Annotated in this window: 56 protein-coding genes, 1 tRNA gene and 1 pseudogene (2 of these 58 cut by a window edge); 28 read left to right on the forward strand and 30 right to left on the reverse strand. The window is 58.8% G+C overall.

Annotated features, from left to right (window positions below):
• A protein-coding gene (locus FA94_RS04260; protein WP_035547071.1) for a LysR family transcriptional regulator crosses the window boundary here: on the forward strand, positions 1-870 show its 3' portion. 69 nt of this gene lie to the left of the window's left edge; only the last 870 of its 939 coding nucleotides appear in the window; its start codon lies off the left edge, out of view; its stop codon occupies positions 868-870.
• A 16-nt stretch (positions 871-886) separates the two neighbouring features.
• Here the strand turns inward: FA94_RS04260 and FA94_RS04265 are convergent, their stop codons facing one another.
• From FA94_RS04265 to FA94_RS04285, 5 genes are read right to left on the reverse strand one after another with little or no spacing between them, the layout of a single operon-like run.
• A complete protein-coding gene (locus FA94_RS04265; protein WP_035547073.1) occupies positions 887-1,600 on the reverse strand; it encodes an ABC transporter ATP-binding protein in 714 nt (237 codons plus the stop codon).
• Positions 1,597-2,367, reverse strand: coding sequence for an ABC transporter ATP-binding protein (locus FA94_RS04270; RefSeq protein ID WP_035547076.1), 771 nt, complete (start codon positions 2,365-2,367; stop codon positions 1,597-1,599). Before FA94_RS04270 ends, FA94_RS04265 begins: the two co-directional genes overlap by 4 nt.
• A complete protein-coding gene (locus FA94_RS04275) occupies positions 2,364-3,623 on the reverse strand; it encodes a branched-chain amino acid ABC transporter permease (protein WP_035549273.1) in 1,260 nt (419 codons plus the stop codon). Before FA94_RS04275 ends, FA94_RS04270 begins: the two co-directional genes overlap by 4 nt.
• Positions 3,616-4,554 carry a branched-chain amino acid ABC transporter permease gene (locus tag FA94_RS04280; protein WP_035547079.1) on the reverse strand — a complete coding sequence of 313 codons (939 nt, stop codon included), beginning with the start codon at positions 4,552-4,554 and terminating at the stop codon, positions 3,616-3,618. The genes FA94_RS04275 and FA94_RS04280 overlap by 8 nt, the downstream gene beginning before the upstream one ends.
• A gap of 4 nt (positions 4,555-4,558) precedes the next feature.
• The gene (locus FA94_RS04285) at positions 4,559-5,035 is read right to left on the reverse strand and encodes an acyl-CoA thioesterase (protein WP_051980364.1); all 477 of its coding nucleotides are present in this window, start codon (positions 5,033-5,035) and stop codon (positions 4,559-4,561) included.
• Between the two features lie 212 nt (positions 5,036-5,247).
• Here FA94_RS04285 and FA94_RS04290 point away from each other — a divergent pair, with 212 nt between their 5' ends.
• On the forward strand, positions 5,248-6,588 hold the full coding sequence (locus FA94_RS04290; protein ID WP_035547082.1) for a tyrosine-type recombinase/integrase: 1,341 nt from the start codon (positions 5,248-5,250) through the stop codon (positions 6,586-6,588).
• A gap of 264 nt (positions 6,589-6,852) precedes the next feature.
• Here FA94_RS04290 and FA94_RS04295 read toward each other — a convergent pair whose 3' ends face one another.
• From FA94_RS04295 to FA94_RS04320, 6 genes are all read right to left on the reverse strand, one after another.
• Complete coding sequence (locus FA94_RS04295) at positions 6,853-7,212, reverse strand: hypothetical protein (RefSeq protein WP_231584843.1); 360 nt, start codon at positions 7,210-7,212, stop codon at positions 6,853-6,855.
• Between the two features lie 55 nt (positions 7,213-7,267).
• Positions 7,268-8,466, reverse strand: a protein-coding gene (locus FA94_RS04300) for an IS3 family transposase (RefSeq protein ID WP_156126577.1) whose coding sequence is annotated in 2 segments (ribosomal slippage) — positions 7,268-8,151 and positions 8,151-8,466 — 1,200 coding nt in all. Because the reading frame shifts where the segments join, the coding sequence is not laid out codon by codon here.
• Between the two features lie 78 nt (positions 8,467-8,544).
• Positions 8,545-8,931, reverse strand: coding sequence for a hypothetical protein (locus FA94_RS38495; protein ID WP_035547087.1), 387 nt, complete (start codon positions 8,929-8,931; stop codon positions 8,545-8,547).
• Positions 8,928-9,395, reverse strand: coding sequence for a hypothetical protein (locus FA94_RS04315; protein ID WP_035547090.1), 468 nt, complete (start codon positions 9,393-9,395; stop codon positions 8,928-8,930). Before FA94_RS04315 ends, FA94_RS38495 begins: the two co-directional genes overlap by 4 nt.
• A gap of 4 nt (positions 9,396-9,399) precedes the next feature.
• Entirely contained in the window at positions 9,400-9,681 is a 282-nt protein-coding gene (locus tag FA94_RS37760; RefSeq protein WP_081935666.1) for an ECs_2282 family putative zinc-binding protein, read from the reverse strand.
• A gap of 315 nt (positions 9,682-9,996) precedes the next feature.
• Positions 9,997-10,938: a hypothetical protein gene (locus FA94_RS04320; RefSeq protein WP_035547092.1), complete on the reverse strand. Its 942-nt coding sequence runs from the start codon at positions 10,936-10,938 to the stop codon at positions 9,997-9,999.
• A 156-nt stretch (positions 10,939-11,094) separates the two neighbouring features.
• Between FA94_RS04320 and FA94_RS04325 the strand changes: the two genes are divergently transcribed.
• The 6 genes from FA94_RS04325 to FA94_RS04345 all read left to right on the forward strand — a co-directional run bounded on the left by FA94_RS04325 (position 11,095) and on the right by FA94_RS04345 (position 14,438).
• Positions 11,095-11,298, forward strand: a complete 204-nt coding sequence (locus FA94_RS04325) for a hypothetical protein (RefSeq protein WP_035547095.1) — start codon at positions 11,095-11,097, stop codon at positions 11,296-11,298.
• Between the two features lie 32 nt (positions 11,299-11,330).
• A complete protein-coding gene (locus FA94_RS04330; RefSeq protein ID WP_035547096.1) occupies positions 11,331-11,567 on the forward strand; it encodes a hypothetical protein in 237 nt (78 codons plus the stop codon).
• Between the two features lie 30 nt (positions 11,568-11,597).
• Positions 11,598-13,058, forward strand: coding sequence for a DNA primase family protein (locus FA94_RS37185; protein WP_051980368.1), 1,461 nt, complete (start codon positions 11,598-11,600; stop codon positions 13,056-13,058).
• A gap of 90 nt (positions 13,059-13,148) precedes the next feature.
• Positions 13,149-13,451: a WYL domain-containing protein gene (locus tag FA94_RS04340; RefSeq protein WP_035547098.1), complete on the forward strand. Its 303-nt coding sequence runs from the start codon at positions 13,149-13,151 to the stop codon at positions 13,449-13,451.
• 238 nt (positions 13,452-13,689) lie between these two features.
• Positions 13,690-13,884 carry a KTSC domain-containing protein gene (locus FA94_RS37765; protein ID WP_286165978.1) on the forward strand — a complete coding sequence of 65 codons (195 nt, stop codon included), beginning with the start codon at positions 13,690-13,692 and terminating at the stop codon, positions 13,882-13,884.
• Positions 13,885-13,925: 41 nt separating this feature from the next.
• The gene (locus FA94_RS04345; protein WP_035547099.1) at positions 13,926-14,438 is read left to right on the forward strand and encodes a hypothetical protein; all 513 of its coding nucleotides are present in this window, start codon (positions 13,926-13,928) and stop codon (positions 14,436-14,438) included.
• A gap of 209 nt (positions 14,439-14,647) precedes the next feature.
• Here FA94_RS04345 and FA94_RS04350 read toward each other — a convergent pair whose 3' ends face one another.
• Complete coding sequence (locus tag FA94_RS04350) at positions 14,648-14,905, reverse strand: hypothetical protein (protein ID WP_035547102.1); 258 nt, start codon at positions 14,903-14,905, stop codon at positions 14,648-14,650.
• Between the two features lie 393 nt (positions 14,906-15,298).
• Positions 15,299-15,565 carry a hypothetical protein gene (locus FA94_RS37770; RefSeq protein WP_081935670.1) on the reverse strand — a complete coding sequence of 89 codons (267 nt, stop codon included), beginning with the start codon at positions 15,563-15,565 and terminating at the stop codon, positions 15,299-15,301.
• Between the two features lie 354 nt (positions 15,566-15,919).
• Between FA94_RS37770 and FA94_RS04355 the strand changes: the two genes are divergently transcribed.
• From FA94_RS04355 to FA94_RS04365, 3 genes are all read left to right on the forward strand, one after another.
• Positions 15,920-16,324 (forward strand): plasmid mobilization protein, encoded by a 405-nt coding sequence (locus FA94_RS04355; protein WP_035547104.1) that lies wholly within the window; start codon positions 15,920-15,922, stop codon positions 16,322-16,324.
• Positions 16,321-17,679 (forward strand): relaxase/mobilization nuclease domain-containing protein, encoded by a 1,359-nt coding sequence (locus tag FA94_RS04360; RefSeq protein WP_035547107.1) that lies wholly within the window; start codon positions 16,321-16,323, stop codon positions 17,677-17,679. The genes FA94_RS04355 and FA94_RS04360 overlap by 4 nt, the downstream gene beginning before the upstream one ends.
• Before the next feature lie 291 nt (positions 17,680-17,970).
• Complete coding sequence (locus FA94_RS04365) at positions 17,971-18,627, forward strand: hypothetical protein (RefSeq protein WP_051980369.1); 657 nt, start codon at positions 17,971-17,973, stop codon at positions 18,625-18,627.
• A gap of 222 nt (positions 18,628-18,849) precedes the next feature.
• On the opposite strand, the gene FA94_RS04370 is transcribed toward FA94_RS04365, so the two are convergent.
• Positions 18,850-19,233: a hypothetical protein gene (locus FA94_RS04370; protein WP_231584844.1), complete on the reverse strand. Its 384-nt coding sequence runs from the start codon at positions 19,231-19,233 to the stop codon at positions 18,850-18,852.
• Between the two features lie 304 nt (positions 19,234-19,537).
• Between FA94_RS04370 and FA94_RS04375 the strand changes: the two genes are divergently transcribed.
• The 7 genes from FA94_RS04375 to FA94_RS04405 all read left to right on the forward strand — a co-directional run bounded on the left by FA94_RS04375 (position 19,538) and on the right by FA94_RS04405 (position 28,517).
• Complete coding sequence (locus FA94_RS04375) at positions 19,538-22,048, forward strand: type VI secretion system Vgr family protein (RefSeq protein WP_081935672.1); 2,511 nt, start codon at positions 19,538-19,540, stop codon at positions 22,046-22,048.
• A gap of 7 nt (positions 22,049-22,055) precedes the next feature.
• The gene (locus FA94_RS04380) at positions 22,056-24,374 is read left to right on the forward strand and encodes a M23 family metallopeptidase (protein WP_035547113.1); all 2,319 of its coding nucleotides are present in this window, start codon (positions 22,056-22,058) and stop codon (positions 24,372-24,374) included.
• A 1-nt stretch (position 24,375) separates the two neighbouring features.
• A complete protein-coding gene (locus tag FA94_RS04385) occupies positions 24,376-24,933 on the forward strand; it encodes a hypothetical protein (protein WP_035547116.1) in 558 nt (185 codons plus the stop codon).
• 1 nt (position 24,934) lies between these two features.
• A complete protein-coding gene (locus tag FA94_RS04390) occupies positions 24,935-25,222 on the forward strand; it encodes a PAAR domain-containing protein (protein WP_035547118.1) in 288 nt (95 codons plus the stop codon).
• Between the two features lie 959 nt (positions 25,223-26,181).
• Positions 26,182-26,604: a hypothetical protein gene (locus FA94_RS04395; protein ID WP_051980371.1), complete on the forward strand. Its 423-nt coding sequence runs from the start codon at positions 26,182-26,184 to the stop codon at positions 26,602-26,604.
• A gap of 407 nt (positions 26,605-27,011) precedes the next feature.
• Positions 27,012-27,713 carry an AlbA family DNA-binding domain-containing protein gene (locus FA94_RS04400; RefSeq protein WP_035547121.1) on the forward strand — a complete coding sequence of 234 codons (702 nt, stop codon included), beginning with the start codon at positions 27,012-27,014 and terminating at the stop codon, positions 27,711-27,713.
• 24 nt (positions 27,714-27,737) lie between these two features.
• A complete protein-coding gene (locus FA94_RS04405; protein ID WP_035547124.1) occupies positions 27,738-28,517 on the forward strand; it encodes a hypothetical protein in 780 nt (259 codons plus the stop codon).
• A 655-nt stretch (positions 28,518-29,172) separates the two neighbouring features.
• Here FA94_RS04405 and FA94_RS04415 read toward each other — a convergent pair.
• The 4 genes from FA94_RS04415 to FA94_RS04430 all read right to left on the reverse strand — a co-directional run bounded on the left by FA94_RS04415 (position 29,173) and on the right by FA94_RS04430 (position 32,906).
• The gene (locus FA94_RS04415; RefSeq protein ID WP_035547129.1) at positions 29,173-29,916 is read right to left on the reverse strand and encodes a hypothetical protein; all 744 of its coding nucleotides are present in this window, start codon (positions 29,914-29,916) and stop codon (positions 29,173-29,175) included.
• A gap of 496 nt (positions 29,917-30,412) precedes the next feature.
• Complete coding sequence (locus FA94_RS04420; RefSeq protein WP_035547130.1) at positions 30,413-30,718, reverse strand: DUF3892 domain-containing protein; 306 nt, start codon at positions 30,716-30,718, stop codon at positions 30,413-30,415.
• A gap of 348 nt (positions 30,719-31,066) precedes the next feature.
• Positions 31,067-32,011, reverse strand: a complete 945-nt coding sequence (locus FA94_RS04425; protein ID WP_035547133.1) for a hypothetical protein — start codon at positions 32,009-32,011, stop codon at positions 31,067-31,069.
• A gap of 64 nt (positions 32,012-32,075) precedes the next feature.
• Entirely contained in the window at positions 32,076-32,906 is an 831-nt protein-coding gene (locus FA94_RS04430) for a hypothetical protein (RefSeq protein WP_156126517.1), read from the reverse strand.
• 114 nt (positions 32,907-33,020) lie between these two features.
• On the opposite strand from FA94_RS04430, the gene FA94_RS04435 reads away from it, so the two are divergent.
• Positions 33,021-33,263 (forward strand): helix-turn-helix domain-containing protein, encoded by a 243-nt coding sequence (locus FA94_RS04435; RefSeq protein WP_035547139.1) that lies wholly within the window; start codon positions 33,021-33,023, stop codon positions 33,261-33,263.
• Positions 33,264-33,474: 211 nt separating this feature from the next.
• On the opposite strand, the pseudogene FA94_RS39975 reads toward FA94_RS04435, so the two are convergent.
• The 4 genes and pseudogenes from FA94_RS39975 to FA94_RS04450 form a co-directional block, all read right to left on the reverse strand.
• Positions 33,475-33,555: pseudogene (locus FA94_RS39975) on the reverse strand (acyl-CoA thioesterase); the annotation flags it as partial.
• 148 nt (positions 33,556-33,703) lie between these two features.
• Positions 33,704-34,234 (reverse strand): NUDIX domain-containing protein, encoded by a 531-nt coding sequence (locus tag FA94_RS04440; RefSeq protein WP_035547141.1) that lies wholly within the window; start codon positions 34,232-34,234, stop codon positions 33,704-33,706.
• 128 nt (positions 34,235-34,362) lie between these two features.
• The gene (locus FA94_RS04445) at positions 34,363-35,394 is read right to left on the reverse strand and encodes a threonine aldolase family protein (RefSeq protein ID WP_035547143.1); all 1,032 of its coding nucleotides are present in this window, start codon (positions 35,392-35,394) and stop codon (positions 34,363-34,365) included.
• A gap of 231 nt (positions 35,395-35,625) precedes the next feature.
• Complete coding sequence (locus FA94_RS04450; RefSeq protein WP_063771762.1) at positions 35,626-37,068, reverse strand: YbfB/YjiJ family MFS transporter; 1,443 nt, start codon at positions 37,066-37,068, stop codon at positions 35,626-35,628.
• 119 nt (positions 37,069-37,187) lie between these two features.
• Here FA94_RS04450 and FA94_RS04455 point away from each other — a divergent pair, with 119 nt between their 5' ends.
• On the forward strand, positions 37,188-38,102 hold the full coding sequence (locus FA94_RS04455; RefSeq protein ID WP_035547146.1) for a LysR family transcriptional regulator: 915 nt from the start codon (positions 37,188-37,190) through the stop codon (positions 38,100-38,102).
• Positions 38,103-38,193: 91 nt separating this feature from the next.
• Here FA94_RS04455 and alaS read toward each other — a convergent pair whose 3' ends face one another.
• Positions 38,194-40,818 carry an alanine--tRNA ligase gene (gene alaS, locus FA94_RS04460; RefSeq protein WP_035547149.1) on the reverse strand — a complete coding sequence of 875 codons (2,625 nt, stop codon included), beginning with the start codon at positions 40,816-40,818 and terminating at the stop codon, positions 38,194-38,196.
• A gap of 293 nt (positions 40,819-41,111) precedes the next feature.
• On the opposite strand from alaS, the gene FA94_RS04465 reads away from it, so the two are divergent.
• Positions 41,112-42,332, forward strand: a complete 1,221-nt coding sequence (locus FA94_RS04465) for a CaiB/BaiF CoA transferase family protein (RefSeq protein ID WP_035547152.1) — start codon at positions 41,112-41,114, stop codon at positions 42,330-42,332.
• A 208-nt stretch (positions 42,333-42,540) separates the two neighbouring features.
• Here the strand turns inward: FA94_RS04465 and FA94_RS04470 are convergent, their stop codons facing one another.
• A complete protein-coding gene (locus tag FA94_RS04470) occupies positions 42,541-43,101 on the reverse strand; it encodes an RBBP9/YdeN family alpha/beta hydrolase (protein ID WP_035547155.1) in 561 nt (186 codons plus the stop codon).
• Between the two features lie 92 nt (positions 43,102-43,193).
• Positions 43,194-44,945, reverse strand: a complete 1,752-nt coding sequence (gene ggt / locus FA94_RS04475) for a gamma-glutamyltransferase (RefSeq protein WP_035547157.1) — start codon at positions 44,943-44,945, stop codon at positions 43,194-43,196.
• A 544-nt stretch (positions 44,946-45,489) separates the two neighbouring features.
• Here ggt and FA94_RS04480 point away from each other — a divergent pair.
• Both FA94_RS04480 and FA94_RS04485 read left to right on the forward strand, forming a co-directional pair.
• Positions 45,490-47,199, forward strand: coding sequence for a glutamine--tRNA ligase/YqeY domain fusion protein (locus FA94_RS04480; RefSeq protein ID WP_035547160.1), 1,710 nt, complete (start codon positions 45,490-45,492; stop codon positions 47,197-47,199).
• Between the two features lie 261 nt (positions 47,200-47,460).
• The gene (locus FA94_RS04485) at positions 47,461-48,408 is read left to right on the forward strand and encodes a transporter substrate-binding domain-containing protein (protein ID WP_408306272.1); all 948 of its coding nucleotides are present in this window, start codon (positions 47,461-47,463) and stop codon (positions 48,406-48,408) included.
• 44 nt (positions 48,409-48,452) lie between these two features.
• Here the strand turns inward: FA94_RS04485 and FA94_RS04490 are convergent, their stop codons facing one another.
• Entirely contained in the window at positions 48,453-48,917 is a 465-nt protein-coding gene (locus FA94_RS04490) for an NUDIX hydrolase (protein WP_035547162.1), read from the reverse strand.
• A gap of 82 nt (positions 48,918-48,999) precedes the next feature.
• Complete coding sequence (locus FA94_RS04495) at positions 49,000-49,389, reverse strand: RT0821/Lpp0805 family surface protein (RefSeq protein WP_035547165.1); 390 nt, start codon at positions 49,387-49,389, stop codon at positions 49,000-49,002.
• A 340-nt stretch (positions 49,390-49,729) separates the two neighbouring features.
• Between FA94_RS04495 and FA94_RS04500 the strand changes: the two genes are divergently transcribed.
• Positions 49,730-49,969 (forward strand): hypothetical protein, encoded by a 240-nt coding sequence (locus FA94_RS04500; RefSeq protein ID WP_035547168.1) that lies wholly within the window; start codon positions 49,730-49,732, stop codon positions 49,967-49,969.
• A 29-nt stretch (positions 49,970-49,998) separates the two neighbouring features.
• On the opposite strand, the gene FA94_RS04505 is transcribed toward FA94_RS04500, so the two are convergent.
• On the reverse strand, positions 49,999-51,471 hold the full coding sequence (locus FA94_RS04505) for a cytochrome-c peroxidase (protein WP_081935674.1): 1,473 nt from the start codon (positions 51,469-51,471) through the stop codon (positions 49,999-50,001).
• Between the two features lie 218 nt (positions 51,472-51,689).
• Between FA94_RS04505 and FA94_RS04510 the strand changes: the two genes are divergently transcribed.
• Entirely contained in the window at positions 51,690-53,270 is a 1,581-nt protein-coding gene (locus FA94_RS04510; RefSeq protein ID WP_035547170.1) for an acid phosphatase, read from the forward strand.
• A gap of 278 nt (positions 53,271-53,548) precedes the next feature.
• Complete coding sequence (locus FA94_RS04515) at positions 53,549-53,932, forward strand: DUF427 domain-containing protein (RefSeq protein WP_035547171.1); 384 nt, start codon at positions 53,549-53,551, stop codon at positions 53,930-53,932.
• A 42-nt stretch (positions 53,933-53,974) separates the two neighbouring features.
• Here FA94_RS04515 and FA94_RS04520 read toward each other — a convergent pair.
• Together FA94_RS04520 and FA94_RS04525 are read right to left on the reverse strand one after the other, a co-directional pair.
• A tRNA-Arg gene (locus FA94_RS04520) sits at positions 53,975-54,051 on the reverse strand.
• A 295-nt stretch (positions 54,052-54,346) separates the two neighbouring features.
• Positions 54,347-55,177: an undecaprenyl-diphosphate phosphatase gene (locus tag FA94_RS04525; RefSeq protein WP_035547173.1), complete on the reverse strand. Its 831-nt coding sequence runs from the start codon at positions 55,175-55,177 to the stop codon at positions 54,347-54,349.
• 580 nt (positions 55,178-55,757) lie between these two features.
• Here FA94_RS04525 and FA94_RS04530 point away from each other — a divergent pair.
• A complete protein-coding gene (locus FA94_RS04530; RefSeq protein WP_035547176.1) occupies positions 55,758-56,666 on the forward strand; it encodes an aldose epimerase family protein in 909 nt (302 codons plus the stop codon).
• A gap of 150 nt (positions 56,667-56,816) precedes the next feature.
• Positions 56,817-57,008, forward strand: the beginning of a protein-coding gene (locus tag FA94_RS04535) for a peptidoglycan DD-metalloendopeptidase family protein (RefSeq protein ID WP_035547179.1). 528 nt of this gene lie beyond the right edge of the window; 192 of the gene's 720 nt are visible here — the first part of the coding sequence; it begins with the start codon at positions 56,817-56,819; the stop codon falls past the right edge of the window.

Below are 57,008 nucleotides of genomic sequence, written 5' to 3' on the forward strand. Positions count from 1 at the left end.
CATCGCAGCTTTCGCCGGGCCGCCGCGGAACTCGGGGTGACGCCGTCGGCCGTCAGCCAGACGGTGCGTGTTCTCGAGGCGCGCATCGGCGCAGCGCTCTTCATCCGCACCACGCGCAGCGTCGGCCTGACCGAAGCCGGCGAGCGGTTTTTGGCGCACGCCAAGCCGGCTTTCGAAGAGCTTGTCGCCGCGAGCGAGGTGGCGCGCGGGTTCGGCCAGCGCCCCACCGGACTGTTGCGGCTTTCCGTGCCGCGCGCGGTGTTGCCCATCCTGCTCGAACCGCTGATCGCCTCTTTCTGCCAGGCGTATCCCGAGGTCGAAGTGGAAATTTCCGCCAGCAAGGAACTGGTCGATCTCGCAGCGGAAGGATTCGACGCCGGTATACGCATGGGTCAGTTCGTCGATGCCGACATGGTCGCCGTACCGTTGACGCCGCCGCTTCGTCTTATCGTCGTCGGCAGCCCGGATTACTTCGCCGCGCACAGCCCGCCGGAACACACGGACGACCTGCGCCAGCACGCCTGCTTGCGGTGGCGGCGATCCAGCGGCGCGCTCGCGCTCTGGTCGTTCAACGACAACGGCCAGACGATCGAGATCGCCGTATCCGGCCCGCTCATCGCCAACGATTTCTCGACCATGCTGGGCGGCGCGATCGAAGGCATGGGCCTGGCCCAGGTTCCTGAACCGATGGCCGCCCAAAGATTGCGAGCGGGACAACTGGTGCACGTGCTGGAGCAATTCGCGCCGGTGATACCGGGCGTGTTTCTCTACTATCCAAACCGGCGGCAGATCATGCCGAAGCTGCGCGCGTTCATCGATCATGTGAAGAGCCGCCCGGCAGCTCAGAGCAAAGTGCCGGGGAAAGGATAGGACCGGCGCCTCTCGCTCAACCCACACCGAGCCATTCCTGCATGACATCGGCGCGCGTCAGAAATGAATCGAGCGATGCTTCGAACACGATCTCGCCATGTCCCATCACGGCGACGCGGCTGGCGATATCGCGCGCGATCACGAGCCGCTGTTCGATCAGCAACATGGCCACGCCGCGTTCGCGCAATCTGCGCAGACACGCGGCGACCTGGTCCATGACGAGGCTCGCCAGTCCTTCGCCGGGTTCGTCGATCAGCAGCAGATCGGGATCGCCGAGCAGCGCGCGAGCCAGCGTCAACATCTGCTGCTCGCCGCCCGACAGCGCACCGGCACGCGTGTGCCGACGTTCGCGAAGCACGGGGAAGAGTTCGTAGGCGTCGTCGAACATGAAACGCGGTGCGCGGTTGCGCGTGCGCGGTGCTACGCCGAGTTGCAGGTTCTCGTGGACGCTTAGCGTGGGAAAGACGTCGCGATGTTCCGGTACGTAACCGAGTCCCAGACGCGCGATTTCGAAGGTGCGCAAGCCTTTGAGCGAGTGGCCCGCGAAACTGGCCTCGCCCTCGCTGCGCACGAGGCCCATTAGCGCGCGGGCGAGCGTCGAGCGGCCCGAGCCATTACGGCCGACCAGCGCGAGTACTTCGCCCGCCTCGATGCGCAACGTGACGCCGTGCAGCGCCTGGCTTGCGCCGTACCACGCGTTGAGTCCGCGGATGTCGAGTAAGGCGGTCATGCGCGGGGGCCTTTGGTGAGCGGGGTGCCATCGCCAAGATAAGCAGCCCGCACCGCCGCGTCCGCGCGAATCGCCGCTGGTGTGCCGCTCGCGATGACACGCCCTTGCACCAGCACCGAAATACGATCCGCGATAGCGAACACTGCGTCCATGTCGTGCTCGACCATCAGCAGCGTGCGGCCGGCTGTGGTTTCGCGAATCAGCTCGATCGCGCGCGCGGCTTCCGCGCGGTTCATGCCGGCGGTCGGCTCGTCGAGCAGCAACGTATGCGCGCCGCCGGCGAGCGCAATGCCGAGGTCGAGCGCGCGTTGTCCCGCGTAACCAAGCGTGCCGGCTTGCACATGCCGATGAGCGCTCAGGCCGACCGCTTCGAGTACCTGTTCGGCACGGGCGTCGACGGTGTACGAGCCGGTGAAGCGCTGCCACCAGCGCGTGCGATCGCGTTCGGCAAGTTGCGCCGCGCAGCGCAGGTTGTCGAACACGCTCAGTCGCGCGAACACACTGGTGGTCTGGAAGCTGCGCGCGAGCCCGCGACGTGCGATCGCGGCCGGCGCGAGTCGCGTGATCTCCGCGCCGAACAGATCGATGCGTCCGGCGTTCGGCCGCGCACCGCCGGCGATCAGATTGAAGAGCGTCGACTTGCCCGCGCCGTTCGGACCGATTAGCGCGTGACGTTCGCCGGGCTGAATCGCGAGGTCGACGCCGCGCAGAATTTGCGTGGCGCCGAAGCGCTTGGTCACGCCGTAGAGGGCGAGAGCGGGGATCATCGCGCCTCTCCCAGGGTCTGCATCTCCGTTGCGGGCATCGCGAGACGTGCCTGCGCGCGAATCGCGTAACGCGCCGCGATTGCTCCCGGCATGGCCAACATCAACAGCACGACGCCAAGCCGGAACGGCGACGACACCACCTCCAACGACAAGCTCGCCACGTTCAACACCGCCCCGTCATCCGCACCGAATTGCACCGCGTACGCCCATTGCACCGCGAGCACGATTGCCGCCATCCACAGCAACGCGGCAACCGTGCCCCAAGCGTAAGCCGCGCGGCACGCGCGCCAACCGTGCGCCGCAATTCTCGTCGTATGTCGCTGTGCGAAGCCGGCGAGACCATCCGGCGACACCTCCACGATCACGACAAAGAACAGCCCCAGATAAAACAGCCACGCGCGCGTGACGCTCGCCACCGCAACGCTGAAAAACGTCAGCACGACCGCGCCCGCTACCGGTCCGAAGAACGCCGCCGTCCCGCCGATCACGGTGGCGATCAGCACCGCGCCCGAGCGCAGCATGCCGACGCTTTCCGTCGATACCAGTTCGACGTTGATCAGGCCCAACGTCCCCGCGATGCCCGCGAAAAACGCGGACAGCACCACCACGCCATAACGGACGCGTCGTGGATAACAGCCGATCGCCGCCGCACGCGCCGGGTTATCGCGCACGGCGTTAGCGAGCCGCATGAACGGCGTACGCGACAGCGCAAACATCGCCACGCAAGCCAGACAACACCAGACGGCGATCAGCGCGTACGCCTCGCGCGCCGGACCGAAGCTCCAGCTTCCGAGCAATGGGCCGCTCGCACGGTCGATCGCCACGCCCGCTTCGCCGCCGAACCAGTCGGGCAGCGTCCACGCGGCCGCTGCCACAAGTTCGCCGAGACCGAGCGTGATCATCGCGAAGGCCGTGCCCGCGCGCCGCGTCGACACGAAACCGAACAGCACCCCGCACAGCGCGCCGCCGATGCCGCCGATCAACGGCAGCAGCACGAGCGGCACGCCCATCGCATTGAACACTTGCGCGGCGATCAACGCGCCGAGGCCGGAATACGCGGCGTGACCGAACGACAGCAAGCCTGTTGCGCCGAGTAGCAGGTTGTAGGAGAGCGCGAACACGATCATCGTCGCGGTCTGCGCGAGATAGGCGAGCAGCCAGCTTTGCGGCCAGACGAATGGCGGGACAGCTAGCAGGAGGACGAGCGCCAGCCATGGTGTGAGCGCGCGGAGGCATGATTTCCGCGCTTCACGCATGATCGTCACGCCGTCCAAACATCCCGCGCGGACGCAGCGCCAGCATCGCGACCAGCAGCAGATACGGAATCAGCGGCGCAAGCTGCGCGAGCGTCAGCGCTTCCCACTGCGGCGGCAGCGACGCGCCCACCACCGACATTGCATCGCCCAACGACACATCGCTAGCCACCGCAAAAGTCTGCACGCAACCCACCAGCAGCGACGCCGCCAGCGCCCCGCTCAACGAGCCCAATCCACCGATCACGACCACCACGAACACGATCGAGCCGAGAGACTCCGCCATCGACGGTTCGATCACGAACAGCGGCGCGCCGATCACGCCGGCCAACGCGGCGAGCGCCGTGCCGGCCGCGAACACGCCGGTGAACACGCGTGGCACGTTGTGACCGAGTGCTTCGACGGCGCTCGCGTGCGTCAGCGCGGCACGCACGATCAACCCCGCTTTCGACACGCGCAACACGGCATAAAGCACAGCGAGCATCGCCAGCGACACCACCATCATGAAGGCCCGGTAACGCGCGAACGCAGCGCCGTAAACGGTGAACAATGGACCGTCGAGCGCCGCCGGCACCGTCGCCGAAAGCGGGCTTAAGCCCCAGCCGAGCTTGACCAGTTCGCCGAGCAGATAAGCCGCGCCAAAGGTCAGCAGCAACTCCGCGAGATGGCCGTGGCCACGCACGCGACGCAACAGCCAACGCTCCAGCGCCGCGCCGATCAGACCGACGACGAGCGGCGCGATCACCAGTGCGCTCCAGAATCCGGCACGCGCCACCACCGAAAAGCCGACATAAGCGCCGAGCATGTAAAAGCTCGCGTGCGCGAAGTTCAGCACGCCGAGCATGCTGAAAATCAGCGTCAAACCAGCCGACAGCATGAACAGCAGCAAGCCGTAACTGACACCGTTGAGCAGATTGATGACGAGCGATTGCACGCGCCTAATCCGCCTGCGCCGCGACGCTCAATGGTTCGAGCGCCGCGCGCAATTCGGCGGGCAGCGTCACCGGACGGCGCGTGACACGATCCACATAGACGTGCACGAAGTGGCCTTGCGCGGCGGGCTCGGCGTCGCCCTCCTTGAAGAGCCCCACTTCGTAACGCACGCTCGACGTGCCGAGCCGCACCACCCGCAAGCCCGCGTCGATGCGATCGGGAAACACCAGCGGCGCGAAGTAGCTGCAATGCGTTTCGACCACGAGGCCGATCGTCGCGCCGTGTTCGAAATCCAGCACGCCCGCGCGGATCAGATACTCGTTCACCACGGTGTCGAAGTAGCTGTAATAGACGACGTTGTTCACGTGACCGTAGACGTCGTTGTCCATCCAGCGTGTGGTGATAACCTGAAAGTGGCGAAACTCGTTTTTTTTCAAAGCTTTAGGCTTAATCGGCCCACTGGAAGTCAAGTTTTTGTCCATAGATATCTCATCGCGCCTGAAACCTTTACCAGCATTGCCTTCCAGCCATATTCGCCCTAGACTTTCACAGCCGACAAAAATCGTCCATTCGCACAATCGTCCATGGATCGTCCATCGGAACCACTGGTGCACAAATTATGAGCAAAAAAGTGTCCATTCGAAATCGTCCTAAACTACCGCCCGGAATCTCGTATCACGAGACATCAACGGGCATGAAGTTCCGCATTCGCATCCGCTCTACCAAGAAGCTGGAACGCATGGGCCGGGTATCAAAGGACAGGTCCGGGGCAATTCTATCAGTGCAGGAAGTGGACGAAGTCCACGATACAAGACAACAGGCTGAAGTCCGGCTTCACAACCTGATCTATTCGACCGAGCGCGCAAAAGAGATGGGCGAACTCATCGAGCAGATGGGCAGTCAGGTGTTCATGCACGAACTATTACAGACGCACTACGACAAGCAATATGCAAAGCGCCCCACGGCAAAGCAACTGCAAAGCAGAATCAACGTAATCAATAGAACGGTCATCAGCGGCATCGATCACCGACCAACGAAGTTCCTAGGGCAGATGTTGCCCTTCGTAAAGAATGACCTCGGCATGGAAGAGCAAGTTTTCGGCAATGCCTTAGTCAAGGACTACAAGACAGCGATCGAACAGCTCATCGAGACCCGCCTCTACAAGGACGAGGTAAAGCCGCAAACCCTTAGCAACGATCTCACCATCATCTCGTCTGCATTGAAGAATGCCCACCACTACTATACGGAGTTCAAAGACGATCCCATCGTGCAACCGCTAGCTCATGTGGACAAGCGAAAGCTAGAGCCCGTCTTGCCGCCGAAGGTTGACAAGAGGCTCACGGAGGCACAACGAGTAGCAGTCGAGAAGTTGCTCATCGAGAAAAGCAATAAGGATCACTATCACGAGTTCTTTACATTTTTGCTAGAGAGCGGCTGTCGACTATCAGAAGCGCTCGGCATTCAGGCCAATGATGTCGATCTGCCAAACCGAACAATTCGTGTTTCGACACTAAAAAGAAAGAATCAAAGTATTCGATTCGTTGGCATCACGAAAAAAATGATGCCAATTGTAAAAAAGCACATTGACGGGAAGAAGCTCACCGACCGGATGTTCCCTCATAGCAAGCACACGTATGGAACGAAACTAAAGCAGATGAAGAAGCATTTCGAGGCCGCAGGCGTATCTTTTCACTGGCACAAGACACGGCATACCTTTGCATCGAACAACGCACCCAGCAAAAATGCTTTCGAGCTTGCGTATGCTATGGGCATCAACGATACCCAACATCTCGCCAACGAATACTTACAGGTCATTCATTCCGAAAATCTTGCAAAGAAGAAGGCGCAAGCAGGACTGCTTACCCCTGACGAGCTGCAAACATACTTGGGTCACAGCAATCAAGATGAAACACAGAATACTTATGTTCACCTCGACCCAGAGCAAGTATCTACGTCAGATTTACTACTGATTATCAAGCAACTACAGAGCCAAGTAACAGAACTTAACGCTAAAGTTGAAGGAGAAAATTTATAAACTGAGGGCAGCGCTTCAAACTCTTGAGTTCTTCTTTCCCGCGATGGGTAGCGAAGTTCTCAGCAGTAACGAAAGATGAGGAAATTCGGGATGCCAATCCGGATGAGGTCATTGCCGCCTGACCACCCACCCCGGACAGCGGAAGTCCTTGTCGGATGAGGCTGTGCCCGGGGTGTCCAACGTGTCCGAGTTAAATCGAAGTTTCTTCGAAGGCAGATCGCCCAGCGTGCGGCTATTGTCGACACCCAGCAGTCATTGCGGCCCCTACGTCGATGGAATCTGAATCACACGCCGATAGGCAGGTTTGTGCAGGAAAACACGCTCGAATGGGCCGCAATCAACTATTTCGTCCGTCGCCCATTCAATATCTTGATCCTGTGCCGGGTCCCAGAAGTCCACGGTGATCACGAGCCAATAAGCGTCGCACGGTCGGTATTCTTTGGCTTTCTTGACCTTGTCTGCAACAACCTCTCGCACCCGATTGACCTGAAGCATCGGAACAGAATAGCTTTGCTGAACAAACCAACGAGGGTTAGCCCACTCACCACTGGAATACATGAAATCTATGCAATCGAGATGATCATATGTCGCATGCTCAACTTGCCCCAGTTCCCCACGTTGCACATACGTCGCCACCTCGGCTGGAGTTGCCCCTGTAACTCAGGACACTCGGACACCGTTAAGTTGATGATGCAGCAGTTCGCCGGAACTCCCGGGGCGAACGGTACTTCAATGCCTTATGCGGGTGGCGTTCGTTGTAGTGTTCAAAGGCACCGGCCAGATGCGAGAGCGCGGTTGGTACATCAGGCTTGTGCATAAAGGCAATGTAATCGTGCTTGATTGTCTTCACGAACGACTCGGCCATGCCGTTACTCTGCGGCGAACGAACGGGTGTAGTCAACGGCTCCAGACCCAGCTCGCGAGCGAAACTGCGCGTGCGATGGTCGATGTAGGCAGAGCCGTTGTCTGACAGCCATTCGATGGTTGCGCCTGCCTGCGTCGTGCCGAAGCGTTGCTCGACCGCTGCGAGCATCACATCACGTACGACGTCGCCGCTATGACCGCCAGTAGTCGCTGCCCAGCTGATAGCTTCCCGGTCATGGCAGTCCAGCGCAAACGTCACGCGCAACGGCGAGCCATCGTCACAACGGAACTCAAAGCCATCCGAGCACCAGCGGACATTACTCTGGTCAACGGCAATGCGTCCGTCATGCCGGCGGGTATCGCGACGTTGGCCAGGGCGCCGGAGCAGCAACTGATGGTCGCGCATGACGCGATAGACCCGCTTGGCGTTCACGCACGGCGCACCAGTCATTTCGTGACTACGTCGCAGCAGCGCCCAGACTCGCCGGTATCCATAAGTCGGCAAGCCCGCCACATGCTCATGGATTGCAGCGACCAGTTCCGTGTCGTCGGTCTGTCGGGCGCGGCGGCCGTCCTGCCAGTCCGGGGAGCGGTCTTTTCTGACTGCCAGAGCAGAGCGCGCTACGCCGAGAACATCGCAGACCGTTTTCATTGGTCGTCCCCGGGCAGTAAGGGCGAGCGCGCAATCCAGTTTTTTGAGCGGCCATACTCGACTGCTTCCTTCAGGATTTCTGCCTCCTGCGTCTTCTTGCCAAGCAGACGCTGCAGCTCCCTGATTTCCTTCATCGCTGTTGCTAACTGCGAGGCCGGCACCACGGCTTCTCCAGCCTTCACCGCAGCCAGGCTGCCTTCCTCGTATTGCTTGCGCCACGCAAACACCTGGTTTGGGTTGACCCCGTGTCGTCGGGCAACCGCCGAAACCGTTGCCCCCGGCTCCAGGGTTTCCTGCACGATGGCCACTTTCTCCTGGACCGAACGTCGACGACGGCGCTCCGGCTCGGTCAGAACTTCAATGCTTTCCACGATTTGCCTAGGCTTGAAACTAGTCACAAGATTCCCTCTTATTTTAAGGGGTGTCTCGTGTCCTGAGAATCAAGGGGCTACTCCATCGGCAATGCTACGTGCCAACCCTTCCACATCGGCGATCGGTAATTCGGGATTGAAGCCGATCGCTAGTTCAATGGGGCGACCACCGGCCTCGATATGCAATTCTTGAGCGCGGGCTACGACATGTTCCCGAGGTTTGGTTTGCCTTTGTTCGCTAGCGGCATCCTGACCATCAACAATATAGAGGGTAGTTAGTTCAATTCCAAGCGTCCGATCGCCATGTATCAGCACATCGGGTTTGTCTGCGTGCTCGATGGTGCCAGCCGGCAACGCATAATCATTTCGGAATGACTGAAACGACTGCAATTCCTCTTGTTGCTGCCTCGTCCAAACGTTCTTCCCCGAGGCTTCAAGATCGGCTGGTTCACTCATAGGGTGGGATGCACAGTCTTACTTCTATCAGAACCATCCTCATCAAGCCAATCGAGCTGCACGGTAAGTTTCGGCGGACTTTGCATATGCACCGCAGCAACGAGTTCAACAGACTGAAATCTGTCCAAGGTTTCGAGAGGGAACTTGCGGTCGACCTCTGACTGAAGCACGACTTCGTTGCCAGCAGGAAACGAGATCCGAACATCCCGCGCGGTGGCTTGCCCCTGGTTGAATACTTTCAACCTATATTTTGAGCTACCCAGCTTCATGAACGCGGCGCTCAACTTCGCGCGCTTGCCTTCTGCCAGTTCCGACGCTTCCTTGTCGGCCAGCAAAGCGTTCAATTGCCTCTGACTCTCGATAAGTTGTTCCTGCTTCGTGTTGAACTGCAAAGTCTTCCACGTTGAGTAGCAAGACAACCCCAGAGCGAGAATCGCGGCGCCACCGCTTAGGTCGATAGACATAGTCCTACTTGATTGTGATGTTCTTGCTATTCTTGAAAGTGTTCTTCAGCATCTTTCTCAGTTCGTCGGCGACATCCTTGGTTACCTGTTTGCCGATTTCCTGCACGTGCTCCTCAATGTTCTCGCTGTTCGCTTCGCGTAGCTCGGCGCGAGTCATAACTCGGCCACACGATGCACAGGTGACAAAGGCTGCATCGTCTTCCGATGAGTCATCATATGAGAAGTGAGTTCCCGCACACGTCGGACAGTGAAAGGGGATCGCGCGGTCGTATTTGGATTCGTCCATTAGGTTTGTCCTCGCCTCAAGAAGATTCTGCTAGCTTACCGTGGATTGCGGCTTATGGTCAGCCTATGCCAAGAACGGAAGCTATACATTCAGCACCGGTATATCCCCGTCTAAGTTATTCATTTACCCCGGACACCTTGGACACGTTGGACACAACCTTATCCGACAAGGGCTTCGAGCGTCCACCGTAGCTGGCCGGGGAACATCTCATGCCGCCTCACCGGGCCGGCCCGACCGGTATTTCGTGACCAGTTGACCCGGATTCCTAAGCCAGCATAAAACCAGCGGCCGGGGCGCGAGAATGTGGCAATCAAATCAGCTAGCTCGCGATGCTTCCGAAACTCGTTCAGAAAATCGAATGAACCGCAGATGCCGGCCCTTGCTCTTGCCTTTCGCTTCCAGATGCTTTAGCACCATATTCATGATGAAATCGCGAATCTCTCGCCCGCTGCCGACGAACAGAATATGAACGGGCCCGGCCAGCATACCTGTAAGGATAAAATCGACCTCATCCCGAGAATCGTCCCCCTCTTCCGCAACTCGCCACACGGCCACCGAACTCACAAAATAGCTGCGCCAGGCATCCAGCACATCAGGAAGTCCTGACATCACCGCGCGCGAAAAACACTCGGTTATCGGATGAGGCAAGCCCTCCAGCATGATCGCCGAGAGGTCCGGTTGACGGTAATTTGCACCCGAATCAAGCCCCATCAATGTTTGCCGTAAGACGCTGATTTTTTTCGCAGTCGGTAGCCCGCGACGCATCTCTGTGTAAAGCGACTTCTTGAGAACACGCTGACTTAGTTCCCCACTCGCCGCGAGGGCCATCTTAACTTCACCCCGCACGATTTCGTGGCAGGCGGTAATACCCTCATCCAGCACCGCCCATAAATTAAAGCCATACGGCCCGTTCAGATAAAAATCAGGCGTGTCTTTGAATGGTCGCTCCGATAGATCCGTGGGCGATCTCGCCAACGCAATCCTTTCAACCATTTCTTCCGTTGGAGGACTCGTTCCACGCAGATAAGAAACGAATTCAGCATATTTTGGCATCTGGGTTTTCTTTGACTTACTCAAGGCGGGCAGCTCCGCTATCAGCTTCTTCGCCTCAGCCTCGGTATAGGTCTCCCGAAAACGGCTCACGTTGCACCCCGCCCGAATCAGCACCTCACGCATCCACACGAGAACCCTGAGCCCGATCAGCCCTTTCAATCTCGCCTCGCCTGTATTCTGAGCATTGCCGATATCTTCATTCATATTTTCTTTAAAATGTCAATGCCCAAGAGAGCTTTTCTGATCTTCCGCAAATTGCAACCACCAGATTCCATTCTCACATTAATCGCCTAATAAGCCGTATGATTTATTATCGCAACACAACGCGATATTTAAATCAAATTAACCGGAGATTACCCAATGAAGAATTACATATTGACATACCAACTGAATGCTTATCTCGTTTCGGGGCGAGACGAAGAAGAAGCAATTGCCGATCTGGCTTATCAGTTTGACGACTGGGCAGACAGCGGAATCAATGATCTGGTCGAGGTGCCGCCGAGTCATCTGCACATGGCTCAGCAGCATGCATCGCTTTATTACTCATGGCTGGAAGGTCGCTAATTCAATCCCTTAACTTACTCATAGGAGCAATCATGCAATCAACAAAACGATACACCGCTATTTATAGCTTTACAACCACCCACTATCAGGAAATGCACCTGGACACCGCGACCATTGAGGAAGCTCAGCACGCAGCAGGCCAGTTTGAAGACCTGGATGTCGGGTTTCAGTTAGTCATGGTGTTTGAGGGTGACACCTTGCCTGAGCCGACCGAGACCGCCGAGCTTGAAATCCCGGAGGAATGGCTCGCCGAACCAGCAACACTATAAATAAACACCATATCTATAAGGATAACTAACATGACTATCATTGAAAGGAACGAAACCACCAGCCAAGTTACCGAAGCAATCAACCAGGCTTTGCAGGTTGAGCAGCCGAAGAAGCGAGCGATGGAAGCACCGGAAATCCGCTATACAGAACAGACGGCGAAGGACCGCAACATCGCAGCCGCCGACAACCAGTTCTATTGCTGGACGGACAGTTACTGGAAACTGCAATCCTACAAGGATGCACAGAAGCACGCACTGGTCTGGCTTCAGCAGAACAACCGTCAACGAGCTACGGCGGATACGGCTCGTAGCTGTGTCAAAACAGCCTTGCTGCTCGCTCGCGAGATGCCGCCGAAACCCGAGGGCATCATCGTGCCGGTGAATGGTGCATGGTTCGTCATGGATGACCAGTTCGGCTGGTGGGTTGAAGAGCCCAAGCGGGCTATCGGCATCACCCATTGCATCAAGCTCAAGGACAAACCGTTTCCCGGCTTTTACCAGCCCGATGCTGTTCCGGCTGATTCGCTGTTCGGGAAGTATCTGAGCACATCGCTACCGGACAAGGCAGTCCGCGAACTGGTGCAGGAATACATTGGCTACACATTGAGCAACATCAACCAGCAGTGTTCGCAGTTCTGGGTGGGTTCGGGCAGCAATGGCAAGTCGGTATTGCTGAACATCGTCCGAGCCTTACATGAGAAGGCTGTAGCGATGCGACTTGACAAGCTGGACGGCTTTGACCTGACATCACTTGTCGGGGCATCGCTGGCAATTTGTGACGAAACACCAAAGGCGAAAATCAACCAGCAGGCCCTGAAGTCGCTGATTTCAATGGGTGCGATTGATGTCAACCCGAAGCACAAGGACCCGTTCACCTACAAGCCAATAGCCAAGTGGATTATGTGCGGAAATCATCTACCCGCTATTGATGACCATTCCGATGGTTGGTGGCGGAGACTGCATGTCATTGAATGGAATGTTCAGCTCAAGGGCAAGGACATCATTCATGACCTTGATGAACAGATTATCGGGAAAGAGCTTCACATCGTGCTGGACTGGGCATTGGCAGGGTTGAGCCGTTTGGTCGAGCGCGGTTATTTCGACATCCCCGAGCCGGTGCAAAAGGCAAAACAGGAAGCGAAATACGATTCAGATGCCGTCGCAAGCTGGATAGATGCCGTCGGTGTCGCGATCGATATGACAGCGACGACGGAAAAGGACGGGCTGTTTGATAGCTACCGGGAACACTGTGAGCAGATTGGCTTTCCGCCCTGCAACCAGTCAAAATTCTTCAAACGACTGAAGAGCTACCTGCCCGGCTATGTTGAGACACGAGTGTTGGTTGGAACCGGCAAGGAGCGACATCGTGCCCGTTGTGTGACCTTGGTGATGGGACAGTTTGATGAAGAGGTGAAAGCTAATAATGAACCAAAGGTAGCAGAGCCAGCGGCAACCAATGAACAGGATGTCATGGCGGACTGCCCGTTCTGACAGGTGTAGCAAAGGTGTAGGTCAGGCTGTGGTGTAGGTTCATCATGGCCGTGCAGGAAAACAAACTCTCAATTAAATAAGGATAACAAAATGAATAAAATTATAAACGAAGATGCAATCTGCCAGGCCATTCTTGAAAAGAAGCTCATCGGCTTCTACTATGAAGGGCATCACCGCTGTGTTGAGCCGCATGTCTATGGTGTGGACGATGGGGAAGCACGGTTGCTCGGCTACCAGGTGAAGGGTAAGAGCAACGGCAGCGGCAACACGAATTGGCGACAGTTCAAGACCGACAAGATGGTCTATGTGCGGGTATTGGACGAGTCGTTTGAGCAGAGCCGGTTGAAGGCCGAACCGGATAAGTGGGATCGCTACATCGCCATTGTGGACTAAGCCGACATGAAGCAAGCGAACAAAGAGCCGTGTCCAACGGCTCTTTTTTATTGTCCGTTAGATTCAAGCTGGACGGCAGACCGAAAATACATGCCCCGGCAAACCTCCGCATTACATCGGCTCTCTTGCCGGCCAAGTTACGCTATGCTTCACTTCGGATCGGCCAAAATCCGAATCACCAAGATTTAACGCGCCGCCATCGAAAATACCAAAGCAAGCAGAGAGACCAGCCATGCAGATGATTCCCGTTAGATCAAGCGCGATTCGCGCGGTGGGCTATGATGCAGCAAGCATGCGGATGACGATATTGTTCCAGCAAGGACACACATACGACTTTTGTCGTGTTCCAGACCAAGTCTATCGCGGATTGATGAGTGCATCCTCAATGGGTAGCTACTACAACAACTTCATCAAAGATAGATACCACTGTTAGCCTTACACCTAGGCCCTTTGGGACGACAAAACGCCTTCAATATGACTGTCCGCTACTTTCTTGACGTGCCCGTCTATCGGATAACAGAAGACCGATACTACAGCGACCGGGCAGCACACGTTGAACGGATACTGTTCCCGCCTGGTGCGTCATACAGTGAGCGCCGACGTGCAGACGAGAAGAAGAATCCTGGTTCGCTTGCCGGCATCAGAGACCACTTTGAGAAATTATACGGCGGCTGCTGGCGATACAACGAAATCATCGGCTACATCCGCCTGCATTTTCTTGGGTCACAGGTTCGCGGCGAATACTATGGCGTCAACCGTCGTCGCATTGTGCGGACTCGGACGCGGCAGCTTGAGTATCAGACGTGGAAGCTTGCACCGGAAGTTGACATCCCGCGCGATGCTTCGGATAGCGACATATTCGCCACAGTGACCGAGTATGTTGATGCCTGCCGCGCCGAGCTCAAGGGGCGATTCATTGACGACAGTCAGCTTGTGGCACTGGGACCGTATATGAACTGGCGAGAACTCTACCAAAGCGGGCTGTAGCGATTGACGTCTACAACGTCATCGCGGACTGAGCCGACATGAAGCAAGCGAAAAAAAGGGCCGCGTCTAGCGGCTCTTTTTGTTGTCCAGGCAGATTGGCGTGCGCAGGACGGGCGGATGCCGTGTCGCGCTGGATTGCGTCCGGGAAGTCCAACGTGTCCAGCGAGATTGGGCAATTATGTTACTTGCTTGTGGATTCGCCGGGCAGTTTAGGCTTTCAATTCTGCCTTGGCAGCCTTAATTGCTGCTTTGAGCACGTCGGCCGAAGTGCACAGAAGTGCAAGGTCGTCCCACTTCAACTTAACCCCGTTTTCCTTCTTGACCTTGCCCTTGCACCACGTAAGGCCGGTCATCGTGGCATAGCAATCACCAAGTTGCTCTTTGCCGTCTGCGCTCCGAACCTCAAGTTCGATGCCTTTTTGCTTAACTTGCATTTCGACTTCAAGCGACTTGACCCAAACTTCCATGGAAAACCCCACTGTTGTGGTTAGATTTCGAATATATGCGCATCCCCTTTGGACGCCGCTCGCGAATCTACCGTATGCCGTTTGGAAACGGATCGGACCATCGAAGGCGACCCGCATCAGGGCTAACGCATCTACATTGAAGGGCTGGATGGCTCGTAACGAGGCGTATCACGCTCACCGCAACAAGACTTTCCGCACGACGGGCAGTGACACCGTTTGACGCAACCCCCGGAACCCTTTGGTGCAAGTTCAGGGTGACAATTTCCTGCGGTGTCGTAGACTTGAGCGCAATGCGGACAAGTAACTTTATCGTCGTTGATTTGGCATTCAGACATAATTTTAAGTTGATAGAAGTCGATGGGTTTCTGTCGGCCATCATCACGCGCTGGATACTTAAGAACCCGAATTGAAAGCGCACGGCACAATAGGCTCGCCGTTCGCCTTGCATACTTCAGCTTTGTCCCATGCCGGTTGAACGAAACTTCCGGCGACGAAGCCGAACGCAGCCGCGGCCACAATCCCAACCAAAATTCGATCCTTGGGACCATCTTCCCGCTGATACCATTTCTTTATCAGAACCCCGGCGTAACGAACTACTACAGCACCTGCAAAAAGCACAGCAAACACTACTGAAACAATCCCGATCGAAAAATGTTGCATGTCCGGCCCAATTGACGTTGAAGGTTACAGGTCTCGAGAAGGTGTCGATGGCCTATTAGCAGCATATCGGCAAGCGAGCGAATAACTTTAGTTTTATGAGATATTTTATGCTTAATGAATTTTTAACCGTTCGTCGGATGCCCCTTGTAATCACGGAAAAATCCGGTATTGATATAGGAAGCCAAACGAAGCAGAACCTAAGCAAGTTCAACCTTTAACACGATATCCACAGTTTCACAGTGTCATCGCGTTAAAGAATATTTCTGGGTTCCCCAGTCCCATGAACAGCACACCAGCGATACAGGCACGGACAGCGCAACGCACGGCCCAATAACCATAACTACAGGAGCCGAAATGCAATACGAATACAGCGAGGCCGACGCCTCAATCAAGAAACAAGCCGGTCAGTCCGGTATCGACGGAAACATCCACCGAAGAACCAAACGGGTTGAAATCCGTGTCAGCCCGCAAGAGCACACGACTCTCGGCGAGAAAGCAATCGCAGCCGGTTACGACAACCTCGCCCAATATCTTCGCGAAACCGGATTGAGGGGCAACGTATATCACCCGAGCAACGATGAACTCGCATGGTTGCAGACCATCAACCTCATCGGGAATTATGTCGCCGAAATCGCCGTGCAACTGAAAGACGGCCGCGAGCCGGATGAAGAAATCCTGCTGGTGCTCATGCAAGTTCAGGACATCGCAGAAGAAGTCTGGAAGGAAGTGAAGCAAGGGAGAGCCACGGGCACTGCATGATCGTCCGTGTATTCAAGGCGGGGATTTCGCGCGGCGAGTCCCCCGTCAACTATCTGATGAGTGACCGTGACCACACCGGCCAGAAGCGTGCTGTCGCCCCCGAAATCCTGGAAGGCAGTCCAGACCTGACTATCGCCGTCATCAATAGCATCCACCGCAAGCACAAATATGTATCCGGAGCGATTGCATTTCGCGACAACGAACAGCCGACACGCGACCAGATGCATGAAGTCATCCGCTCATTCAAGAAGACTGTCTGTCCGGGACTCGGGCCTGAGCATTTCAATAGCCTGTTTGTCTTGCACCGTGACAAAGGCAACGCGGAAATTCATTTCGTCGTGCCTATGGTTGAGATGACCACGGGCAAGCGGATGAATATTCACCCACCGGGTCAACAGAACATCAAGCTATACGAGGCTTTCACCCAGGTCGCGAATCACCGGTTTGGCTATGCCCAAGTTGTGCCCGACCCGTTAAAGCTGGCCCTGAGTGATTTCGAGCGATATACCACGGAAGGCAAGACCGACCGCAGCAACAAGCTGTATCTGCATAAGCGACTGACGAGGGCGATTCGCACCGGACAGGTAGCAAACCGCGATCAGCTATGCGACTTCCTGAGCGAGCAATACGGCGTTGAAATTACCCGAAAGGGGGCGGACTACCTCTCATTGAAGTTTCCCGGCGCGGCAAAGGCTAAGCGGTTTCGCGGGCCACTCTATAACGAAAATGCAAATTATGCCGAGCTCGTAAGCTCTGCCCGTAACACGAAGCAGGAACACCACCTGTCACCATCTGAATATCAGCAGGCACGCACGACACTGAGCCAGCATGTTGAATCTCGCCGTCAGTTCAATGTGAAAGCTTACCTGTCGCCCCGCGTGCTTCGTAGCCAGAGGTTCAAGGCCACCCGTGAGCGGCAAACATACAAACCAATAACAACCAACCGTAAGGAGACCAGCAGCATGAAATCACAATTCTCAGGTATCAAACTCATCGCTCGCCAAATTTTGCAGGAAGCCAAGGCCGTCCACGCAACCCGTCCTACCACCTGGACCACCCGCGACAAGGCCGCCATCATCGGCAGTATGCAAAGCATGCGGGAGCAAGCCATGCACGGTGCCGATACACCATCCGATTCAGGTGTTTTCAGCGATATCGAGGCCGCCATTGGTGAGGTTCAATCAGACATCAACGCGGCGACGGCGGACGTGAATTCGGCCAGGACACCGAAGCAGCGTAGCGAGGCTGAACGACGCCTGGCGAAACTGATGGAACAGAAGGCACGGTTGCAGATGCAGCTTGGTCAAGCAAGGATTCGCCAACTGAACAGTCTGTCCGGCATGAAGGGAAATTGACCAACCTATATCGCATGGGTCGGACAGCGGGAATCCTTATCGCATAAGGCCGCGTCCAGGGTGTCCAACGTGGCCGGGGAAATTCAGAATCTTGATGCAACAGCGGTATTATTATTCCTTGATGGGCGATTGGGCAGCAGCCGACCAAGAAGGTCTTCCACGGGGGGTTCGGCAACGGCTCTTAATGAGCGACATGTATCGTCTATCGATAGCTGCGCCGTGTAGTGTTCTCCGGCGTTTTTTCTGCCTTACACAGATAGGGCGCTGTCTGCGCTTACCTTTAGAGGAAATATGTCCGATCCGGTCGCCCTCGCAATTTCGGTTCTTGCGCTTTCCGTGTCGGCGACGACGGCTTGGTTAACACTTTTTCGGCGCGGCACCGTGCTCATGACGCAGCCCACCGTAATTTTCTTTGGACCTGATGTGTCTCGCTCTGGGAAGCGAGCCCCTCTGCCAAAGGTCTTTTTGCGGACGCTGCTATTTTCGACCTCTAAACGCGGGCGAATCATCGAGAGCATGCATGTAACCGTTCATCGCAACGAGACACATCAGACCTTCAACATTTGGGTGCATGGCAACGAAAAGCTCGAAAGGGGTAGCGGCCTGTTCGTTGGTGAGAGCGGCGTTGGGGCAAACCACCACTTTCTTACGCCTGAAGACGGCAGTCACTTTAGGTTCAGCACCGGACGCTATCGGCTGGAGGTCTTGGCGAAATTGCTCGGTGACCGACGCCCCAAGTTGCTATTTACCCAAGAACTTGAAATTACATCGCACATTGCGGCTTCGTTAGAAACATTGGGGGCAGGCTTGTATTTCGACTGGGGCGCTGACTCTGCGACCTACCTTCCGCACGTCGAGACCCGTGGACCTTCTGACCCGGAAGCGATGCAAGCGTTGCTGATGCAATTCGCGACGGCCCGCGAATCCAAAGCTAATTTGGGCAGTTAGCGCTGTTCATCTTGAACGTCCGCTTTGGGTATCCTGATTCGCGCCTTAAACTTTTGCTTCAGGATCGATCACAGCCCGTCGCTCCAATTCTTGAATTTTCATTGGACATGTCGGACACCTTGGACACAACCTTGTGCAGCAACGCCTTGAGGCGTCCGAGGTAGCAGTCCAGGGCAATGAATCGGTTGGTGGTCGGAAACGATAGCGGCACTCATCGCCACATCACCACGGGGACCGCCTGTCGCTTTTGCCAAAATGCAAGACACGCTGCCGAGCTTCGCCGACTGCATACACCGGAGCCCGTGATAGCTGCTGCTCATGCAGATCGAGAATCGCGGTAATCGCTAAACAATCGGCCTCTTCAATGAGCCAGATGTTTTTGCTTACGTTCGTCGCAGCAGCATCCAGAATCCGCTCGGCCTCAAGATACAACTCGTGCTTCGCCGCGCCGAAACCCTCCTGCTGGAGATACCACGCCAGGTAGAGTGCCTTCACCAGTTCTGCCAGTAAGTCGCCGTTGCCTTTGCCGGCCCGAAATGCTGCCAACGCAAGATGCCAGTGCAACGATTGCTCGCGCACGTAAGCCGCCGGGTGAGGTAACAGCATGGTCTTATCGAGCGGCTTCCTACGCGGCTGACCGGCTACTGGCCGTTTTTTGCGATTCTGTGGCATGGGTTAGGCAATCGGATTGTTCCCTTCAAAGCCGGGCATCGTAATTCAGTTAGCAAGGTGAAAGATATATCCGAAACGTTCTTTGACAGAATTAAAAAATATGCCGCCTGCATTGGTCAGTCAACAAATCCATGCGTCTCACATTTGCTGACAGTGAATAGCTGGCCGATTCATCTGAAGTTTCGTAAAATCGCGCGTGAAGCGATTGCTCAGTCAATCGGAACAGAATAGAGGCGGTATGGGAGCGCAAGACATAATCGGGGCACTTACTGGCGGGCTCGTCCAGAGTGATCGCCTGCTAAAGTTGGATACTTCGCTGGGAAATAACGTCCTGCTGCCCCAGCGGGTCGTTGGTCATTCACGGATTGGCCGTCATTATGAATTCACGGCTGATGTCGTGTCCACGTCCGACGCGATTGAACTCAAGAAGCTGATCGCCCAGCCGGTGACGCTATGGATTCAGCAGACAGACAGGTCCTATCTTCCTCATCACGGTTACGTGCACACCGCTCGCCGCCTTGGATCCGATAGCGGGCTCACGAGTTATCAGATCGGCTTTGCGTCGTGGATGCATTTTCTTCGTTTCCGCAAGGATGCACGTATCTGGCAGGACAAGGCCGGCGACGAAATCCTGACCGATGTATTTAACATGCATCCGCAGGCCCAAGGTGCATTTCGCTTTGCATTGAGCAAGCCGCTACCGTCGCGTTCGTTCTGCATGCAATACGAGGACGACTGGAATTTTGTCCACCGCTTGATGGAAAACGAAGGGCTGTTCGGCTACTTTGAGCAGGCCAGCGATGGCAAGTCACATACGCTCATCGTCACGGACAGCCTCGACACGTTCCAGCCTCTTTCACCGCAGACAGTCCAGTTTTATCGCGCCGGCACGAACAGCGAAGCCGATGCCCTGGTTCAGTGGTCGGGCACGCGAACACTGCAAAGCACGACACTCACAACCCGCACCTTTGATTACAAGGCACCCGCCTCCACCACCTTTGCCAAGGGCACGAACGTCCCGACGCTTCCTACGCAGGGAAACTTGCCCCAGCAGGCTGAAGTATATGAATACACCGGGGCCTACACCTACGGCAAGCAGGATCGGGGCGATGCCCTTTCCAAAATCCGCATGGAAGAATGGGAATCGCGGGCAAAGCGGTTCTCTGGCTCGGGTGGCGTGCGTGGTGCGGATGCAGGTCGCTGGTTTGAGCTTGACGACAACCCCGGCCATGCGACAGACAGCCAGCAAAACCGCCAGTTCGCAATTATCGAGACCAGATGGTTCATCGAGAACAATCTGCCGGTGTCCAGTCAGGCAACCGATTTCCCGCACGGTCTGAAAAGCGAACTCGCCGCTGCGAAAGGTAACCGTGCCGGCCTGAAAGTCACACACGCGGACGGCAGCGAAGGTTTCTTCCTCGTTCAGATCGAAGCTCAACGCAAGGCGGTTCCGTATCGCAGCCCGTTCGAACATAACAAGCCGGAAATGCATTTGCAGTCGGCGATCGTCGTTGGCCCTGCAAACGCGGAGGTCTATACCGATCCGTTGAATCGCATCAAGGTCCGTTTTCATTGGGATCGCCTCAACGAGGGCGACGAAAAAGCATCGTGCTGGGTGCGTGTGGCGATGTCTGATACGGGCGGCGGATACGGCGGCGTGCACGTTCCGCGAGTCGGCGAAGAAGTGCTGATTAGCTGGGTAGACGGCGATTGCGATAGGCCGCTAGTCACGGGCCGCGTCTACAACGGCCAAACGCAGCCTCACTGGCATTCCAACGGCCTGTTATCGGGCTACAAGTCCAAGGAATATCAGGGTAGCGGCTACAACCAGATGGTGATGGACGACGCCACCGGCCAGAATCGCGTTCAGCTTTATTCAACAAGCACGAATGCACATTTGCATCTGGGTTACCTGATCGACCAGACCGGGAACAGCAGGGGCAGCTATCTGGGTAGCGGCTTTGACCTGAAATCGGATGCCTACGGTGCGATGCGTGCGGGCCAAGGTTTGTATGTCACCACGTATCCGGCGACCAGCCAGCCGCTGGATGCACGGCAAACGACCTCGCAGTTAGTGAATTCGGAAAGCGTGCTGGAAGCGATGTCGAATGCCAGCACGACGCATCAAGCAGAAAGTCTCAAGGATGGTTACGACTCTCTGAAGTCATACACGGACGCGACACAGAGCAGCGTGTCGGGTTCGTCGTCGGGCGGAAATACGGCTGGCGGTGGAACCGGGAAAGCCAATGCGTTCAAGGAACCGGTCATGCTATTCGGTAGTCCGTCAGGCATTGCCCTGTCCACGCAGAAATCGGCCCATATTTCCGCCGACCAGCATGTCAACCTCGTAAGCGGACAGAGCACGCACATCGCAACGGGCAAATCGCTAATCGCGAGTGTCGCTGAAAAACTCAGCCTGTTTGTGCAGAACGCTGGAATGAAACTCTTCGCGGCCAAGGGCAAGGTGGAGATTCAGGCCAATTCGGACAACATCGAACTCACAGCACAGAAGACGATGAAACTGCTGTCTGCAACGGAAAAAATTGAGGCAGCGGCGAAGCAGGAAATCCTTCTGACATCCGGTGGTGCATATATTCGGGTCAAGGACGGCAACATCGAGATTCACGCCCCGGGCAAGATTGATATCAAGGGTAGCCAGCATAGTTTCAATGGACCAGCGCAGACGCCTTATCCATTGCCGACCTTCAACAAGTCCGAACTGGCTTCCCGTTACGGTCATTCTGAGTAAACGATAAATGATCATCAGCTACCCTTTCCTGCCCGCACGCGGGGCAGATGCATCCGATGACGACTATGAGAAAAGCATCCTCGATCTGGAGATGCTGAATGCGGGGGTCTATCCGTCAAGCCGTGAGCGGGAATGGCATGGCGGCATTCATATACTCGCACCAACCACAATCGAACCAGTCCGTGCGATCGCCGACGGCACGCTGGTTGCCTATCGACTCAACAGCGAGTTGACGAAAGAAAGGCCGGATGACGCTACCGGTCGGATCGACAACAGCTTCGTCCTGATCAGACACGAGACGGAGACCGACTCCATCACAGGCAACGGTGGCACCGAGAATCCCGTCAAGGTAGTGTTCTATTCGCTATACATGCACCTGATGAACACGGGTGAAATGAAAACACGAGGGATTAACCGCCAACAAGTGCATGTGGCAGTCGCGGACTCGGGCCAAGCCGTCAAGATGGGCAATAACGCGAAAATCTACAGGAAGGACATTATCGGTTTTCCGGGCGAATCATACTCGACCGGAGGGATGATTCATTTCGAAATCTTTACCAATAGCGATGATCTGAACGCATTTTTCGTGGACAGCCAGAACGCCAGCGAAGTGGGAACCAAGGGCACTTGGGGCGACAGTTATTTCATCGTGAAGGCGGGATCGGTAGCCGTAGCATCACATCCCGCCGGAAACACGATCGGAGGCCATACCTTTGCTGCCGGACAATCCGGCAAGGTTGATACAAGCAAAGACCTCTTTGTACGGATTGCATTCAGAAATGGCACGAAATACACGAGTTCCTGGGTGGATGGAGAGCAAGACAAGGCTCCGACACTGCTTACAACGGATGAAGGCGTAGCCGACGCCGACTACGAGTATGCGATGTATAAGATTGCAACGGCACTCTATCCGAGCTGTCCGAGCGCTGGTATGGAACTGCTTCGGCTTGGAAAGGTGATCGGCCCGGACAAGGACAGGCTTGCACCCGGCGAAAGCCACAACTGGCAATTGGTCACGTTCGCTAGTGGTCAGCAAGGCTATATCGATCTTGCCGACTCCAATGTTGTGACACAGGTGTTGTCCGACGCAGATTTTCCGCACTGGCTTGGCTGGCAAAAAGGAATCGGAGGGCTGTTTGCAGACAGCGGGCAATGCGATATGCACGATTTGCTCGACGTGTTGAAGGTGTCACACGATGGCGAAAACAGTGATGCCTCGCGGCAGCAACTCCGAGACTATTTCAGTGACCCTGAACATAGGCATTTGCGCGACTGGTCGCAGAAACTAGTAGTGCAGTATCCCAGCGAATGGGACAAGGCGAACAATGCACGCTGCACAAAGCTCAAGGAAAAAGACGGTTTGGGGCCGGGGCGCGACGGCCCCTACCTAGGAAACGACGACGAATACAGCAAGCACATCCAGTTCGTTGAATCGTTGCAATGGTGGGCTGATGCCGGGCTTGGCGACTCCAATGTCTGGCATTTTCATCCCTTCGCCTTCATCAAACACTTTAGAAAGTGCGGATGGTTGAGTCTTGGCGAGTTGGCCCAAACTGTCCAAGGCGTGCATCACCGAACCATCGCCAGCGTGTCGGCCTTATTCGTTTCTGAATTGCATGATCCGCACAATGCTGCGCGGGTCATGCGGCCTGCTCATCTCTTTGCCCCGCTGATGCGATGTATGCGTAAATATGGGTTAGTTAATGCGTCGCGCAGAGCCCATTGGTTTGGGCAGACTCTTCAGGAGACGGGAACCTTCCAATATATGCGAGAGTTGGGCGACAACGCTTATTTCACGAACTACTACGAAGGACGGTGTCATTCACCCGTGCAAAGGACGATAAATGGTCACGTGCAGACATTGAGTCCGCTCGGAAACTGTAATCCCGGAGACGGTCCCCGATTTTCCGGCAAAGGCATGATCCAAATAACCGGTGGCGACAACTATAGGGGCTATCAGGCCTACCGTGGCGGAACGAATTTCACGGTAGATCCTGGTCCGGAATTGTTGATTACCGACGCAGGCAATGCTTGTGATGCGGGCGGATATTACTGGGTTAGTAAGCAGCGGTATCGCAACGACCCCATCACCCATCATCTCGTGCCTCTCGGGAAAGCGAGCGTGAATTTTTGGGCGGACAAGGTAGATCTGTCTGGCTTAGACAACGTGCAGTCCGCAAACGATGCAATCGACGATGTTACAAGATGCGTCAACACGGCACTGGACGGACGAGACAACAGACGAATGTATTTTAAGCATGCGTATTCATATCTGTCCGATATGGTAAGCGGATTTCCTTCTGATTTTCACCCATTAAGGGACTAAGATGATTGGATCAAAACTGGGTGGGTTGGTCGGCGCTTTAGTATTTTCGGCGTCGGCGGGCGCATTTCCCGTATGCGGCTTCGATGTTCCTGACGGCGACGGTCTCCACCTTCACAAAGAAGATGGCTGTTCCGTTTCAGTCCAGGAAGAAAAGAACTATGCCGGGCTGGACTACCTGACCTTCTACGACCATAGCGGAATTGATAAGCTGCTGTCCGACGACACCTTTTTTATTCAGGAGGACGGCGTAAATTATTTCGTCAGTGAGGAAGCTGATGAACCAAAGATAACCATAAAGATAAAGCATCAGGAAGCAGCAAAACCTATCTCGTTCAATGGGATGAGCGGTTATACGGCTGGAGCGGATTACTTTGTCCAGGTTCTACCCGGCTGGAAAGACAGGAAGGACAGCGGTTACTCATTGAACATTTCATGCACGTTTGTTGCCGCCGGGAACCAGCAGAAAGCATTTAAAACGCGATTCTGCGTGCCTCAGACGATTGCCGGAAGTAAGCAGATGACCCTCTACAAATCCCTAGTGACTAAGATTCAGCCGTGACGTGAAGCGATATCTCATCTTGAATGGCGACAAGACGACAGCCAATGGTACCGTCGAGGCTACGGCAACCACGATTCAACTGAATGGCCAGGATGTCGCACACGAAGGCGATAGCGTGTCCTGCCCAGCCTGCAACACGACGGGCAAGATTCAGTGTGACGGCCCCCGCCAAGTTATGACCGCGCCGGACGGAAGGCATGCGGCTCTGAGCGATGATCTGTGCATCTGCGGTTGTCATCCGCCGCCGAAGTTGATTGCTTCGCAGACCATGATGTCTACCGAAGCGTAGTTCTGGTCCAAGGACGTTTTTGAGGCGGATAGTATTTCTTGTCCGAGGGAACTCAGTCGGTTTTCTTCCCTGGTCACTCACATTGGACATGGAAGTCCCTTGTCGTATAAGGCTGCGTCCAGGGTGTCCAACGTGTCCTGGATAATTCGTGTCTACTTGCATGCGAGTGTTGGCCAAAGTCCGCAATAGAAAAGGTTGCTGTCCCTTCTCGGGAGATCGACATGAAGTGCTGGATATGTGGAGACGAGGGCACAACGGGTGAACATTTGGTTAAAGCTTCCGATCTGAGGCGATATTTCGGGTCGGTTTCGCAGAAGATGCCACTGTTCTATCACACGTCTAAGCATCACAACGTTCGGCTAGGAAGCACGAATGCTGACCGTCTCAAATCAAAAGCGCTTATCTGCAATCGCTGCAATAGTAGCCTTACACAGCCGTATGACCGCGCGTGGGAGCGCTTCTCTGCATACCTAGAACAACGATTTGCGCAGTCACCGAATCTTGGTTACGTCGATCTTGGCCGTGTTTTTCCGGCGCACAGCAAGCGTTCGGCGGTCGACTTGCAACTATACTTTGTAAAATTATTTGGATGCCGAATTGTTGAGGAAAGTGTTCCAATCGACACAACATCGTTTGCTGACGCGCTCATCAATCGGAAAGTGCTGAACAGCATCTATTTGGGCTTTGCGTTGCTGCCAGACGGAACCGGCAAGAGGGTGGCCGGTGTTACACCTATTCAGGGGTTGGACTTTAACGGCGTTGTGCGATATGCGACGTGGCTTTATTCTATCGGCGATGTCAGCGTTTTTGTGACTTACTCTGAGCTACCGAAGCTAACCAGGTCAGTGCGATGGTGGCGGCCTACTCGTCATGGCCGCACCGTTCCGCTTACGAACACAACTCGATGGCACTATTGATGGCATCTCATCTTTACTCGTGACATAAAAGGAAAAGCCAACATGACCGCCGCCATATTTTCGTTTTTCGGCGTCATCATAGGTGCCCTTCTTCAGTATTTCTTTACTCGGCACCTCGATCGGCAGAAGCATCATAGGGAACTGCGGACGCAGGCGTATACCGATTACCTGAAATGTGTGTCCGAGCACGCTAACTTGCGGACGCCGCGTGATTCTCCCGAAGGACGTGACCTCGGGTTCAGAACGGCGGATGCAAAATGCCGTATCTGCCTATATGGATCGCCTATCGTTGTTCGTGCATTCGCAACGTTTGAGCGACTTGGTGCGACGATGAACACCAAGGAACAGCGAACGGCATTTACTCAGATGGTTCTGGAAATGAGAAGCGATTCAGCATACAACGGGCACGTTGAGTTGGCCGAGCTCGAAGCCGTTCTTCTCGGATATGAGGCAAAGGTGATGTAGCCTAAAGCGCAGATTGTGATTCACCCCGGGCACGTTCGACACCCAAGACACAGCTTTATCCGACAAGGGTTCAGCCTGTCTGGGGTAGATGTCCAACGATGATTGTTGTCCGAGGTCGGACAGAAAGACAGAATGGCTTACCCACCCCACCGCTTTCTAGCTCATGGCCTGCACAGGTGCCCGAGCCAGGCAGCGACAACTCAACATGTCGAGCGGAACTGTTCGCGTGTCCGGGCAGGGCAAGTAATCAAGTTGGACATTTACCCCAGACAGGCTGAAACCCTTCTCAGGCAAGAGGGTGTCCAGGGTGTCCGACGTGTCCGGGGAATTTGGCATGTTGTATCGGCATGTCGCTAACTTTGAGTTCTACGCATCGACCGGAAGATTTCAGTTAAAGGCATACATTTATGACCGACGACGAACTTATCCAACGCATTGCGACTCAGGAGGACAACTTTGTCGAACGCAAGCCACCGGGTGTTAACAGGTCGGAAATAAGGCAAACGTTGAGCGCGTTCGCCAACTCGGTGCCGTCAGATCGCACTGCGGTTTTATTTATCGGAGTCCACGACAGAACTGGCAAGATTATTGGCGTGCCGGTAGATCAAACGGACTCGAAACAGAAGTTGATCCGCGAAATCGCTGAGAAGGACTGTTACCCACCTATCAAGACAGTCACATGTCGCGTGCTCGCCCAAGACGGGCTGCATATCGTGGCAGTCATGGTGTCAGCTAGTGAGGATCGGCCGCACTTCACAGGGCCGGCCTATGTGCGTCGGGGATCGGAGTCGGTAAATGCATCACCGGAATTGTTCAAAGAGCTGATTGCTGGACGCAGCAGCAAAGTGAGGGCAATCCTCGACATGCGTGGCCGCACGATATCGTTTCAAAGCATTGGGCACAAGATCGGAGACACAAGCGTTGTCTCAGACGTTGGGTTTAGACAAGGCGGCGAGTGCGTTGTTGAGGCGTGTGATATGCACGTCGTCCACTTGAACATCCTCAATAACGGAATGGCTGGACGGTCCGTGGCCGAGCCCATCGAGCATGTGGAAGTCAACTATGATTACGTCAAGCACCGTCCGATGCTGGTTGTGCGAGGGCGATAGCCTAGAATCGGGAGAAACGCGAGCATGGTCACGACGGTTACCTTCGATGCGAATACACTGGCAAAAATTAACGAGCATGCCGCAGTCGTTTCGGCTTTAGGCGATGGACGCATCAAGGGCTATTTTTCTCAAACATATCGAAGTCTAGAAGGAATTCAGAAGAAAGACCGAGCGGAGATGCTGGCAAAGACGAACATCGTAAGCCGATCTACGTCGCCGGACAAACAGACTGCGAATATTACGATCGAAGTCCGCCACTATCGACCACCGCTAGATGAGAAATATGAGGCCGCCGTGCAGGAAGCGCTGAGCCTAGGTCTGCGAGCTCTTCGTGGACCCGCTCGCTGGGTTGACGGTTTGAACGTGAAAGACCCCAACCAATCCTTTTACGTGGTCGAGACGATTCAAGAGATGGTGGCTCATCGCGAGAGGGTGAATGAAGTTGCCACTGCTATCGAAATGCGCGGCGTTGGGCGCGCGATCGCTTTGAGGCTAGGCAATCAATACAACGCTTCAGACGGTGTGACGGCAGATAACCCTAAGCTTTGGCTTGAGGGCCTTGGTCATGCTAAAACCAAGGCACAACGAAAGGTGGTCGCCAAGGCGATTGCCGAGTGGTCGGATGGCGATGGCATTGCTTCGCATGTTGGCTACGGTATCGACCTATACTGTTCCGATGACTTCGGACACAATGCGGGTAGTCCGACGATAATGAGCCTCGAAAACCGTGCGTGGCTATCGTCAGCTTACGGCGTCGCCTTTGTGACGCTGTCTGAATTGGCGGAACAGCTGGATGGCAGATAGACCAACGTTTTCAGCCGTCAACGCGTCGTAGCCTGATTGATCTGGGGGATTGAGCAGTGACGCTCGCGCCTTCCTTAACATCACCGGCAGCGCTGTTTCGCAAACTTGAACGCGAGTCGTATCGAACTTACCATTCCCGTAGCCGCGTTCATAAGGCGGATCACTTTTTCAACTTCTGCGTCACAGCGCATGCTATGCGCGACTATGTCCTAGAACACTTGGGAAAGATCCAGGCGCGGGACAAAGAGCCGTTCCACGCGCAATGGAACACCGAACCTCTGCTTGTGGCTGTGAGGGACATCGCTAATTCATCAAAACACTTCGAGCTTCGTGACAGGACATCAGGCCAGCGTAAGGCCGCGGCCACAATGAGAGTTCGTCACCGGAAGTCGAAATTTATCGAGGTCTACACGAATGGGGAAGGAAGATTCGATTTAGTAGCAACCGAGGGACAAGATATAAGCGTCAAGCTATCGGACAGGACAACATTGCCACTGCACGAATTCACTCATGGGATCATGAACTACTGGCGGGACTACCTGCGCCAGCATGGAATCAAAGTCCGACGCCAGCCCTTGTCACAACTTATCGGTAGTGTCGCCTAGCTATGAAATCATAGATGCCCGTGAACCTGTCGCCGAATACGACTTCACAATCAGGTTGTCGCCTCTCGATTCGGTGCCTTCGCAACGTCGCTGTCTGACTCTTGAATCTGGGCTGCACGCAGGCGACGAGCATCCCTGTCTATCCACAGATCGCAGTGCACGTCATTGCAATCTATGTCCTGTGCCAGAACCCGAAAATGTAATCGTGATGGGCTTGGAACCTTGCATCGATTCCCACCGAACGCGGCACCCGTAGGTCCGCTCAAGTTGATATCGGGATCATCTGAGTTCGGTGGCTTGCGAGAAAACCAGTAACCGAAGTGGACGTATTTCTTGGACTCTGGCGGGAGGTCAAATTGTTCCACATAGCGCGGCTGAATCGATCCGTCTGCCTGCGGTGCATTTATAACGTAGGCCATGCAGTCCTTCAGATGCGCGCTCGATCGGTTCTTTACGACTGCTGTCACGTTATAGCCCTTGATATCTTCGTTGAAGGTGAAGTTCGGCGAACGAAGCTCGTCCGTGATTGTCACCTTGAGCGGTTTTACCATCCTGTAAGCCTTGATTCCAGTCAACAGGATCGCTACCAGCAGAGCTACTAACCAACTAACTACTGCCACCGCCAAGCCGTTTTCGATCTGATTCGGTATCGCGCCGATACCCATACGCTTAAGGATATAACCGAGGAGCACCGCACTAACGACAGTTGGCCAGCCGAAGGTCTGCCCCGTAGCGTCTCGAACTGCGAAGCGACACCATTCCCGCAGAAAGCGCTTAAGTTTGTTCTTGTCCATTCCGCTCACGTTCGTCGCGGGACACCGTTGCTCATCAATCCAGCTTCAAGATTACTGAACCTCGCCCACACATCGTCTCGATATGCATTTTGCATCGGATCGTGTGCAATACCTTGCCTGAACAGGCGTTCCTCTTCCACTAGACTCGTTGCAATAGCAATGCACCATTCAACGGCATATTCGGCCTCGTCTTGCAGCACGTCATCGACGCGATTGAAGTTTATGGCTCGGCATGCCCGAGTCCACCAGCGTTCCAGGCGTGTATATTCGTCTCGGGCCTCTGGCTTCGTTAGCGCCGTGCCGTCCACCTTGTATCTATGCAGTAGATCAAGAGCTTCTTCGCGTAGGCGCCGTTTCGCGAGGTCTTCCTCGTGATGCTCTTTGCATAGACCGCCAGCATACGGACTCTCATAACATCCGAATCTGGTGCATTGGGGCAGTTTTCTTCGCGTCATCGGTTGTTACTGGGCAGTATCGGGGTGGGGCCAGTCGATTGCTAGAACTCGGGTAGGTTATCGAGGTTGTCCACTAGCTTGTTGTCATTCACCGTTTTGAGATAGTCAGTCCCATTGAGCCGTATGACATAAACTTGCTTCCCTTTGTCCCAATTACCTTGGGCATTCTTGTAAATTGTGACGAAGGTGGTGCCACTTTGGATTGCTGCAACGATATCTTGGCGGGTATGCTCACTGGTTTGGCCTACAGAGTCGCCATTATCCACGGCGATGCGCAGGCGATTGATGTGAGTGTGTTGCTGGTTGAATTGAACCCCGTAAATCAGGTAATCGGCCCACTTCGGCATGGCGGTCTCCGTTTATGGTTTTTGCCAGTCTAGTATCGCCCCAGCGGTTCGTCTAGAGGAATACGCGCCGAAAAGGCATTTGTGGCCGGACGCGTTGGACACCACGGACACAGCCTTATTTGAAGGGGTTTCAGCCGTCCTGGGTAGGTGTCCAGCGAAAAAAGCCCACCGCGAAGGTGGGCAAAACTGCGTCCGAGGCGACTCGCAGTTACAACACGGCACCAAATAGACAGAACGGCTTACCCACTGTTTTCTAGCTCATGGCCTGCACGGGTGGCCGCTTCGAAAACCGTGGATAAGCTGTTCAAAATGGAACAACCGTCGCGATTGTCTGTTGGCTGCCGCCGATCACGCGAGTTCGCGAATTAACTCACAGATGCTTGCGGCAGTATTCCCACGCATTTCTTTCGTGATCGGGACTTTCTTGCCACCGCTCATCATCGCGTAGGCGACAGAATCGGTCATGCTGAGATAGCCACCTTTGCCGGATCGTTGCGAAGCTTCCCAGCCGAAATCGTAGACGTCTTTGTAGCTCAGGGATTGACTGCCCCAGCGGATGCCGACACCTGGTTCAATGACGATCGTATGGTCTCGCCAGTTGAGGCGATGAACCACCAGCATCGGCGTCAGAACCGCGACGGGCATCAGCAGGATGCCAACGAGCAGGTTGTCGTTGACGGCCACAAAGAAGCACGCCGCTAGTCCGGCGAGGATCACCGCAACAACAGGCACCACCGTCACGATATCGGCGGCAACGAAATTCAGCCGTCGCTGCCGGAACGTAACCGCAACTTTGCCATCCGCCAGTTGAACTCGCTCGTATACTGGCCTAGACCCTATCCCATGCTTCGCCGCTTTATCGGAACCTCGCGACAATCGCACGACTCCACGCACGGCCTGATAGATAAACCAGGGCACACTGGCCCAACGAAGCAGGTTCATGAGCGGAAAGTTCAGACCGAAGGGAACATAGCGATCACCGTATCGCCCAAGGATCAGCAACGGCACGACAAACGGGAAGAAACGGAATGCCAGCCGAATGACGGCCGACGCATAGTCCAGCATCCGTTCAAGACCATCCGTGACATCCATAGCCGGACCTGAATATGCGGCGGAACCGCTTTCGGTTTGCGGCACATTGAATCGATGCATGCCGAGTTTGAAATTGGCGGCGGCTGGTCCATCCGTTGGTAATACGCGAGCCTTGATCTGCTCATCAACGCTTCCGAGCACACCATCCTGTCCATCGATGTAGTAGCTGCCTGTCTTTGCCTGGTTGTCGTCGTTCTGCATACGGTTCCCCGATGTAAATACCCGTCGCTTCGAAGTGCGGGACAGGTAGCCGCAAGCCCAACCCTTACCGGGCGATGGTCATGTTGCCAATGACAGTCATCGGCGGATTGGCATAGAGCGTTTTCAAGACGGGATAAGTTCGGTCCGTGCAAATTGCGCCGTTGCAGTTGCCACCACTTCCCTGTCCGAAACCGTCAAAGTGATTGGTCAGGCCGAGGGCATGCACGAGCTCATGCTCAACCAGTGGCTCAAACGGCGCGCAACTGGCATTGCTGAAATCGACATCCACGTTGAACGTTGGGCGGGGGTCGATGAGCGGGCTGGAATCAACTTCAGCTTGCCAGTCAGCGGCGAGAGGCGGATCGATGGAATAGGTCGGATCAACCCACTGGCTGAAAATATTCTGACGATTTGCATACAACTGCCCGCAGTTATTCGGCTCTGATGCACTGGCAGTCGGCGGCGTCGCATTGTTGAAAATCACCCCTCGCGTGACGGATGCCGGATTTGTCGTTGCCGGAAGGCGGTTGAACACCGTTTTGCCGATCGCCGCTTCAAGATTGTTCAGGGCCGTCGTGACTGTCGCACTATTACTCGTATCCAGAAACGGAATCAGACCGTCGCGTTCAATGTTCCAGCGATACGAGTGCAGACCATCTACGCCGCCCTTGAAGGGGTTCCCAATCGCGCCGTATGCACCGGACGTATCCCAGATGGGCGTGTTAGTCGTCGTGCCCTGGCTGGTCGCAATGTCAGCGCGGATTTGTGAGTCCGTCGGAACAACCATCGCAGGCGTGCTGTTGGTCGCCGAGTTCGTTTGGTTGTTGTCGCCGCCACCGCCGCCACAAGCGGCCAGCGAAGCCGCTATCACTGCTGCTGTTAATTTGCCTCGCATATCGCACCCGTATTTTTTGTGGATCGGATAAGCACTGCACTAACCATGCTCGGGCGGATAATAACGCAAATAGGCCAAAATGGCCTATTCAGATGTAGCAGGGAGCATTGCGGCATGCTTCCATCCGTCCATCATCCCCGTTACAAGGCTCTCCGAGCCCACCTGAAAACTCTGCGGAAGAGCGCTGGGCTTACCCAGGTCGACTTGGCCAAACTACTGAATGTTGATCAATCTTATTTATCGAAGATTGAGCGCGGTGAACGCTACATGGACATTTTGTTCTATCTGGACTGGTGTCGAGCGTGTGAGATGGAACCAAACGAAGCCGTCATGAAGCTGGTGGAAGCAGGAGCTTAGGGAAAGCCTGCCAATGTTTCGCGGATCCCGGCAACTCAAGAAGACCAGCCAAGCCCCTGCCGCTTATCCGCGTCAACCGCTTCCAACTGGAAGCAAACCCGGAATGTTATTAAAACGAAAGTGTTTTCCGAGTTTTTTGTCCATCGATGGACAATTCATCTACCCGTGATGTGAACATATTTTCTTTCCATTCAACGACATAAGAAATTGCAACGTCGTTGTCCATCCAGCGTGTGGTGATCGGCAGGAAATGCGGGTAGGCGCTGCGCGCGGCGGGGGCGGGTTTGTTCATCGTGGCGTGGAGGTTGTTGGCGGTGTTTTGGGTGCATCGACAGCGGCGTTGCGTGGATTCGCGCGGTGGCGGTGGTCCGCCAGCGCGCTCTGAATGATCTCGCCGAACAGGGTGGCCGAAGCCCGTCTCTGCTTCGTGCCGCCGGGGCTCACTGTCCCGGCTTCTCGACGAACTCGAACGGCAGGCCGCGCCGACGCATCCATTCGCCGAGCGCCTGGCCGGTGCCCGCTCGCCACGGCCGCAATTTAGCCGGTTCCACCAGCCGGTATTCGAGCAATTCCGGCGACAGCGCGACCGTCCCGTATGCCTTCACGTGATACGCAATGATCAGTTCGTTCTTGCGGATGAATTCATACACGCCGATCAGTTCCACCGTCTCCGCGTGCAGCGAGGTCTCTTCGAGCACTTCACGGGCGATGCCCTCTTCCGGCGTCTCGCCGTTTTCGAGGAAGCCGGTGATCAGCGCGAACATGCCCTCCGGCCACGCGGCGTTGCGCGCCAGCAGAATCTTGCCTTCGTACTCGACGATCGCCGCCACCACCGGCAGCGGGTTGTTCCAGTGGACGTAACCGCACGCCACGTCGGGACAGGTCTGGCGGATGCGCCCGCCTTCGTGTTCGGGGTCGGCGCGCTCGGTCAACGGGGTGGCGCAGCGCGGACAAAATTGGTAATCGGTCATGGCGTGAGGGACGTCTCGTTTGTTTTGTAGCGGTTTATGTTTTACGTGTGGCGGGTGTGGGCGGACATGTGCGGACTGGGGCGTGTGCGGCCTGGCTGGAAAGCGCTCAGGCACTCAGGCACGCGCGTTCACGTCGCGCACAGCTCGCGCACTTCGGCGGTGAAACGCTCGACCGTTTCCGGTTGTGTGTCCCACGCGCACATCAGCCGGCAACCGCCCGCGCCGATGAACTCGTAGAACTTCCAGCCGCGCGCGCGCATGGCCTTCGCGGCGTTCGCGGGCAACTGCGCGAACACCGCGTTCGATTCTCGCGGAAACATGATGCTCACGCCGGGAATTTCCTGCAACCGGGTTTGCAGTAATTCGGCCATCGCATTCGCATGGCGCGCGTTGCGCAACCAGACGTCGTTATCGAGCAGGCCGAGCCAGGGCGCGGAGATAAAGCGCATCTTCGATGCCAGCTGGCCGGCCTGCTTCAGACGATAAGCGAAATCGTCGGCGAGCGCGCGGTCGAAGAACACCACCGCTTCGCCGACCGGCAAGCCGTTCTTGGTGCCGCCGAAACACAGCACGTCGACGCCCGCGCGCCACGTGATCTCCGACGGATGCACGTCGAGCGCGGCCACCGCGTTCGCGAAACGCGCGCCGTCCATATGGACTTTCAGATGACGCCGCTTGGCGATCGCTGCGATCGCGCGCACTTCCTCGACGCTGTAGACCGTGCCGACTTCCGTCGACTGGGTCAGCGTGACGACCTTCGGCTTCGGGTAATGGATATCGGCGCGGCGCGTGACGACCGCCTCGATCGCGTCCGGTGTGAGCTTGCCGCCGATGCCCGGCGCGGTCAGCAGTTTCGAGCCGCCCGAGAAGAATTCCGGGCCGCCGCATTCGTCGGTTTCGATGTGCGCGAGTTCGTGGCAAATCACCGAGTGATACGACTGACACAGCGACGCAAGCGCCAGCGAGTTGGCCGCCGTGCCGTTGAACACGAAGAACACTTCGCAGTCGGTCTGAAACAGTTCGCGGATGCGGTCGCAAACCTGGTTGGTCCAGGAGTCGTCGCCGTAGGCCGGTTCGTGGCCGCTATTGTTGGCGGCGATCAGCGCGTCGAGCGCTTCGGGGCAGATGCCGGCGTAGTTGTCGGACGCGAAATGTTGCATGACTAGACGCGCCCGGCGACAGGCGCGTTGGGATGACGGGGAAGCGGTTATTTTAGTGCGCTGGGGGGATTTGGTCTTAGGGGGGCGGGTCGGGTGACTGTTGTGGCGTGGTTGGGTGGGGAGAGTTGGGATGACTGTTGCCGAGAGGCCGTGCGCAGGAGCCAGCTGCTTGTTCGCCGTGGGCCGGGCGCGGAGGCGAGCAGTGTGTTCTCCCCCGCCCCGGTCATGCCATCAGGAGCATCCGCAATCGGGCATGCGACTGCGGCCGTGCGGCCAGTGCGCCACCCCGATCAGGCCGACCGCGCCAAGCAACAAGGCCCCCGCTGCCAACCACAAAGCTAATGAGAACGAGCCGGTGTGTTCGGCGATCGGTGCGGCCACCAGCGGGCCGATGATCTGCCCAATGCCGTACGCCGCTGTCGCGTAGCCCATCAGACCGGCGGCATGGTCGCCACGTAAGTGCCGCGCTTCGCGCATCGCGAATAGCGTGATCGCGGTGAACGGCAGGCCGATCAGAATGCTACCGAGCGAGAAACCGCCGGCGGTCGGCCATACGATACCGAGCGCGATACCACACGCCTGCAGCACGTAGCAGCCCGCGAGCAACGTGCGGTTGTCCCAGTGCAGCGGCAAACGCGCCGCCAGCAAAGCACCGACGATCAGCGCCAAACCGAACATCGGCCAGAACAGGTCGGGCCAGGATGAGCCCGGGAGCGCGTGGCGCGCGATCACGGGCAGGAACGTCGCGGTGATGATGTAGCCGAAACCTGGCACGCCGTAGAGGAGGACGAGCCAGAAGGCGTCGGCGCGGTGCGGGACGCGGGTGGTGAGGGGCTGGGTTGTGGGGCGTTGGGCTGCCGCGTGTTGGGTTGCGGCGTGTTGGGCTGCCGCGTGTTGGGTTGCGGCGGCCTGAGTTGCGGCGTGTTGGCTCGCGGCGCCCTCTGTTACCACACGTTCCGTTGCCGCATCTGCTGTTGCTGCACGTGCCGCTGCGGCGTCCGCCGCCGCTGCGCCCTGCCGCGGACCCGCATTCGCCGCCCCACCATCCGACGCGCCGCCAAACACCGACCACACCACCACCGACAAAACCGCCGCAATCAACCCGAACCCGATCCATCCCACGGTGGGTCCCAATCCGCCCGCGGCACTGACCAGCAAGCCAGTCCCCGCGATGCCCACGCCCGGTCCCGTATAGATCACCCCGCCCCACCCATGCGCGCCGAGTTCATGAAGCCGCCGCAGTCCCCATTGGGAAGCGAAAACGAACGTCCACGCACTCACCGCGCCGGCGATGAAGCGCACCACCGCCCACATCCAGAACTGACTCGTGACGCCCATCGCCAGCGTCAACAATACGGTCAGCACGAGCCCCGCCCGCACCATGCGGGCCGCCTCGACCCGCCTCAGCGCTGCACACGCCACCGCGCCCACGAAATAGCCCGCGTAGTTAAACGATGCCAGCCACCCGCCATGCTGGATATCGATTTGCGGCTGCCCGTACGCGCTGCCGTGGAGCATCAACGGCAATAAAGGCGTGAACGCGAACCGCCCGATGCCGAGCGCGACGGCCAGCGTCACCATGCAGGCAAGCGCCGCGCGGCGGGCCGCATGGTTTTCGGCGGCGCGGTCTGGCGCGTCGTGGGCCGTGTCGGAGGCGAGTTGGTTCGTGAGCATGGCGGTAGACGGCAACCGGTTCGCGGTCACCGTTTCAGGTTGGGTTCAATGCATATTAGCTTGACCTTTCAATCATTAAAAATGAATAATTACGATACCACCCATCGCCAGGAGAGATCATGGATCTGGCCGCTTTGACCATATTTCGGGCTGTCGTGCGAGAAAACGGCGTGACGCGCGCCGCTGCCAAGCTCAATCGCGTGCAATCGAACGTCACCACGCGCATCAAGCAACTGGAAGAGCAACTGGGCACCGACCTGTTCATTCGCGACGGCCGCCGCCTGGTGCTGACGCCGGCCGGCGAGACGCTGCTGCCCTACGCGGAGCGCCTGCTCGCCCTCGCCGATGAGGCGCGTCACGCGGTGCGGGAGGATCGTCCGAGCGGGCGTCTGCGTTTGGGGACGATGGAAAGCGTCGCGGCCACCCGCCTGCCCGGATTGCTCGCGCGCTATCACACGCAATGGCCCGATGTCGCGCTGGAACTCGAAACCGGCACCACCGGCAAGCTGATCGAGCGCGTGCGTGAATTCGAGGTGGACGCGGCCCTGGTCGCGGAGCCGCTCGATCCGGCCGCGCTCGGCGAGTTGTTCGAGACGGTGCCGGTGTTCACCGAAGAACTGGTGATGCTGACGCCGCGTGAGCATCGGCAGATTCGGGAGGTGCGGGACATTGCACTGTCGACGCTGGTCGCGTTCGAACTCGGCTGCGCTTACCGGGCGTACATCGAGAAGTGGTATCTGGAGCACGGTGTGCGGCCGGCGCGAGTGCTGGAGCTAGGCTCCTATCACGCGATCGTCGCGTGCGTGGCGGCCGGTGCGGGCGTGGCGGTCGCGCCGCGGTCGGTGCTGGACCTGCTGGCCGATTCCAGCAATATCGCGGTTCACCCGCTACCGGAGATCGAGCCGATCGAGACGCTGCTGGTGTGGCGTCGCGGGCATTTTTCTTCCGCGCTCAATGCATTGAAGAAGACGCTGACGGCGAAGGACGGAGAGGTGGAATCCGCGGCGGTTGCTGCTGCCTCGGCGGCGGCCTGATGTTTGTGCGCGCTGAAGCGTCAGCGCAAAAAACTTAGGCCACGCAACACGCCAATACGCCGGCGCGCTGCGTGGCCCGATCAAACCCGAATCAAAGCTGCGCTTCGACCCAACCCTTCACGCCAGCCAATGCAGCAGGCAGGTTCGCGGGTTCAGTACCGCCGGCCTGGGCCATATCCGGCCGACCGCCGCCCTTGCCGCCGACTTGCTGCGCGACAAAGTTCACCAACTCGCCCGCCTTGACCTTCTTGCTGGCGTCAGCCGTCACGCCGGCAATCAGGCTGACCTTGCCGCCTTCGACGGATGCCAGCACGATCGCCGCGCTCTTCAGCTTGTCCTTCAGCTTGTCGACCGTCTCGCGCAGCGTCTTGACGTCCGCGCCTTCGAGCATGGCCGCGAGCACGTGCACACCGGCGATTTCGATTGCCTGACCGGCCAGCTCGTCGCCCTGGCTCGACGCCATCTTCGACTTCAGCGCGCTCAGCTCTTTCTCGAGCGACTTCACCTGATCCTGCACCTGCGTGATGCGCTGCGTCAGTTCCGACGGCTGCGCCTTCAGCGCCGCCGCGGCCGCATTGATGCGCGCGTCGAGATCCTGCACGAAGCGCACCGCGTTGTCGCCCGTGATCGCTTCCACGCGACGGATACCCGCCGCCACGCCACCTTCCATCACGATCTTGAAGAAGCCGATGTCGCCGGTACGATGCACGTGCGTACCGCCGCACAATTCACGCGAGAAACCGAGGTCGAGCACGCGCACTTCGTCGCCGTACTTTTCGCCGAACAGCGCCATCGCCCCGCCCTTCACCGCGTCGTCGTAGGGCATGACCTGCACGATGCCAGGCGCGTTCGCCAGCACTTCGGCGTTGACGATGGCTTCGACCTGACGGATCTGGTCGTCTGTCATCGGCGCGTTGTGCGCGAAGTCGAAACGGGTTTTCTCCGCGTCGACCAGCGAACCCTTCTGCTGCACGTGCGAACCGAGCACTTCGCGCAGCGCCTTGTGCATCAAGTGCGTGGCCGAGTGATTGCGTTCCGTGCGGGCACGACGCACCGCGTCGATTTCCGCCTTCACCACGTCGCCCACCTTCAGCGTGCCCTGTTCGAGCGTGCCGTGATGACCGACCACGTCGGCCTGCACTTTCAGCGTGTCCGCTACCGCGAAGCGCACGCTGGCGTTGGCCAGCACGCCCTGGTCGCCGACCTGGCCGCCCGACTCTGCGTAGAACGGCGTGTGGTCGAGCACGACGACAGCCTGCTGACCGTGTTCGACTGCCTGCACCGACGCGCCCTCGACATACAACGCGATCACCTTCGCGTCGTCGAAAACGACTTCTTCGTAACCGTGGAACGTGGTCTTCGCACCCGAGTATTCGAGGCCTTGCGCCATCTTGAACTTGCCCGCCGCGCGCGCCTGTTCGCGCTGACGCGCCATGGCTTCGTCGAAGGCGGCTTCGTCGACCGTGATTTCACGTTCGCGGCAGACGTCTGCCGTCAGATCCAGCGGGAAGCCGTACGTGTCGTGCAGCTTGAACGCGAGTTCGCCGTCCAGCGTCTTGCCGCCCTTCGCTTCGAGGTCGGCCAACGCGCTTTCGAGAATCGCCATGCCGTTCTCGATGGTCTCGAAGAAGCGCTCTTCTTCCTGACGCAACACGTCGGTCACGCGTTGTTCCGCTTCCTTCAATTCCGGATACGCGTCGCCCATTTGCGCGACGAGGTCCGGCACCATGCGATGGAAGAACGAACCCTTCTTGCCCAGCTTGTAGCCGTGGCGAATCGCCCGGCGCACGATGCGGCGCAGCACGTAGCCGCGACCTTCGTTGCCCGGAATCACGCCGTCGACGATCAGGAACGAACACGCGCGAATGTGATCGGCGATCACCTTCAGCGAGTTGTTGGTCAGATCCGTCACGCCGGTTTCGCGGCCGGCGGCTTTGATCAGCGCCTGGAACAGGTCGATCTCGTAGTTGCTGTGCACGTGCTGCAGCACGGCGGCAATCCGCTCCAGACCCATGCCGGTATCGACGCACTGCTTGGGCAGCGGCGTCATGTTGCCTTGCGCGTCGCGGCTGAACTGCATGAACACGAGGTTCCACACCTCGATGTAGCGGTCGCCGTCTTCGTCAGGCGATCCCGGCGGGCCACCCCACACGTCCGGGCCGTGGTCGTAGAAGATTTCCGAGCACGGGCCGCACGGGCCGACGTCGGCCATTTGCCAGAAGTTGTCCGACGCGTAGCGCGCGCCCTTGTTGTCGCCGATGCGGATGATGCGCTCGACCGGCACGCCCACTTCTTTCGCCCAGATGTCGTGCGCTTCGTCGTCTTCGTGATAGACGGTGACCCACAGCTTGTCTTTCGGCAACTGGTAGACGCCCGTCAGCAATTCCCACGCGTAATGGATCGCGTCGCGCTTGAAGTAGTCGCCGAACGAGAAGTTGCCCAGCATTTCGAAGAACGTGTGGTGACGCGCGGTGTAGCCGACGTTTTCCAGATCGTTATGCTTGCCGCCGGCGCGCACGCTGCGCTGCGAGGTCGTGGCGCGCGAATACGGACGCGATTCCGCGCCGAGGAACACGTCTTTGAACTGCACCATTCCCGAATTGGTGAAGAGCAGGGTCGGGTCGTTGCCGGGCACAAGGCTCGACGAGCGAACGATCGTATGGCCCTTCGATTCGAAGAACTTGAGGAATTTCTCGCGGATTTCGGCGGCTTTCATAGCGTGCGGGGGACGGTCCTGGCTGTGACCGGCGGCATCGTGGGATGCGCCAAGTGTCTGTTTCTTAAACGACTGATTATACGGGATCGGCGCCCGTGCGCGACGGCCTGTCCGCCAGTTAGCCGTTCGGCCAGGTTTGAGCGGGCAGCGCGAGACACGGCGCGCGCAATCAGGGTACGCGATTCGTCCTATGCCGTTCGGCCGACTGCGCCGGCGCGCGGGAATCGCTTAAGATTGCCTCCATCCGCGGCGCCGTGCGCGCTGCTTCGGCTACCTAGGAGACATCGAACAACATGGGCGCTCTCAGTCATATCCGCGTGCTGGACCTCACACGTGTGCTCGCCGGGCCGTGGTGCGCGCAGACGCTTGCCGATTTCGGCGCCGACGTGATCAAGATCGAACGCCCGGAAGTCGGCGACGACACCCGGCATTGGGGCCCTCCGTATCTGAAAACGCCGGACGGCGCGGACACGCGCGAGGCCGCCTACTACCTCGCGGCCAACCGCAACAAGCGCTCGGTCACCGTCGACATCGCCTCGCCCGAAGGTCAGCGGATCATCCGTGAACTGGCCGCGCAAAGCGATGTGGTGCTGGAGAACTACAAGGTCGGCCAGTTGCAGAAGTACGGTCTGGATTACGCATCGCTGAAGGAAGTGAAGCCCGATCTGATCTACTGCTCGGTGACGGGGTTCGGGCAGACCGGCCCGTATGCGCAGCGCGCGGGCTACGATTTCATCGTGCAGGGCATCGGCGGCTTCATGAGCATTACCGGCGAGCGCGACGGCCAGCCGGGCGGCGGTCCGCAAAAGGCCGGCGTGGCGATCGCCGACCTCATGACCGGCATGTACTCGACCGTCGCCGTGCTGACCGCGCTCACGCACCGCGACCGCACGGGCGAAGGTCAATACATCGACATGGCGCTGCTCGACGTGCAGGTAGCGATGCTCGCCAACATGAATTCGAACTTCCTCGCCAGCGGCCAGCCGCCGGTGCGCTGGGGCAATGCGCATCCGAACATCGTGCCCTACCAGACCTTCCAGACCAGCGACGGCTGGATCATCGTCGCGGTCGGCAACGACGGGCAATTCCGCAAGTTCGTCGAGGCGGGCGGCCGCCCGGAACTGGCCGACGACGAGCGCTTCGCCACCAACCCGGCGCGCGTGCGTCAGCGCGAAACGCTCGCGCCGATGCTTGCCGACATGGTGCGACTACAGGGCAAACATCAGTGGATCACGGCGCTGGAAGCGGCGGGTGTGCCGTGCGGGCCGATCAACGATCTCAACGAAGTCTTCGAGAACGAGCAGGTGGTGGCGCGCGGCATGCAGATCGATCTGCCGCACCCGTCGGCCGGCGCGGTCAAGCTGGTGCGCAATCCGATCAGGATGAGCGGCACGCCGCCCGAAGCGCTGACTGCCCCGCCTACACTGGGTGAGCATACGGAGAGCATTCTTCGTGACGTGCTGGGGTATGACGAGGCGCGGATCGCGGCGTTGCGCAAGCAGTCGGTGATTTGAGGCGGAAGAGCCCACGGAGCGTCTTGAGGCCTGCGCCGCGGCGCGGTGATGCGGCGTTGTGATGTGGCGTTGTGATGTGGCGTTGTTTTGGTGTCGCGGCCCAGGTTGGCGGTACACCCAGGTTGGCGGTACACCCAGGTTCGCGGCACACATTAGGCCGCAAAATGCGGAGCAACGCGATCTGCCCTCGTGTGCCGCGAAAATCGGCTCAGCCTTCTTCGCCGAACGACCCGAGCCAGCGGCGTCCTTCTTCCCAATCGCCGAGTCCGCTATCGGCATTGATATGACCGCGCGGGCCGATGCCAATCCAGCGGCTGCCCCAGCCGCTCGCGCAGTTCTGTGAGAACGGCTCACTGCCGTACGGATCGTCGCTGCTCGCCACGACAATGCTGGCAAACGGCAAGCGCGTGAGCGGGATCGGTGCGAAGCCGCCGGCGTCCTGCGGGAAACGATTGCCGGAAGAATCGGGCACGGCCACCAACAACGCCCCCGCCACCTTCGCGAGCTGCGCGGCGCTCGCGTACTGCGAGGCCCAGAACGCCGTTGTCAGGCAGCCGAGACTATGTGCGGCGAACACCACGGGCGCATCGACGGTGCTCACCGCAGCGTCGAGCGTGCGGCACCACGCGTCGCGTGAAGGATGGTCCCAGTCCGGCATCTGAACACGCGTGAAAGCCGGATCGAGCGCTTCCCAGCGGGTTTGCCAGTGGCCTGCGCCGGAGCCTTGGTAACCGGGTAGTACGAGTAGGTTGAGTTTTTGTCCGCTCATGCGTTCGGTGTGGTTAATGGTGAAGCCGTTGATACATTGATTCGCTGGACGTCGATCCTTGATCCTTGATCGTCGATCGCGAAACCCCCGCATCACCGTATCACACGCCCCACCCCCACGCCACGCGGGTCCGCAGCCGGCTCGGGCGTCGTGCCCTCCACGCGGATCATCTGCACGTCGCCGTTGAACGACTGGCCTTCGAGCGTGTAGCCCTTCGCTTGCAGTTGCTCGGCCAGCTCACCGGTGATCGGACGATACGGCTCGAAGTAGATCGTCTTCTGCGGCAACAACTGGTGATGAAAACGCATCGCGGCGAGCGCGTCCGTCGGCGTCATGCCGAAGTCGAACAGATCGGTCATCACCTGGAAAATCGAGGTCAGAATCCGCGACCCGCCCGGCGTGCCGATGACGAGCGCGATCTTGCCGTCCTTCAGCAGCAGCGTCGGCGTCATCGACGAAAGCGGGCGGCGGCCCGGCGCCACCGTGTTGACTTCCACACTGCTCGCACCGGATGGGCTCGCGCTGGCCGGTTTGGTGACGAAATCGTCCATGGCGTCGTTCAGCAGGAAGCCGCCGCCGTCCACCACCACGCCGGAGCCGAAATCGCCGTTCAGCGTGTAGGTGTTCGACACGGCATTGCCCCACTTGTCGACCACCGAGAAATGCGTGGTTTGCGCCTTTTCCGGCAACGCATCGCCAAGCCCGGGTTTGACCGGCCTGGCGCCGGGAACCTCGTCGGGCGTGACTTCGTCGGCGCGTTGCGCGAGGTAGGCGTCGTCGATCAGTTTGTCGACCGGCACCTTGTACGAATCCGGATCGCCCAGGTATTGCTGACGGTCGGCGAACACGCGGTCCTCGATCTGCGCGATCAGGTGGATATACGGCGCCGAATTCAACGCGAGACCATCGAAAGCCTGCTTCAGATCGGCCTTCATCTTCAGCATCTGAATCAGCCCGACGCCACCCGAACTCGGCGGCGGCGCGGTGACGACCTGGTAGCCGTTCCAATCGGCGGTGAGCGGCTGGCGCCACACGGCCTTGTACTGGATCAGGTCCTGCTTCGTGACGAGTCCGTGGCCGTACATCTGCTGCGCGATCAGATCCGCGGTGCGGCCTTCGTAGAATTCGCGGCCGCCGTCGCCTGCAATGCGCGACAGGGTTTGCGCAAGCTCGGGCTGGCGATACGTCGCGCCCGCTTTGAGATTCGAGAAGTAGGCGTCGAAATTGGTCTTGCCGGCGAAATTCTTCGCCGCCGCGTCGTGGCGCTGCTGCAGCCACGGCTCGACCACGAAACCATCGGTGGCGTAACGGATCGCGGGCGCCAGCACCTGTTTCCACTTCAGTTTGCCGAAGCGCTGCTGCGCCTCCCACATGCCTTCGACGGTGCCCGGCACCCCTACCGCGCGATGCCCGACCACGCTCATGCCCGGCACCAGGTTGCCCTTGTCGTCGAGGTACATGTCGCGGGTCGCCTGCTGCGGCGCGCGCTCGCGGTAGTCGAGAAAGTACGGCTTGCCGTCCATCAACACGGTCATGAAGCCGCCACCGCCAATGTTGCCGGCATCCGGACGGGTCACGGCCAGCGTGAAGGCCATCGCGACGGCGGCATCGACCGCGTTGCCGCCGGCGGCGAAGATCTGCTGCGCGGCGTCCGCGCTGTAACGATCCGGCGCCGCCACCGCGGAAGCATCCAGCACGGCCTTGGGCAGCGGCGTTTTCGCGAGCGCAGCGACCGGCGAGAGACTGGCTGCGGCCAGCGCGAACAAAGCTGAAACCGTCACGATCCGGGCGAAAGAAACAGAAACGAAAGGCGCGCGACGCGCGTGGTGGGTCGGGTCAGACATCCGAGATACTCCGGGAACGATGGGCGCCATCGGCACCCGAGCGGCTGAAGCTCGGGCAAGGCGGCAAAGGGCGGTGCGGCCAGCGCGGACGGCGGCTATGTCAGCTCGCGCGGCGCGTTTGGACACAAGCGGCACCACCCAGGAAAAATAGAGCGGCGAATTCATGAGGCGTGCGGAGCGCAACCCACGCTCGCCACGCAGCACGCGGCGGACTCCCGCCAGCGCGGTCATCGGCTTCGGCTGACTGGCGCATTACCTACGCCAACGCATCAACCAGCGCATCGGCCGGAGGCCCGAGGCCAACGGCGGACACACCACGCCGCTCGCATCCTAAGTCGCCGCCCTGCCCCCGAACAAACCGTTTTACCTCCTGTTACAGCACCTTAAACGCAGCTTGCGGCAAGCGTCCAGACCCTCGAAAAACCGTAGAAACCGCTCGAACGTTGGCTGCGCGCCGCACTCGCCTGTCGCAAAGGGACGCGTCAGGTAGAATTAACGGATAAGCGGGCGCATTGCGCGCCCCGACCGACTTTCACCTTCTCGCATGAATACCGAACGCAACGACGCGCCAGCGGCATCCAATTTCATCCGCAACATCATCGACGACGACAACCGCACCGGCAAGTGGGGCCAGCGCGTCGAAACGCGCTTTCCGCCCGAGCCGAACGGCTATCTGCATATCGGTCACGCCAAGAGCATCTGCCTGAACTTCGGCGTGGCGCGCAGCTACGGCGGCGTGTGCCATCTGCGCTTCGACGACACCAATCCGGAAAAGGAAAGCGTCGAATACGTCGACTCGATTATCGACGCCGTGCGCTGGCTCGGTTTCGAGTGGGAAAAAGACGGCAAGGAACAGCTCTACTACGCGAGCAACTACTACGACAAGCTGTACGAGTTCGCCGAACTGCTGATCGAACGCGGCAAGGCTTACGTGGACAGCCAGTCGGCCGAAGAAATGCGCGCCAACCGCGGCTCGGCCCAGGAGGTCGGCACGCCGTCGCGCTTCCGCGAGCGTTCGGTGCAGGACAACCTCGACCTGTTCCGCCGCATGAAGGCCGGCGAGTTCAAGGAAGGCGAGCACGTGCTGCGCGCGAAGATCGACATGTCGTCGCCGAACTTCAATATGCGCGACCCGGTCATCTACCGCATCCGCTTTGCGCATCACTACCGTACCGGCGACGCCTGGTGCGTGTACCCGATGTACGACTACACGCATTGCATTTCGGACGCGTTGGAAAACATCACGCATTCGCTGTGCACGCTCGAATTCGAAGACCATCGTCCGCTGTACGACTGGATTCTGAACGAGCTGGCTGAAGCGGGTATTTTCACGCGCCCGCTGCCGCAACAAATCGAGTTTTCGCGCCTGAACCTGACCTACGCGATCACCAGCAAGCGCAAGCTGCTGCAACTGGTGACCGAAGGCCATGTGGAAGGCTGGGACGATCCGCGTATGCCGACCATCGTCGGCGTGCGTCGGCGCGGCTTCACGCCCGAGGCGATCCAGTTGTTCTGCGAGCGTATCGGCGTGACCAAGGTCGATTCGTGGATCGACATGAGCGTGTTCGAAGGGGCGCTGCGCGACGATCTGGACGACAAGGCGCCGCGTACGGCGGCCGTGCTCGATCCGGTCAAGCTGATCATCGACAACTTCCCCGAAGGTGTGAGCGAGCCGTGCACTGCGCCGGTTCATCCGCATCATCCGGAACACGGTGTGCGCGAGTTTCCGATTTCGCGCGAGCTGTGGATCGAGCGCGACGACTACAACGAAGCGCCGCCGAAGGGTTATTTCCGTCTGTTCCCGGGCAACAAGGTGCGACTGCGTTACGGCTACGTGATCGAATGCATCGGCGCGGATAAAGACGAGAACGGCAACATCGTCGCGGTGCATTGCAATTACTTCCCGGACAGCAAGTCGGGCACCGAAGGCGCGAACAACTACAAGGTCAAGGGCAACATTCACTGGGTCAGCGCGGCCGCCGCCTACCCCGCCGAAGTGCGCATTTACGACCGTCTGTTCAAGGAGCCGCAACCGGACGCCGGTGGCCGCGAATTCCTCGACGCGCTGAATCCGGACTCGAAGCGCGTGGTTCACGCGTATCTCGAACCGGGCGCGCAAAATGCGCTGCCGGAGCAGCGCTATCAGTTCGAGCGCCATGGCTACTTTGTCGCCGACCGCGTCGACTCGACGCCGGGCAAGCCTGTGTTCAACCGCATCGTCAGCTTGCGCGACAGTTGGGGCAAGCCGGCGTAAGCTTGAGCGACTGCCGGTCGTAGCGCATCTGAAGTTGAAGACGGCGTGCATCTCGTTGATGGGATGCACGCCGTTTCGTTGCATCATGTTCCATCGACAGTGACAGCGCGCCCATCCGGATGCGCCAGTCCCGGAGGTCCGATGAAAATTGCTGCCCGCCGCGGGGCGAGTACCGGTGAGCCGACACACGTAGCGCGCAACGCGCATGACCTGCTTGAGGTGCGTGAAGCGCGTCAAGCGCGTGCCGTTCATGCCGTCGGCATGACGCACGCCGCCGCCCGCTTCGCTCATCGCGCGCTGCGGCGCAGCCGGCTCACCCGGCTCACCTGCCTCACGGCGCTGGCCACACTGGTCGCGTCGTTCACCGCCCCCGCCTGCGCGGACGAACTCACCGGCACCCTGAAAAAAATCCACGACGACGGCGTCGTTGTGCTCGGCGTGCGGGAAGCGTCGATTCCGTTTTCCTACTTCGACGGCAAGGGCACGGTCGGCTATTCACAAAGCATTGCGCTACAGATCGTCGATGAAATCAAGAAGACGCTCGGCATGCCGCAACTGAAGGTGCACGAAATTACCGTGACCTCGTCGAACCGCACGCCCATGCTGCTGAACAACCAGATTGATCTGGAATGCGGCTCGACCACGCATACCGTCGAACGCGAAAATCTCGCTGCCTTTTCGAACAGCTTCTTCCAGTACGCGGTGCGGATGATCTCGCGCAAGAGCAGCGGCATTACGGATTTTTCGGACCTGGCGGGCAAGGCGGTCGTGACGACCGCAGGCACTTCCGACGAACGCCTGCTGCGCCGTCTGAATACCGATAAGCATCTGAATATGCGCATCACGAGCGCGCGCGATCATCCCGAGGCGTTCAACGCGGTCAAGGACGACCGGGCGGTAGCGTTCGTGATGGACGAGCCGATTGTGTACGGCTTCAAGGCAACCGATCCGCGTCCCGACGACTTCGTGGTAACCGGCACGCCGCTGGGTTACGAGGTCTATGCGTGCATGTTCCGCAAGGGCGACGAGCCCTTCCGCAATCTCGTGAACGGTGTGATCGCGCGCGGCCAGACATCCGGCGACGCGGAACGGTTGTACCGGCAGTGGTTCACGCAGCCCATCCCGCCACGCGGCATCAATCTGAATTTTCCGCTGTCGGAACAGAATCGCGCGTTGTTCGCACATCCGAACGATCGCGCGCTCGATTGAGATTCAGCGCGAGGTCCGCGATGCAGGCAGCGGCGCTACCGCGTTCACTCCGCCGCGATACCTAGCGACCGATGCAAATCCGCAAGCGACAGCGTCGTCTGAAAAAGCCGCGTCAGACTGCGGCTCGCATAACGCTCGACTTCGTGCGGCGCGGCCCAGCGGTAGGCATCCATTTCGGGAATCAGCGTGCCGTCCGAGCGGCGCGGAAACAGCGATGTGCAGGTGCATGAACTCAGATCGAGTTCGTCGGCATTAGCCCGCGCGCCGAACAGATGCAGATCCTTATCCCGCCGGTAGACGAACAGGCCGAGGTCTTTCAGCCGCGCCGGTTCGATAGCAATCCCGGTTTCCTCGACCATCTCACGCAGCGCCGTGACGTGCGGCGCTTCGCCCTCTTCGCCGTGCCCTTTCGGAATGTCCCAGTGCGAGGTCTCGGTGGCATGCGCGAGCAGCACGCGGCCGTCCGGATCGAGCAGCACGATACCGCATGAAATGACCCGCGCGCTCATCGACGGTTCGCGCCGCAGCGCGCCATGGCATCGAACCGCGCGACCGGCAGGCCGGCGCGCGTCGCCATTACGGCAAGCATGCTCAGTGCTTTTTCTGCAATTGCCAACTACCTTCGCCCTGCTTGCAGAATTGCGGGCGCAGGGTCATGGATTGGCCCTTCGCATTCAGCACGACGCCGACGTCGCGGCAGGTCCGCTCGCCGTCTTTGGCCGTGCCGGCGACGGTGATCGCCGCGTCGATTTTCACGCTGTTGCCGGTGCCTTCGTTGACCCAGTTCGTACTCTCGCCGTCCTGCTTGTCGTTCAACGCGGCGATGACGGCTTTCTTGACCGAATCGATGTCGCGCTGCTTCATGTAGGTGATCGGCGTGTCGTTCAGAAAGCCGAGGTTCGCCGCTTGTGCGCTGAGCGCACCGCCCAGCAGCAGGCCACCGACGGTCAGATGAAACAGGGCACGGGTTCGCATCGACATGAAGGATTCTCCTCGAAAGTGTTTCAGGCGGTCGACGAGCGCGCTCGCCGCAACTCGTGATCTGGACCCCAAAAGCATAGCATGTCGCCCTCGACGTGACCGAGCCATGCGCGTTTGCAGTGACCTGCGGCAATCGGCGTTGTAACGCGCATGCCCGCTACGTCGGCCTTTGTTCATGGCGCTCATGGCGTGGACAGCGCGCGGAGAGCGTGGAGCGCGCGGACAAACAGGCACGCGCGTCGCATTTAATTTTAAGACGAGTCCCATGTCCGCTTGAAGTGCGAATTTTTAAGATGGCTCTATTGCGCTTCGGCGCCCTCCACGCGTCAAATCCCTCGCCATGGACTTTTCCCTTGCCCTCGAAACCTTCGCCGTAGCACTTGCACTGCTTTGCGTCGCGCTCGTACCGGTTGCGATCCGCCGCGATCCGGGCTTGGCGCGACGTATCGTCAGGATGGACGGTCTGCCGCTCGCGCGTTGGCCGAACCTGCTGACGCGGGTCGGCTTCGCCTGTCTGCTGGCGTCTTTCGCGCTGTTTTTCGTCACCTGCTATTACATCCTCGACGGCGCGGGTTACTGATCAGGCGGCTTTCCCGCCCCGTTCCGTTTTCAGTTCGCCGCGGCCTTCGCGGCGCCATTGGCCGCCACATTGGCTGCGCCGCCACCCGCTGCACCCTCCACCTTGTAGCCATCCGTCAGCGTCTTCAAAAACGCCACCACGTCCTTGATCTCGGCCTCGTCGAGCGACGGCTTGTCGCCCGGCTTGCGATCGAACGGCGGATCGGTATTCAGATTGACCCAGTAGCGCGGCGGCAAATCGTCGAACTTCTGCACTTTGCCTTTGGAAACCGGATAAAACTTCTCCGGATTCGTATCGCGCTCGGCATAGAAACGCACCACCTGATCGAGCGAATGATAGATGCCGTTGTGGAAGAAGCTCTTCTTCAACGCGACGTTGCGCAACGTCGGCGTACGGAAGATGCCGCAAAACTCCGCGCGTCCGCCGAGATCCGTGCGCTCCGGACCGCAGGCGCCGAGATCGTAAAAGTGCGGGTCGTGATTCACCGCCAGCGCGCGGTTGCGCGGCACGCCGATCGCGATCAGGCCGAAGTCGCTGAACTGCGGCGGCGCGCCGTCCTTGGTGCGCTGGCTGATGTGGCAACTCGCGCAATTGCCTTTCTGTTCGTCGGTGAAGACTTGCAGGCCGTGCAATTCGGCTTTCGTCAGTTGCGCCTTGCCCGCTAGATAGGCGTCGTACTTGCTGGTGTACGGATAGAACAGCTCGGGCGTCTGCTCGAAGGTTTCGAGCGCTTGCAGCACGGCATTGAAAGTGGCGTCGTCGTTGTCGAAAATGTGTTCGCCGAAAGCGTCACGGAACGCCTCTGCATACGGCGCGGCCTTGACCGCGGCGCTCACCTTGGCCGGCGTGCTACCCATTTCGAACGACGACAACAGCGGAATCCGCGCCTGGTCGCGGCCACGATCGACCCGGCCGTCCCAGGTCAGGCCGCCGGTCGGGCCGGCGTCGACGCTTTCGTCGCCTTCGTCGTCGGACTCGTGATAGTGCTCGGCGAACGCCGGCACCGATTGCAGATACTTCAGCGTCGGCGCGGCGCGCATGCCCGTGCGATGCATGTCGTTGCCGCCCAGTTGCACCGCCAGCGCATTGGCCGGCGAGAACGCATGGTCGGGACTATGGCACGACGCGCAAGCGAGCTTGCCGGAGCCGGAGAGCGACGCGTCGAAAAACAGTTGCTTGCCGAGCGCCGTCATCTGCTGGACGGCTTTGTAAACTTCCGCGCGGGTCTGGCCGGCATCGTGAGCGGCATTCTGGGCCGCGACCGGGACCGCGGACGCCGCGCCGGACACCGCCGCCGCGCTGGCTTCCACCCTGGCTGCGGTAGTCGCCGCAGGCGTGCCTGCGTCGCACGCGGCGAGGCTCAATGTGACGCCGACGAGCGCAAGCGTGATCGCCAGCGCCCCGCCGATTCCGCCGATTCCCTTGCTCCCGGCCGACTCCGCGTGTCGCCACGCCCCGAGCCGAACCGCCGTTTTTCGAATCCCCGCAAGACCAGGCCGCATATGAATGATGTGAGTTGCCGATAGTGAAGTCCGCGAGCGTATTTCATTCACATGTCTCTTAAATGACATACAGCCGACAAAAACACAGACAACCAAGCAATTCGTAATTAATTACATCTTTCTGTCAAATTCCCTGGCCAAACTTTCGCCGGCGGTCATCCGTGTAAGGAAATACAGGAGGCCCGCGTCCCCAACGCGTGAGAGAGAAACCACATCAAATGAACAAAAAACTGATCTGCGCGACGCCTATCGCGATCGCAGCAGCGTTAAGCCTTTATGCGTGCGGCGGCAGCGACATCGCTCCGCAACCGGACATCACGTCGATCAAGACGGTCGTGGTGATCTACGCGGAAAACCGCAGCTTCGACAACCTGTACGGCAACTTCCCCGGCGCGAACGGTCTGCAGAACGTGTCGGCGGCGAACTCCACGCAGTTGGACCGCAACGGCACCGTGCTGGCGACGCTGCCGCCGGTGTGGAACGGCCTGACGCAAACCGGCGTGACGCCGGTGATCACGCAGGCCATGACCGCGAATCTGCCGAACACGCCGTTCGCGATCGACGACCCGAAGGGTTTCAACACGCCGATCACCGCGACGACGCGCGATCTGTACCACCGGTTCTACGAGAACCAGATGCAGATCAACGGCGGCAAGAACGACAAGTTCGCCGCATGGGCGGATTCGGGCGGCCTCGTGATGGGCCACTACACGCTCGACGCCGACAAGCTGCCGCTGTGGAAAGTCGCCCAGCAATACACGCTGGCCGACAACTTCTTCATGGGCGCATTCGGCGGTTCGTTCCTGAACCACCAGTGGTTGATCTGCTCGTGCACGCCGACCTATCCGAACGCGGATAAGAGCCCGGCGGCGGCGTCGATCTCGTCGGTGGAAAGCGACGGCGTGACGCTGAAAGTGGCGACGAATTCGCCGGCTTCGGCGATCACCGGCGCGCCCAAGTACGTGCTGTCGGGCAACCTGACGCCCGACTTCTACGCGATCAACACGATGCAGCCGCCGTATCAGCCGAGCGGCAACAAGGCGGCGACGGGCGGCGACGCAACGCTCGCCGATCCGACCCAGGCGACCACGCTGCCGGCGCAGACGCAGCAGCACATTGGCGATCTGTTGAGCAAGGCGAATGTGTCGTGGGCGTGGTACGGCGGCGCGTGGGGCGCGGCGGTGTCGGCGGCGCAAACCGGCACGGCGAACGTGATCTACGGCGCGAATCTGACGGCACCGAACTTCCAGCCGCATCATCAGCCGTTCAACTACTTCGCCGATCTGGCGCCGGGCACCACGAACCGCGCGCAGCACTTGCTTGACGGCGGCATGGCCGGCTCGGAGTTCATCAAGGCGATCGACGCCGGCACGTTGCCGCAAGTGTCGTTCTACAAGCCGCAGGGCAACCTGAACGAACACGCGGGTTACACCGACGTCGCGTCGGGCGACCAGCACATTGCCGACCTGATCTCGCATCTGCAGAAGAGCCCGCAGTGGAACAACATGCTGGTAGTCGTGACGTACGACGAAAACGGCGGCTTCTGGGATCACGTCGCGCCGCCGAAGGCCGACCGTTGGGGTCCGGGCACGCGGATTCCGGCGCTGATCGTTTCGCCGTACGCGAAGAAGGGTTTCGTCGATCACACGCAGTACGACACCACCTCGATCCTGCGCTTCATCACGCACCGTTTCTCGCTGCCGACGCTGCCGGGTATCGCGGCGCGTGACGCAGCGCTGGTCAGCAACGGCAGCAAGCCGATGGGCGATCTGACGGCGGCGTTGAACATCAAACAGTAAGCACGACGCGTTAAGCAACGGTCTCGCGGTGATGCGTGACCTTTTCATGGGCAGCTTCGGCTGCCCATTTTTTTGGGGCTTCGCGAGCCGCGTGCCGGTGATCCGGATTGTCGTGCGACGGGTTTTCACGAGCGGCGTATGCTTCGTGCGAAGGCGCGATCTTTGCCGTTTTTTTTGTGGCGCGGCGCTTGTCCAAACTGTTTCAACTTGTCTCGACCTGCCTCGATCTGTTCTTCAACCCGCGACAGGCTCGATCACTTATCCAGGAGTTCGACAGCATGACTGAAAGAACCATCAAGGTCCCCGGACCGGATCATCCGATCACGATCGAGCCGGCCAACGCGCGTGTTGTGGTGACCGTGGCCGGCCAGCAGATTGCCAGTTCGGACAACGCGCTGGTGCTGCGTGAAGCCGCATATCCGCCGGCGTATTACATTCCGCGCACGGACGTCGAGATGGCGCTACTGGAACGCACCGAGCACGCGACGTATTGCCCGTATAAAGGCGAATGCGCGTACTACAGCATTCCGCTGGGCGGCGAGCGGACGGTGAATTCGGTGTGGACTTACGAAGCGCCGTATGCGGCGGTGAAAGAGATCGCACAGCATCTGGCGTTTTATCCGGATCGGGTGGATTCGATCGAGGTGCAGGCCAAAGCGTAGTGACGTTGCGCGGACAGCCATGCTGATCGCGAAGCGGAAACCTGGTACGGCAGGAGGGACTCGAACCCCCCACCCTCGGCTTAGAAGGCCGATGCTCTATCCAGCTGAGCTACTGCCGTAATGAAGAGAGGCGATGCTACACCAACATGCCGCTGGCATCGCCTGCAATGACAACCCGTTGTCGGGTTCTGGAACCTGCGCTGAACTTCGCCGCAGGGTTCGTGGACAACCGAAATTCTAACTGACGACGCCGGAGACCGGAAATCTCACGCCGCGCATTGCGGCGAGAATCAGCCGGAACAGCGCCTTCATGTCACAAAAACAAACGAGCCCGGCAGCAAACGCAACCGGGCCCGGATTATAACCGATCGGTCCCCACTCGCCAGCACGCGACGGCAGGCACCGCGAACTTCATCAAACCGGTTGCGGATGCATGAGGAACCAGCCGAGGAACAGCGCCCCGGCAATCACGCAATACACACCGAACGAAGCCAGACGTCCGCGGCCTTCGAAATAGCGCATCAGAAAACGCACGCTCAGGTACGCGGCGATCGCGGTCAGCACACCGCCCAGCAGTGCATCCGCCAGTTGATCCGGCGCATGGAACAGCTTCGGCAGTTCGAGCACGCCGGCTGCGAAAATGATCGGCGTGCCGAGCAGGAACGAGAACTCGGCGGACTTCTCAGCGGTCAGTCCCGCGGCGTTGCCGGCGATCATCGTCAGGCCGCTGCGCGAGAAGCCCGGAATCAACGCGCCGATCTGCGCGAGGCCGACAAAAAACGCCTGGCGGAACGTCAGCTTCTCCGGCGCCAGATGCGTGCGCGAACGCTGCAGACGATCGCCGAACCACAGCAGCACACCGTTGACCATCAATGCGATCGCCACGATCCGCAAGTCGTGAAAAATCCGTTCGAGGTGTTTTTCCAGTAGCAGCCCGACCAGACCCGCCGGAATCGTGCCGATGATGAGCGCCCACATCATGTGCGCGTCGTCGTTGCGGCGCCCGCCGAACGACGCGAAGAAGCCGCGCACCAGCGCGCACCAGCGCTTACGGAAATACCACAGCAGCGCGAACGCCGTCCCGAGGTGCAACGCGACGAGGAACGGCAGCAACTGCGGCGCGTGCTTGTCGATATGCATACCGAACAACGCAGGCACGAGCAGCGTATGGCCAAGGCTGCTCACCGGAAACAGTTCGGTGACGCCTTGCAGCACGCTCAGGAAAATCAGAAACGACAGGTTCACGCGGCGGTCCTTGTAAGGAAAAAGTCAGGGACAGCGCGCCGATCATGGAGAAAGCCGGCGCGTCAGAAGCGCACCGATTATGCCTGGCTGCAATGTCAGCGCCAAGCGTTTGCACCGCATTCGGGGAAAGTTTGACGCACCGCGTCACAACTCGAAACCGTTGTTACGCGATGGCAAAAGAAACGGGCAGCGCGCGGCGGCGACCCGATGATAGTGAGAATTGCGCGGAGCCGGGCCTAGCGCTCAAGCTTGTAGAAGAAATAGACCGTGCTCGCCGCGAACATGCCGAACAGCGCCACACCCATTGCCATTGCGAGATCCATCGTGCCTCCTGAGCTCGTCGCGTCCGGCAGACGAAAGTGACCGGACCGTGCGACGAATTATCGGCAAGGATGGCCCTTGCGCGACACCCGCAATTTCCCGAGAAGGGTTTCCCCGTAGCGCAAAGCAGAGCAAAATCATCCTCTCGAGTGGCGCTGCGAGGCGCTTTCCATGCTCATCGCGTACGAGTGCGGCGCAGTTCCCGCCACGTTCCGTCCACCCTCACCCCCTCAACCCTTTACCGAACCCGCCATCGACCATGCCTCTTTCCCCGCAGCAGGACATTCTCGAGATCGCTCAGGACGCCTCCGTGCTCCGCTTCGCGCCGCAAGCCGGCGGCCGTCTGATGTCGTGGACCGTCGACGGTGAAGCCGTGATTCACTGGCCCGAGCACGCCGACTGGAGCCAGCCGGCGAGAATTCGCGGCGGCAATCCGTTGCTGTTTCCGTTCCTCGGGCGGCATCGGGTGGACGGCAAAATCGGCTATTGGCGCGACGCTGAAGGCACGGTCCGCGAACTGCCGATGCACGGCTTCGCCCGCGACCTGCCGTTCGAAGCGCACGCCGACGTGCACGGCGCCGGCCTGCGCATGGTCCTCGCCGACAGCGCGGCGACCCGCGGCGGCTATCCGTTCGGCTTCCGTTTCGAAGCCGCGTACACGCTCGTGGACGCGCATACGCTGGAGGTCACGTTCACCACCTCCAATACCGGCGATGCCCGCCTGCCCTACTACGCCGGTCATCACTTCTATTTCACGCTGCCGCACACGCAGCGCGGCGAGACGTCGCTGGAACTGCCGCGCACCCAACGCTGCCATCAGCAGGACGATGGCTCGATCAGCGCGTTCGAGCCGGGCGAAGCCCGCTACACGCTCGACGAGGCGCGCATTCTCGACCGCTTCCATTGTCTGGACGGCACGCCGGATCAACCGGTGCGGCTCGTCGCGCCGGGCCTGAACCGCGTCGTCACGATCGACCTGCAACGGCCGGGTTCCGTGCCGTGGTACGCCGTGACCACGTGGACCGAAGCCGCGGACTCGGATTTCTACTGCGTCGAGCCGTGGCTCGGACTGCCGGACGCGATTCACAACGGCATGGGTTTGCGCTGGCTGGAGCCCGGTCAGACCGAAGTCGCGACGCTGCGCATCAGCGTCGGCAAGCTGAGCTGATCGGCTCATTCCGTCGCCGCCGCGCGCTGCCCACGGCCATCGCGCCAGCCGTTTTTCGGATGGTGCAGCGCAAAACCGTTAGAATCGGACGCTTTGTATCCACCTGCCGCGTGATCGGGATCGGCGCGCGGCAGCGCTTTGCGAGGTCCAATGCTGGGAACAACAAGAATGATGAAACGACTCGCCTGCGCGTCGTTGCTGGCGCTAGTCGCCGCATGCGGGTCGGCGCCGGTGGCGCCGGGCTTTTACCGGGTCGAACGGGGCGATACGCTGTCGAAGATAGCGCGCAGTAACCGGCAATCGGTGCAAAGCATCGTGCGCTGGAACAACCTGAACAACCCG

Source organism: Burkholderia sp. 9120, assembly GCF_000745015.1.
Lineage (GTDB): Bacteria > Pseudomonadota > Gammaproteobacteria > Burkholderiales > Burkholderiaceae > Paraburkholderia.

Coding starts and splice junctions, on each gene's coding strand:
- FA94_RS04265 (WP_035547073.1), bottom strand. CDS start 1,600: ATGACCGCCTTACTCGACATCCGCGGACTCAACGCGTGGTACGGCGCA.
- FA94_RS04270 (WP_035547076.1), bottom strand. CDS start 2,367: ATGATCCCCGCTCTCGCCCTCTACGGCGTGACCAAGCGCTTCGGCGCC.
- FA94_RS04275 (WP_035549273.1), bottom strand. CDS start 3,623: ATGCGTGAAGCGCGGAAATCATGCCTCCGCGCGCTCACACCATGGCTG.
- FA94_RS04285 (WP_051980364.1), bottom strand. CDS start 5,035: ATGGACAAAAACTTGACTTCCAGTGGGCCGATTAAGCCTAAAGCTTTG.
- FA94_RS04290 (WP_035547082.1), top strand. CDS start 5,248: ATGAAGTTCCGCATTCGCATCCGCTCTACCAAGAAGCTGGAACGCATG.
- FA94_RS38495 (WP_035547087.1), bottom strand. CDS start 8,931: ATGAGTGAACCAGCCGATCTTGAAGCCTCGGGGAAGAACGTTTGGACG.
- FA94_RS04315 (WP_035547090.1), bottom strand. CDS start 9,395: ATGTCTATCGACCTAAGCGGTGGCGCCGCGATTCTCGCTCTGGGGTTG.
- FA94_RS37760 (WP_081935666.1), bottom strand. CDS start 9,681: ATGGACGAATCCAAATACGACCGCGCGATCCCCTTTCACTGTCCGACG.
- FA94_RS04320 (WP_035547092.1), bottom strand. CDS start 10,938: ATGAATGAAGATATCGGCAATGCTCAGAATACAGGCGAGGCGAGATTG.
- FA94_RS04325 (WP_035547095.1), top strand. CDS start 11,095: ATGAAGAATTACATATTGACATACCAACTGAATGCTTATCTCGTTTCG.
- FA94_RS04330 (WP_035547096.1), top strand. CDS start 11,331: ATGCAATCAACAAAACGATACACCGCTATTTATAGCTTTACAACCACC.
- FA94_RS37185 (WP_051980368.1), top strand. CDS start 11,598: ATGACTATCATTGAAAGGAACGAAACCACCAGCCAAGTTACCGAAGCA.
- FA94_RS04340 (WP_035547098.1), top strand. CDS start 13,149: ATGAATAAAATTATAAACGAAGATGCAATCTGCCAGGCCATTCTTGAA.
- FA94_RS37765 (WP_286165978.1), top strand. CDS start 13,690: ATGATTCCCGTTAGATCAAGCGCGATTCGCGCGGTGGGCTATGATGCA.
- FA94_RS04345 (WP_035547099.1), top strand. CDS start 13,926: ATGACTGTCCGCTACTTTCTTGACGTGCCCGTCTATCGGATAACAGAA.
- FA94_RS04350 (WP_035547102.1), bottom strand. CDS start 14,905: ATGGAAGTTTGGGTCAAGTCGCTTGAAGTCGAAATGCAAGTTAAGCAA.
- FA94_RS37770 (WP_081935670.1), bottom strand. CDS start 15,565: ATGCAACATTTTTCGATCGGGATTGTTTCAGTAGTGTTTGCTGTGCTT.
- FA94_RS04355 (WP_035547104.1), top strand. CDS start 15,920: ATGCAATACGAATACAGCGAGGCCGACGCCTCAATCAAGAAACAAGCC.
- FA94_RS04360 (WP_035547107.1), top strand. CDS start 16,321: ATGATCGTCCGTGTATTCAAGGCGGGGATTTCGCGCGGCGAGTCCCCC.
- FA94_RS04365 (WP_051980369.1), top strand. CDS start 17,971: ATGTCCGATCCGGTCGCCCTCGCAATTTCGGTTCTTGCGCTTTCCGTG.
- FA94_RS04370 (WP_231584844.1), bottom strand. CDS start 19,233: ATGCTGTTACCTCACCCGGCGGCTTACGTGCGCGAGCAATCGTTGCAC.
- FA94_RS04375 (WP_081935672.1), top strand. CDS start 19,538: ATGGGAGCGCAAGACATAATCGGGGCACTTACTGGCGGGCTCGTCCAG.
- FA94_RS04380 (WP_035547113.1), top strand. CDS start 22,056: ATGATCATCAGCTACCCTTTCCTGCCCGCACGCGGGGCAGATGCATCC.
- FA94_RS04385 (WP_035547116.1), top strand. CDS start 24,376: ATGATTGGATCAAAACTGGGTGGGTTGGTCGGCGCTTTAGTATTTTCG.
- FA94_RS04395 (WP_051980371.1), top strand. CDS start 26,182: ATGACCGCCGCCATATTTTCGTTTTTCGGCGTCATCATAGGTGCCCTT.
- FA94_RS04400 (WP_035547121.1), top strand. CDS start 27,012: ATGACCGACGACGAACTTATCCAACGCATTGCGACTCAGGAGGACAAC.
- FA94_RS04405 (WP_035547124.1), top strand. CDS start 27,738: ATGGTCACGACGGTTACCTTCGATGCGAATACACTGGCAAAAATTAAC.
- FA94_RS04415 (WP_035547129.1), bottom strand. CDS start 29,916: ATGGACAAGAACAAACTTAAGCGCTTTCTGCGGGAATGGTGTCGCTTC.
- FA94_RS04420 (WP_035547130.1), bottom strand. CDS start 30,718: ATGCCGAAGTGGGCCGATTACCTGATTTACGGGGTTCAATTCAACCAG.
- FA94_RS04425 (WP_035547133.1), bottom strand. CDS start 32,011: ATGCAGAACGACGACAACCAGGCAAAGACAGGCAGCTACTACATCGAT.
- FA94_RS04430 (WP_156126517.1), bottom strand. CDS start 32,906: ATGCGAGGCAAATTAACAGCAGCAGTGATAGCGGCTTCGCTGGCCGCT.
- FA94_RS04435 (WP_035547139.1), top strand. CDS start 33,021: ATGCTTCCATCCGTCCATCATCCCCGTTACAAGGCTCTCCGAGCCCAC.
- FA94_RS04440 (WP_035547141.1), bottom strand. CDS start 34,234: ATGACCGATTACCAATTTTGTCCGCGCTGCGCCACCCCGTTGACCGAG.
- FA94_RS04445 (WP_035547143.1), bottom strand. CDS start 35,394: ATGCAACATTTCGCGTCCGACAACTACGCCGGCATCTGCCCCGAAGCG.
- FA94_RS04450 (WP_063771762.1), bottom strand. CDS start 37,068: ATGCTCACGAACCAACTCGCCTCCGACACGGCCCACGACGCGCCAGAC.
- FA94_RS04455 (WP_035547146.1), top strand. CDS start 37,188: ATGGATCTGGCCGCTTTGACCATATTTCGGGCTGTCGTGCGAGAAAAC.
- alaS (WP_035547149.1), bottom strand. CDS start 40,818: ATGAAAGCCGCCGAAATCCGCGAGAAATTCCTCAAGTTCTTCGAATCG.
- FA94_RS04465 (WP_035547152.1), top strand. CDS start 41,112: ATGGGCGCTCTCAGTCATATCCGCGTGCTGGACCTCACACGTGTGCTC.
- FA94_RS04470 (WP_035547155.1), bottom strand. CDS start 43,101: ATGAGCGGACAAAAACTCAACCTACTCGTACTACCCGGTTACCAAGGC.
- ggt (WP_035547157.1), bottom strand. CDS start 44,945: ATGTCTGACCCGACCCACCACGCGCGTCGCGCGCCTTTCGTTTCTGTT.
- FA94_RS04480 (WP_035547160.1), top strand. CDS start 45,490: ATGAATACCGAACGCAACGACGCGCCAGCGGCATCCAATTTCATCCGC.
- FA94_RS04485 (WP_408306272.1), top strand. CDS start 47,461: ATGACGCACGCCGCCGCCCGCTTCGCTCATCGCGCGCTGCGGCGCAGC.
- FA94_RS04490 (WP_035547162.1), bottom strand. CDS start 48,917: ATGAGCGCGCGGGTCATTTCATGCGGTATCGTGCTGCTCGATCCGGAC.
- FA94_RS04495 (WP_035547165.1), bottom strand. CDS start 49,389: ATGTCGATGCGAACCCGTGCCCTGTTTCATCTGACCGTCGGTGGCCTG.
- FA94_RS04500 (WP_035547168.1), top strand. CDS start 49,730: ATGGACTTTTCCCTTGCCCTCGAAACCTTCGCCGTAGCACTTGCACTG.
- FA94_RS04505 (WP_081935674.1), bottom strand. CDS start 51,471: ATGCGGCCTGGTCTTGCGGGGATTCGAAAAACGGCGGTTCGGCTCGGG.
- FA94_RS04510 (WP_035547170.1), top strand. CDS start 51,690: ATGAACAAAAAACTGATCTGCGCGACGCCTATCGCGATCGCAGCAGCG.
- FA94_RS04515 (WP_035547171.1), top strand. CDS start 53,549: ATGACTGAAAGAACCATCAAGGTCCCCGGACCGGATCATCCGATCACG.
- FA94_RS04530 (WP_035547176.1), top strand. CDS start 55,758: ATGCCTCTTTCCCCGCAGCAGGACATTCTCGAGATCGCTCAGGACGCC.